A 57671-nucleotide genomic window follows, 5' to 3' on the forward strand; every position below is an offset into this window, starting at 1 on the left:
CTCGACGGAGGGCATATCGTATACTGCGTCTTCCCTGCAGAGTGGCATAAAACTATATCGGTTGCCACGGTTCTTTTTCTTGTAATAATGGGAGTGGGAACGGCGCCTCTGGTGGAGTTTGCGGATTATCTGGGCTTATGGATGCTGGGCAGTCTTCCTGAATGGCTTATGTTTGAGGGCTGGGTCGGCTGGCTTTTCTGGGCGATACTGCTTCTGCTGCTCGGAACGTCCCATCCGCCGACACTCTCAAGTGATACCGAGATCGGTTCGGGAAGAAAGAAGCTTGCTTTTCTCTCGTTGCTTATTTTCATTTCCTGTTTTACCCCTGTTCCAATCAGTATTGTAGAGTTTGGTTAAGCCGTTTTGCGTTTAGTTAAAAAATCTGTTACAATCACCTTGATCGGTTGGATTGAGGGTGAGGATTTGGGTGAAAACCAGGGTGGTTCACATGCGGGAATACGATTCAGCCGGTAACTTGATTTAAACAACTTCACTATTGCGAGGAGATTAGCAAATGGCGAAAAATACTTTGTCCGTGACGGACAACAGAACAGGTAAAACGTACGAACTGCCTATAGAAAACGACACCATAAAAGCCACTGACCTTCGCCAGATAAGGGTTAAGGACGAAGACTTTGGCATGATGAGTTACGACCCCGCTTTCGGGAATACCGCTTCGTGCAAAAGCAGGGTTACCTTCATTGACGGAGAAAAGGGAATCCTGAGATACAGGGGATACCCGATAGAAGAGCTGGCGAAAAAAAGCAACTTTCTCGAAGTCGCCTATCTCCTTATTCACGGTGAGTTGCCTAACAAATCGGAATACGATAGCTGGGTTCACGACATAACGCATCACACCTACGTGCATGAAAACATAAGGAAGCTCATGGATGGATTCCGCTACGACGCGCATCCGATGGGCATGCTTCTTGCGACCGTCGGGGCCCTTTCAACCTTCTATCCGGATGCAAAGGACATATTCGATACCGACGTGCAGAAAATTGAGATGAGAAGACTTATAGCGAAGACGCCGACCATAGCAGGATTCTCCTACAGGCATATCATGGGTCTTCCATACGTATACCCCGACAACGAACTCAGCTACGCCGGGAATTTCCTCTCAATGATGTTCAAGATGACCGAGGCCAAGTATGAGCCGAATCCGGCGATAGAAAAGGCTATAGATGTTCTCTTCATCCTCCATGCCGACCACGAGCAGAACTGCAGCGCAAGCGCGATGAGAAACGTCGCAAGCTCACATCCGGATCCTTACTCTGCGGCGGCCGCGGCGATTGCCGCCCTGTACGGTCCTCTTCACGGCGGAGCGAACGAGGCAGTGCTTGAAATGCTTGCCGACATAGGTTCAATTGACAAAATTCCGCAGTACATAGAAAGGGCCAAGAAAGGAGAATTCAGGCTCATGGGCTTCGGACACAGGGTGTACAAGGCTTACGACCCGAGAGCGGCGATAATAAAGGATATAGCCCACGACGTGTTTGAAGTCACCGGGAAGAATCCTCTGCTTGACATAGCTCTAGAGCTTGAAAGAATAGCCCTTGAAGACGACTATTTCGTAAGAAGAAGGCTTTATCCGAACGTTGACTTCTACTCTGGACTCATATACCAGAGCATAGGTCTTCCTACGAGCATGTTTACCGTCCTTTTTGCAATAGCGAGAATGGCCGGATGGCTTGCCCAGTGGCTTGAGCTGCTGAACGATCCAGAAACCAGGATTGCGAGGCCCAGGCAGGTTTATCTGGGGGAAGATAATAGAAAATACGTGGCGATGAGCAGAAGGCGCAAGAAGAAGTAGTTGACCAATCTTTGGAAATGCCTTCTGGGCGTTTCCTAGAACTTTTTCGAGTCGTCCCACACGAAGTTTGATTTCGCTGCAAGTGCGTTCTACTTTCTTTATCTCTTCTTTAGAGAGTGTGTTTCTGTAAAGGAAATTAGCGGAAAGTGGATAGGAGAGATGGGCAGAATTCCACCAATAAATTAACACACCCGCCGCATATCCGTCTAAAGCAAGGCATCCTTCGCGCTTAATCCAACCTTGGATTGCGGGGAGGGCTCATAAGGGATGGGACTGCACTTTCAACCGATGCCATGTTTGTCCGGTCGATTTCGTAATTCCAATTTCTTTCATGTCACAGATCTTGCCGGATCGAGTTGTTATCAAAAAGAGAAATTGGTAAAATAGCGCCTACTGGTTGTTCTCCATTGATGAAATACAGACAAATTAATCCCATTAAGCAAGAACCTGTGAAGGCAGTACTCGTAGCAATCCAGGTCTTGATTCTTTTTGCGCTTTCTGGATGTTCTTCCGTTAATCCGCAACGTTGCGACGTTTCTATCCGTCAATCTGATGAGACAATTATCATAGGGAATCTGATTAGAGATGCCAGCGGATCAGAATACGGTGCAATCCTCGTGCGCGACGGACACATTCTTGATATTGGCAAGATAAACGCCATAAAATCAAAAGCTCCCAATGCCTCGGTATTTGATTGCAGCAGTTCGTACATTTCGCCTGGCTTGATAAATCCGCACGAACACCCGGATTGGAGCGGAGGATTTCCGGACCCGATGACGCGTCCCGTGTATTCACACCGTGATCAATGGCGGGGCGTAGCCGGCCCGGAGTACTATAAGGTCGAGTTTGAGAGGGTTGAGGAAGATGTCCAGAAATTCTGGATAGAGCTCCGTCACCTTCTGTCCGGTACCACCACGATAGCCGGTTCAGGCGGCATTGAGGGACTCGTCAAAAATGCAGGTGGTCGCCCCGGAGACGAAGAAAGGTACTTCTATCTTGCTGAGATGGAGACGTTTCCCTACGGTTTTGACGCTACCGAGGAACTCAGCGGGTTTTCTTGCCCATTAGCACCAAACGAGTCCCGCGATCCCCGCAGCCATTTTCTTGAGTTTGAGGACAAACCGCCTTATGTACCACACATTGCGGAGGGAACAAACTGCACGGCGCAAATTGAAGGGAAGTTTTATCTGGATTACGTCTCAAAGAACCCGGAGCGGCGTTACTCCCTTATCCACGGAGTGGGATTGAGCCGGTCAGACATCGAGCGGCTAAAGGACCTCGACGTGACTCTTATCTGGTCGCCGAGGTCGAACGTGGTTCTTTACGGGACCACCGTGGATATTCCGAACGCGCTGCGGGCCGGCGCCCGAGTCGCGATCAGTACAGATTGGTCATACTCGGGTTCCTACAATCTTCTTGAGGAATTTCGCTGTGCTGACCATATTGACAACACACAATGGGATGATCATCTGTCGGAAAGCGACTACTGGCGTATGGCTACGGAGCACGCAGCGTACTCGCTGGACGTAGAGAAACTGACCGGCAAGCTGGAGCAAGGTCTCGCGGCGGATATTATGATATTCCGGAAGCGAACCAATGACCCGTTCGGCGACATGGTTTCATCAAAGGTATCGGATGTCATCGCGACGTTCGTTGACGGCGAACTTCTCAGTGGATATAGCGGTTCTTTCGACCTTTCCAAGCTTCCGACCCAATGCTCGCATCGTATCGGGCAGCATTTCATTTGCGTTGACTATGCCAAGGACTACTCCTTCAGTCATGAAGAACTGCTGATTTCCAACACGAATGCGGTTCCCCTGTTTTCGCTGGACAGGCAAGCGAGTTGTGAATGACCAATAGGAGCTATTGGCTCTTTAATCAGCTTTTTCAAAAAGGACTCACAACCCTGGGAATCCGGAATTCTTAAAAGTTACTTCAGGAAAAGGCGAAGCGAAGAAACACTCACGCCTAACTTGCTGAGAAGTGTTTTCCTATTATCGTGTTGTAATAGTAGTCAATCGTGTGCTCGACGTTGGTCATGAGGATTGAGATTGTCTCACTTTGGCCTTCGTCCGAGAGAAAAAAAGCTTTCCCGCCGTCTTCACGCGCCGCTTTCTCTTCAAGCATCTCCAGGAAGGAATCTTTGAAGGTTTTTCTGTCGTCCCGAAGGGCCGTCTCGAGCAGGGTTTCGTCCTGGAGATCGTATTTTTTCCTTTTTATTTCCTCGCGAAGCGCTGGGAGGAATTTTTCAAGATCAAGTTCGGGAAAATTTTCCCTGGTGATTTCTTCAAATACGCGGAGCAGTTCTTCCATTATTGCTGCTGAGCACCTTGGTGCTCATTTGATAGACTGAACTTCCCTATGTCCCTGAGCAGGCATGACACCAGATCTATTGTGTGGGAGATATCGTTTTTATAGGCAAGGGAACTCGGGCTGTGAAGATACCTTGTCGGGACCGACAGGACGGCCGCTCTGGTTCCCTTTCCGGTGACCTGCATGGCGGTCGCGTTTGTGCTGCCCGCTTTTTTTACCGTTACCTGGCAGGGGATTTCGTTTTTCTCGGCGAGTTCCTTTATAAAAAAGCTAAATGGCCTGTGTGCCACCAGATACCTGTCGGAAAGCCTGATCTCGGGTCCCTTGCCGATATTAGCAAAGGATTTGCTCTCCGAGACTCCCGGTATGTCCATTGCTACCGTGCCTTCAAGCGCGACGGCGAAGTCCGGCTCGTAAACCGGCGTTATAACCCGCGCCCCGCGAAGCCCGACTTCTTCCTGCACCGTAAAGGTGACTATGAGATCGCAGCCCGGATTCGGGGTCTTTCGAAGAGCCTCGATTATTACAAAAAGACCCATCCTGTCATCAAGGGCCTTGGAGATTACGGAGTCCTCCGTTTCTTCAAGCGTGGTGTCAAATGACACCACATCTCCTATTTTTACGAGATCAGTGACTTTGTCTACGCTGAGTCCAAGATCAATTGCGCAATCTTCGATCTCGGGAACCTCTTTGGCGCCTCCGCTGGCCCTAGTCACGTGGGGAGGAATCGCCGCCACCACACCTTTTAAGGGCTTTTTGCCCCATACCACGAGGCGCTGTCCGTAAAAAACCCTGGCGTCCATTCCCCCGAGCGGGGTCACTCTCAAGAACCCCCTGCTGTCTATATGGTGGACCATGAATCCCACCTCATCCATGTGGGCGTCAAGAACAAGAGTGGTACCGTCTCCCGGGATACGGGCAATTACGTTTCCCAAAACGTCTTCGGTGACATCTTTTGAGTATTTTCCTATCTCCTCAAGCAGAATCGCCTTCACCTTGCCCTCATCCCCGGGTATTCCGGGAGTGTCGCACAGCTTCTTTAGAAGTTCTATATCCATGATGGGCTGATTATAACCAAACGGCCTTCTTTTCCAAAACCGGTGATAGGAGGCGGAAGTTCTTCTGATTGATTTCTAAGCCTTTAAGCTCTAATCTTTATAGAAAGTGAGAATTTGAAGACAGGAGACGGACTTGAACCCTGATGACCCCGGTCTTTTCAGACCTCAAAAAAAATCTCTTCCTCTTCCCGAGAGAATGAGGCCCGAGAGCATAGAACAGATGGTAGGCCAGGAGCATCTGATAGGGCCAGATGGGCTTGTGACAAAAACGCTTGAGGCCGGGGGAGCGCATTCCATGATATTCTGGGGTCCCCCGGGAACGGGCAAAACGACTCTTTCAAGACTTATCGCGGGCAGAGCAGGCACCAGATTCGTGCAGATAAACGCAATTTCCTCCGGAGTAAAGGAACTTAGGGATATTGTCGCAGCCGCGAAAGACGCTCTTTACTCCGGGCGCAAGACCGTACTTTTCATCGATGAGATACACAGATTCAACAAGGCACAGCAGGCGGCGCTTCTAAAAAGCGTCGAGGAAGGGGTTCTGATACTTATAGGGGCTACCACCGAGAACCCTTCGTTTGAGGTCATAAGTCCTCTTCTTTCCCGCTGCCAGGTTTATGTTCTTAACCCGCTTTCCGCGCAGGAGCTTGATCACATACTCGAAAAAGTTTTCTCCGGGGACGAACTTCTTGCAGGCACCAGCATTTCGGTCGAGGCTCGAGCCGAACTCATAGCGCTTTGCGGCGGAGACGCCAGGGTTATGCTAAACGCCCTCGAGATTGGTTCTTCTCTTCTTCGTTCAAAGGAACTTTCTGAGATTGATACCGATCTGGTAAAGGAAATTTTCCAGAGAACTGGCCTTCTGTACGACAGGGCGGGAGAGGAGCACTACAATACGATTTCCGCTTTCATAAAAAGCGTGAGGGGAAGTGACCCCGACGCGGCGGTCTACTATCTGGCGAGAATGCTCGAGGCGGGAGAGGATCCGAAGTTCATCGCTAGGCGTCTTGTGATACTTGCTTCAGAGGACATTGGAAACGCCGAGCCCTACGCGCTTACCTTGGCGACCGACTGTTTCACGGCGGTCAATTACGTGGGGATGCCTGAGAGCAGCATAATTCTCTCCCAGGTCACCACTTATCTTGCCAGCTGTCCCAAGAGTAACGCCGCGTACAAGGCTATAAGGCGGGCGGAAAAAGACGTAAGAAAGAATCCCGGCCTGCAGGTTCCTCTTCACCTGAGAAACGCTCCCACTGAACTCATGAAGGATCTCGGCTACAAAAAGGGCTACAAGTACGCCCACGACTACGAAGATCATTTCGTCGAGGACGATTTTCTTCCCGAGGAGATAAAAGACAGCGTTTACTACGAGCCCACGGACAAGGGAAGGGAGGCGAATCTCAAGAAGTATCTGGATGCCAGGTGGAAAAAGAGAAAAAATGATTGAGGAAATCAGTTCTTTCTCTGTATAAGCTCGATTTTATACGAATCGGGATCCTCGACGAAAGCTATCACGGTGGTTCCGTGTTTCATGGGCCCCGGGGCTCTGGTTACCCGCCCACCGGCCTGTTCTATCTTCTCGCACGTCGCGTATATGTCCTCTACCCCGAACGCCATGTGGCCGTAACCCTCTCCAAGATCGTATTGGGATGTGTCCCAGTTATGCGTGAGTTCAAGGAAAGGTTCCGTGTCGCCGCCGTAACCCAGAAAAGCAAGCGTGAAACGGCCTTCCGGGTAATCGGTTTTCCTGTGAAACTTAAGACCAATGACATCGGTGTAGAAAGCGATTGACTTCTCAAGGTCGCCGACCCTTATCATTGTGTGAAGATATTTCATTTATCTGACCCAGTCATTTGTTCGATTTTGCTCATTAATTATTATACTGTGTGGCTCCGTAAGCGGTAAAGAGGCTGGAGAGGTGTGAGATGACCGAAAAGAAAGTAAAAAAACCGAAGACCAGAAAACCTGTTTCCAAGAAACCCGGCAAGGTTATTCCTTCGAAAAAAGACGTCGAGGCGAAAAAAAGGTTCAGGAAAACGGACTGGGAAAAAGAAATCAAGAAATAGTCTTATGGGAACTTCCGGAAACTTAAAAGCGGGGATAACCGGGGCAACGGGTTTTATTGGCACCAAGCTCGCCGAAAAACTCACAAGCGAGGGTTTTTCAATAAAATGCCTCGTAAGGGAAACAAGCGACACTTCGAAATTGTCCTCTCTGGGAGTGGAGCTTGCTCAGGGGGACCTTTGCGATTCCGAGTCGCTTAGGTTTTTTCCCGAAGGGTGCGATTACGTTTTCCATCTTGCCTCAAAGGTTTCTGACTGGGGACCGAGGGATGATTTCTTCAGGCAGAACGTTGAGGCTACGGAGACGCTTCTTAATTCCTCGCGCGAGGCCGGGGTAAAAAGGTTTATCTACATGAGTTCCTCCACCGTGATCTGGAACGCTTCTTTTCTGGGAACGGTCAACCTCGAGGAGATAGATGAGACCTATCCCTATCCGAAAAGCCATCATAATTTCTATAATGAAACCAAGGCTTTATCCGAAAAACTTGTGAAAGAATATAATGGACGAGGTGGTTTGGAAACCGTCATATTAAGACCGTCAAACGTCTGGGGAGCTGGCGACACGGTCATACTTCCGAGAATAGCCGATGCCTGCCTTAAGGGACTTCTGGTTAACATGGGTTTTAACAGGAAAATCGTTTCTCCGTGCCATGTGCTTAACCTTGTTCACGCCACGGTGCTCTCCGCGATGTCTTCTGCCGGGGCGGGGAACATATACTTTGTAAACGACGGGGCGCGGATTGATAACCGCCGTTTTGTCTCCGACCAGCTCGCATCAATAGGAATTGAATGGAAGCAGGGGATCACCATACCTTATACCCTCGGGTACGCGGTCGCGTTTTTTCTTGAGAAAATCTTCGAACTCAAGAGATCGGAGACCCCGCCCGTGCTTACCCGTTTTGGTGTTTCCGCTCTTTCGAAAAGCAGGACCTACAGCATAGAAAAAGCCAGAAGGGATCTGGGGTATGAGCCGGTATGCGGCTATGAGGAGGGAATGGCGGGACTTTCGGAGTGGATTTCAGAGATAGGCGGTCATGAAAAACTGCTTGGAAGAGGAAAGTGACATGCGGCGCGATGCCTGCGAGATAGAAACCAAGGGGCTGGAGAAACAGTTCGGGTTCTTCCCGGTTCTGAGGGGGATTGATCTTGCCGTCGGCGAAGGCGAATTCCTCACGATTTTCGGTCCCAACGGCGCCGGCAAGTCCACATTGCTCTCCATTCTCGCAACATTCATAACGCCCGGTGGCGGAGAGGCCCTTGTAGCGGGTTTTGACGTTTCCAGGGAAAAGCAGCGAATAAGAAAACTGATAGGATTCATTTCTCATAACACGATGCTTTATGAAAACCTTACCGCCCGGGAGAACCTGGAGTTCATAGGGGCTTTCTATGACGTTGCGGACCTTGGGGAGAGATGTTCCGATATTCTTCAGAGGGTAGGTCTCTACGCCAAGAAGGACGCGCTTGTAAGCACGCTTTCTTTCGGAACCCGCCAGCGTCTCGCTATCGCCAGGACGCTTCTTCACGACCCTCGGATACTTTTTCTTGACGAACCGTACAGCGGGCTTGATTACGGCGGAGCCGCCATTCTTACCTCAATCCTGGGTTCTGCGAAGACGGACAAAACTGTAGTTATGACGACCCATAATATATACGAGGGACTTTCGCTGTGCGATAAAGTCGCGATTCTTGACCACGGGGAGCTGGTTTACGCCTCCGCGCAGAAGCCCGGTCGCGATGAATTCCAGGATATCTATATGTCTTGCGTCGAAAGCGGGAGCGGACAGTGAGCAAGATACTTCTTATATTCAGAAAGGATCTTCTGGTGGAGTGGCGTTCAAAGCAGATATTCCCCACCATGTTTGTATTCTCGCTTCTGCTTCTTCTGGTTTTTAATGTCGCTTTTGAATTCCGCTCGGATGTTAATTTCCGGACGGTCTCGGCCGTGGTATGGATAACCTTTATTTTTTCTGGGCTCCTGGCTCTTGGAAGATCTTTTTCGCTTGAAAAGGAAAATAACGCCTTTGCGTTTCTGCTTCTTACCCCTGTAAGCAGAAGCTACATATATCTTGGAAAGCTGCTTTCAAACGTGGTTATGGTTTTGCTCTCGGAACTTTTCATACTCCCGCTTTTCTTTCTGTTTTTCCTCTTCGACGCAAAGGGGATCTCGCTCTCCCTGACAGGTGCGATACTTCCTTTTTTGGGGGTTACGGTTCTTGGAACTATAGGCTTTGTGTCGCTTGGCACTTTTTTTTCCTCGATGGCTCTTAATACCAAGCTTCGCGACATGATGCTTCCCCTGCTGGTCTTTCCGCTCATAATACCCGTTGTGATAACTTCGGTCGGAATATGCTCTTCAATACTGGAGGGAAGACCCTTCGGTTATTACGCTTTTTCTTTGCAGGTACTGGTTTCCTTCGATATAATCTTCGTCCTTTTATGCTCTCTTTTGTTCGAGTATCTTATTGAGGATAGCGGGGACTGACCCGTTTTCTTTTAAAAAAATGCGAAAAATATTGTTCTTTCTGACATTTGCTCTCATGGTTCTTGCTACCTGGATGACGCTTTTTTACGCGCCTACGGAGGTTGTTATGGGCCATGTGCAGAGAATTTTCTATTTCCACATGGGTACGGTCTGGGCCGCTACGGTGGCGTTTACGGTAGTTTTCGTGGCTAGCATCTGCTATCTGGTGAAGGAGACGGCGAAATGGGATACTCTCGCTTACTGCTCGGCCGAGATAGGCATGCTGCTTCTTACCCTCACGATTATCACCGGGAGCATATGGGCAAAGCCGGTCTGGGGAACTTGGTGGACGTGGGACCCGCAGCTAACGACCACATTTATCCTCTGGGTTCTCTACGCTGTCTATCTGGTTTTGCGCTCCGGCGCCGGCGGGCGCGGAAAAAAGGCCAGGTACTCGGCCATATTCGCCATAATTGCCTACGTGGACCTTCCAGTGGTTTATGTCTCGGCCCGTATAAAAAGAGGCATATCGCCCGTGGTCTTCGGACCGGGGGGAGGTGGCATAGATCCCGCCATGATGCACACTCTTTTGGTCACCCTGTTGGGATTTACGCTTCTTTTCATTTTACTCCTCGGTGAGAGAACAAGGATAATGAACATGGAAAATCAGCTTTACGCCCGGGGCGGGCGAGGGGGGTAGTCTGCGATGGAATATTTCCTCTGGTCAAGCGTAGTGGTCTGGGGCTCTCTTATCGCCTATGTGCTCTACCTGCATGCGAAGTCGGCTTCGGTAAGGAAAAAGCTGCTCTCGGGCGGTGACGGCCTTGGAGGTGAAGGTTGAAGAGTAAGCTCAAATTCATTTTGCCTCTTTTGGTGATAGTTTCTTTGATTTCCTGGCTTGTCTTCGCGGGGGTGAAGGATTCCATGGTCTACTACATAACGGTTGACGAACTGCTGGAGGACGTCCCGGACATCTACGGGCAAAAGGTAAGGGTTTCTGGAACCGTGGTTCACGGTTCAATAAAAAACGAGCTTGACGACTCGCTTCGGTTTACCATAGCGGACGGCAGGGGTAAAATCGACGTTGAGTATGACGGTATAATTCCCGATATATTCACAGACGGGGTTGAGGCGGTCGTTGAGGGCAAGTTCTCCACAGATAATGTCTTTATGGCGGACCTGTTGCTTGCAAAGTGCCCCACCAAGTATGAATCCGAAGAAGCCCCTTACCAGAGAAAAGAAGGTTAACAATGGCTGATCTCGGAAGTATAGCCATACTTCTCTCTTTTTTTATCACCATCTACAGCCTTGTTGCCTGCGCCGTTGCCGCGAAAACGGGGAGCCGCGCATTCGCTCAAAGTGGCGGAAACGGTCTTGTCTCGGTTGCCTTCCTTCTCTTAGTAGCGGTATGCTGCCTTGTCTATGAACTTGTGACGCTTGATTTTTCACTGAGGTACGTAGCGCTAAACACGAGCACCGACCTCCCGGTGATATACAGGGTGACGGCTCTTTGGGCAGGCCAAGCGGGCTCCTTGCTTCTCTGGAGTTTTATCCTTTCCCTGTATGCGGCTTTCGTGGTGCTCAGAAGCAGAAAAAAGGGAGGGAACCCTTACGTAAACGCCGTTTTATGCGTTGTTTCGCTTTTCTTTCTTTTTCTCATAGCCTACGTGGAGGATCCCTTCGAAAAACTGGGCGTAGCGGTTGCGGAAGGGAGGGGGCTTAACCCGATTCTTCAGAACGGATACATGGCGATTCATCCGATTACTCTCTATGTGGGATACGTGGGTATTACGGTGCCTTTTGCCTTCGGCATAGCCGCTTTGCTCAGCGGACGCCTGGGGGACGAGTGGATAAGGAACTGCAGAAAATACGCCCTTTTTTCCTGGATGTTTCTCTCAGCGGGACTTCTTCTTGGAGCGAGATGGGCCTATCTTGAACTCGGCTGGGGAGGGTACTGGGCATGGGACCCGGTTGAGAACGCCGCGTTTATGCCTTGGCTTGCGGGAACTGCGTTTCTTCACTCCGTCATGATTCAGGAAAGAAAGGCGATGCTTAAGAAATGGAACATGATCCTGCTTATAATCACTTTTTTTCTCTCCATATTCGGTACTTTCATAACCAGAAGCGGCATAGTGTCCTCGGTTCATTCGTTTGCCCGTTCAGACATAGGCCCGCTCTTTTTAGGCTTCATGGTTTTCATACTGCTTTTTTCCTTTGCTCTTCTCGCCTACAGGTCAAAAGAGCTCGGGAGCGAGGAGGAATTCGATTCCCCACTCTCAAGAGAGAGCGCCTTTCTGTTTAATAACCTTCTTTTTCTCGCGGCGGCGTTCTCCGTGTTCCTGGGAACCATTTTCCCCGTACTCTCAGAGGCTTTCACCGGGAAGAAAATCCTGGTTGGCCCTCCTTATTTTAACGCGGTAGGGGTGCCCATAGGGCTTGTTCTTATCCTGTTGATGGGAATAGGCCCGCTTATATCGTGGAAAAAGGCCTCGACGGCAAACCTGAAGAGAAATTTTGTTTTTCCCGCAGTGGTTTTTCTGGTAGTTCTCCTGGCACTTGTTGTCTTCGGGATGAGGGAACCGGTGGCGCTTTTGAGTTTCGCGCTCTGCGGGTTTGTCGCCTCGACAGTGTTTTTGGAATATTTCAGGGGTATAAAGGTACGCAGCAGCAGGGGAGAAAACCCGGTTTCTGCTTTTTTTAACCTTATCTCGAGAAATCGAAGACGTTATGGCGGATATATCGTTCATCTGGGGGTGGTGCTTCTGGTAGCGGGAATCACGGCTTCCTCGCTGTTTGTTACTCAGAAGGAGGTTGTTCTTGGAAAAGGGGATTCTTTTTCTCTCGGGAGATACGATCTGGTTTTCCGCGGAGTGCACTATTTCTCAAACGACGCCAAGGACGGATTTTCAGCGGAACTCTCGATCGAGAACGACGGTAAAAGCGTCGCGACCATGTATCCCGAAAAAAACATCTACAAATACGAGGGAAACAGAGAGATAAACCAGGAGACCGAGGTCGCGCTCCGCTCAACTTTCAGAGATGATCTTTATCTCATACTCTCGGAGGTCGATGGAAGCGGAAAGGTAAACGTAAGGGCTCTTCTTAGCCCGATGGTGAACTGGATATGGGCTGGAGGCTTTGTTATCGTCCTGGGAGCGATTGTAACCATGTGGCCTGAGGGGCGGAGAAAAAGGGAGTTTAGCGCGTGAGTGAATACATAATTTCTCTTCTGCTTGTGGTGCTGGTCTCGGTTTTTACCATTTACCCTCTTTTTCTCGGTCGCAGGAGAGAGAATCGGGATGTGGATAGTCCAGAGGTTAATCGGCTCGAGCAGCTTTACGAGAAAAGGGATCTTTATTACTCCTCCATAAGGGATATAGAACTTGACCGGGATATGGGGAAGCTCAGTGAACAGGACTACACCGAACTTGTCTCAAGGTACAAGGAGAAAGCGGCGGCTGTTACAAAGCGGATCTCGGAACTCCAATCGATATCGTAAGTCCATCCGGGAAATTGGTCTCAAATTAAGGAAGCTCTGATTAAGTATCAATTGTTGCAAGGGGTATAATATTAGAAAAAGCACTGGAGGGTAAGAGCAATGAATCAGACGAGTCTCTCCGAACTGGAATACATCAACAGAAAGAAAAGATGGGATGCTAGAAACTCTAATTGAAAGGTATTTTGAGAATATCGAAAATTACATACCTCGAGAGCGGGTTAGAGACTGGCGTCAGTTGGAAACAAGTGTAAGAAATGCCTGATTCGATAAGCAAAAGTCTGAGAGGAAACGCTAGTCAATTTTTTGTTGCTGGGGAACTGTGTCGAAGGGGTTTGGTCGCAGTTGTAACATTGGGCAACACCCCCAACACAGACATCCTATGTAGTAATGTTGACGGAACAAAATTTGCTCATATCCAAGTAAAAACCTTTCTTCCTGGCAATCGAACTTGCTCTGTAGGCAAAAAAGCAGAAATCAATTACGGAAAAAATTTCGTGTGGGTTCTTTGCGGAATGCCCAATGCTAATGACGATAAGGGTTTCGAATTTTTCATTATTCCCTCGAAGATAATGGCAGAACAAGTTTCGGAAGCACACCGACTTTGGTTAGAGGGTAAGACTTCAAAAGGAAAAAGACGAAGAGATAGTAATGTGAGAACTGTCCATATCCCTCCCCGTAAAAATTATGCTGGTTGGTCGATTGAGGAGTTTCGAAACCGATGGGATATAATTGAAGAATTACTTTAAAAATCCATCGACGCAACTACAAAAACACATATGACGGAGGTTAGATCAATGGAGACGGAGGAAACGAGGGTCGAACGTGGCAGCGACAATATATTCGTAGACTTGGGTCACCCAGAACCTGAGGTCCATTTGCTAAAAGCGGAACTTGTAACCCGCATTGACAGAATTATTCGCCGTCGCAAATTAAAGCAGGTCGAGGCAGCGAAGTTGCTTGGGTTATCTCAACCTGATGTCTCGCGTCTTCTGCGAGGAGATTTTCGGGATTACTCCGTGGAGAGGCTCCTACACCTCTTGACGGCACTGGGGCGGGATGTAGAAATCATCATTCGAGAATCCCGTTCGCAGCGACAAGGAAGGCTCAGTATTGGAGCATTATAGATGCAACTGGTGCCAACGGAGTTATGACCACCTATTTCATATTAAGACAACTTAAAACGGCGAGCAGATAAAACGACCATGAAAAAAGCGTTTATATGCGGCCTTTACATTTTTTTTCTTCTTTTTTTCTTTTCTTTTCAGTTGTTCCCAACTTATTCACGAGCGCAATCCCTTGGAGAGGAAATTTTCATACAAGGGAAATGCGCAAGATGCCATACGCTTGGAAGGGGTAGGTTCGTGGGCCCCGACCTTCTGGGTGTAGGGGATAAGTACTCAAGGGATGATCTGATCAGATGGGCCAAGGACCCGGAAAGCATCTACGCGGAGAGAAAGAAAAAACCGATAAACGAAGGTTATCCTCCGATGCCGCCTATGAATCTTTCAGAAAGCGATGCCCAGAAGGTTGCCGATTACCTCCTGGGTTACGCGCATCCCCCCGACCTTTCGGAAAGCGGGATGATAACGGGGCAGGTAAGGAACGTCACAACGCAGAAACCGCAAGAGGGTCAGGATGTCGTTTTGATTTCATACATGGGGGACAGGCCCGAAGATCGGCACTTCGCCAAATCGGATTCGCTGGGCGGATTCTCTTTTCCCTCGCTGCGGTGGGACAGAAGCTATGAGATCATGCTTTTTCACCAGGGAGTCCAGTACGTTTCGGGAAAGATGGTTTTTCTTCCGGGAGAGGACGAAATCACCCTCGATCTCCCTGTCTACGACACCACAAGCTCGGATGAGAACATCTTTCTGCTGTCGTTAAACGTGATTATCTACCCGGATGACGAGGGCGCCAAGGTGAATGTAACCTCCCTTCATGCCTTTGAGAACTCGGGCAATACCGTTTTTACCGGAGAGCAGACAGAATTGGATACTACGACGCTTGTCTTTCCGATTCCCGAGGAGGCGGTGGACGTTACTTTTTCAGACAGTGTTAATCCGGAGGCCGTCGTAAGGAAAGAAAAAAAGCTTTACAGCAGACTTCCTTTTCTTCCGGGGATGAAAAGGGTTGCTCTTGGTTATTCTCTCCCTCTTTCGCAAATCGGGGGGAAGTTCTCGATAGGTTTTGACTATGAAGTCGGTGAACTTGCGGTATTTGTAAGAAAAACGGAACTCGGAATCCGGATAAAACGGCCCGGGGCGGTTGCAGAAGAGATCATGATTCACGACGAGGCGTTTTTGAAATACGTCCTGTCTGACGTAAAAACCGGCAGCATAGTTGTAGCCGTTTCCAATACTTCCTTTCTTAAAGGCAACCTCGGCAGATATCTGCCCGTGGCACTCTTCTTTGTCTTTGCCGCCGTGGGAGCCATGTATTTTTTCTGCCGGGAAAACAGATCTTCAAGTATATAATTACGAAACAATTACCTCAGGACTGTTTAATTAGAAGTGGAGAACTATTCAGCTATGTAGGGGTATTTGATTTTGAGTTAAGTCTTGGTTATCTTCGCTACCTTAATTGATACTGTAATAATTTAATGAGTACTGCGGCATACGGTACACACTAGGGTTAGTGCCACTATGAATGACGATTTCAAAGAGTATATAGATGCATTACGCCACCGGCTTGAAGAGCTTTCGACTCCGGCGAAAATCTTAGAAGAGAATTCCGGGATCCGTCAGATAGTTGAACAAGCCAATCGTAACCAAGAGCTTATTCGGACGGTTTTTAGCCCTATTCAAGAGCTGCGCCAAAGCGGCTTCTTTAATGCGACGGTACTGCCTGATTTTGAAACTCAGCGCATACTGAACACTGTAGCGACTATCGAGAGGCGATTTTGTCTACCAGAAATTGCCGAAGTACCGAAACTATTTCTCGAGTTTGAAAATAGCGGTTTAACGAATGTGATAAAGCGTTACCAAAGACAGACATCTGAACTCCAGCGAGCTATGGAATGCATGCGTACTCCTTGGTTTGATGTTGAGAACAGGTTGGATTCAATTGCTGGTTTTGTAAAGTTGCAGAATATAGGCCAAGTTTTAAGGACAATGCCGACTTTTGATCAGGTTCCGACTGATGTGCTACGGGAAAGATTAGGCGATTGGAGAGACAAGATTAGCTGGCCTGATGATATCTTTACCGATCCATTTGCTCGCTCTTCATTCTATGTGGAGCGTGGGCTAGATTCAACTCTGACCGCATTTTTGCCCGAAGCGTTCGAAGAAAGCATCTCAATCGCCGGACTTAATGAACCGCTACAATTAGTCCAAGACTACGATTTCCAGTTAGAAGTGGAAACATACGAGGAAGAACTCGCTTTTAAGCGTACCAACGCGGCCCACAACCGATTCCAACGCTTCGAGACCCAGCTACGTAAATTCATTGATGAAAAGATGAAAGCAGAATTCGGTGACAACTGGAGCAGGCATCAGATGCATGGTGAGGTGCGCAAGCAGTGGGTCGAAAAGCAGGAAAAGGCAAGAGACACTGGGGAAGCTGAAAAACCTTTGATCTCCTATGCCGACTTCACCGATTATGAGCCGATTATAACAAGGAAGGATAATTGGAACCGAGTCTTCAAATCGGTATTCAAACGAAAGACCTCCGTGCAAGAATCCTTCCAGCGACTTTACCCAATTCGTATTTGCACGATGCATAGTCGGCCCATCACTCAGGATGATGAACTTTATCTCTGCGCCGAGACAACACGGATTTTAAATGCCATTGAAGTGTTATCTGAATCTCGATAAGCAATCGTATTATCGTAATTATATGTCTGAAATGTGTTAATGTTGGCTCGGCTTGCGGTGTTCAGAAACCTTCTAACAAGGGAGCACTGAAGCTATAGAACCCTGCTTTTGGTTCTTCGCAGCATCTAATTCTCGAATGATAATGCAATGAATCGCCCATTTTCTCAAAGGAGAGTATCTTGTAAGAGGGATATTTAGCCCCACCTCAAGCATAGCTGGTAGCGGCTACTTTCTTTTCTAATTTGAATCCAAGCAGCTTTGTATTGGATTCACTATTGATATTGTTTTAGCAGCTTTTATGTCCCCTTTTGGAAGGAATAGATATGGCAATTACCCATGTAGCTAGCCAAAATGAAAATTAGAGAAATTACACACGTAAATAAAAATAAGGATTAACGAGAATGAACATAGAAGATAAGTTTATTCAGCAGTACATTCCAAATAACCGAATATGGCAAGAGTTGATACTAACAGGACTTTCGCCAAATTCACATGGTCAGTGCGAAGCAATTAAACGAATGATCGCACTAATCCTTTCACAGTCACAGCACCTTAACTCTAACGCCTTAAAAAAAGCTGAAGAGATTATGTCGATGGAAACTTGGCTCTGGTCAGGAGAAAAAATTGAAGAAGCTCTTTCAATTCCACTTAAGAGTCCTTGTGGCAAGCATGTTTCTCTGCATGAAAATGTAGGAATAGGTTTCCATTTGTTCAGAAGAACAAACAACCAAGGAAAGCAGATTGCTGATCTATATGCAGACACAAAGGATGGTAGTGGTCCTGTATTGCCATGGGCAATAATAATAGAGAAACAATCCGTAAAGTGTTTTCACCAGAATGAAGACGGTACAGTAGGCACTTTTATAATTCCGCAAGATGACGAATTATTTTTAACTGCCGCCAAAATGTCGTGTTTCCTGAATCAGAAACTGGTTAATGTAGAGAGAGTTAAGGCTGCACCTAGGCATGAGAGAAAGAGGTGGGGCATGGACACCCCCGAGAGCAAAAGTGAGATCAATGTGGTGACGTGGCGAAATGTTAAGCATGAATCTAATAGATCAGAGACTAAAAAAGAGTGGGATAAACATTGGTTTGTTAAAGGACATATTCGTTGGCAACCATACCCAAGTGAAGGGGTTTCCATGCCTATTTGGATTGATACTCACGTACGTGGGAACATAAACGCCCCACTACATAATAAAGACAGAATAAACGTAGTGATCAAATAGCCATATACTATTTGGCTAGTTATAGAGGTGATTACCATAGATATAATTCCAAAAAGTAAAAAAAATTTTCCGACTAGAAAAGCCTGTTTTTTCTCTGAAAAATGAGCGACACGCAGAAAAATCCGCCACCCTTACTTAACAGAAGCTTTGTCCTCGTGACCTTTCTCGGGTGTCTTTACTTCTTTAACTTTCATTCGTTTCTCCTTCTGCCCATTAGAATTTCTGATCTGGGGGGGACTGAGAAGATCGTGGGGTTCGTTATGGGCATCGCGGGGCTCAGCACCCTTTTTCTTACTCCTTACGCGGGTCACATAACCGACAGGTACGGGAAGAAGCTGTTTGTGCTGCTGGGGTTCGCATTGCTCGCCGCCTCGACGTTTCCGCTGGCTTTCTTAGACAGGGTCGATTACCTCTACTACGTTATCAGGATAGTTCACGGCTGCTCTTTCTCCCTTTTCTTTGTCGCGGCGGGGGCACTTACGGTTGATGTCTCAAGCGAGCAGAGAAGGGCTCAGGCGCTCGGCATATACGGTGTCTTCACTATAATAAACTACGCTATTGCCCCTTATGTAGGTTCCATTCTGATAAAGAATTTCGGTTTTGATTTTTTTATTTTTTTCCTCACCGCTACGGCACTTTTGGGTTTTTTAGCCTCCTTTATGATCCGGGAGGGAAAGAAAGTGCCAGTGCCAAAAGACGGGGGACGAAGCTATGTGGACTGTCTTCGGGACAAAGCTACATTTGTGTCCTCCGCAACGCTCTTTATATGCGGGGCGGCGTTTATAACAACGTTTAACTTCGTCTCCATCTTCTCTCTTTCAATAAACATAGAGAACTTTCACGTTTATTTTCTTTCTTACACCCTTTCTGTGCTTGCGATCAGGTTGTTTCTCGGCTGGGTTCCGGACAGGTACGGGAAGTGGAAAATTGCTTCTCCCTTTGTTTTCTTCCTGGGATTGAGTGTTTTCATGCTGAGTTTTGTGCACGAGGTAAAACTGCTTGTTCTCTGCGGAATCATATTCGGCTGCGCGCACGGATTTGTGTATCCTTCAATATATTCAATCATAATAGAATCGAATCCGAAGGAGGCTAGGGCAAAGGCTTTTGCCATAAGCAGCGTCTCGTTCACGGGCGGCGGAATGTTAGGGTCTTTTGTTTTCGGAGTCGTCGCGGAGTTCTTCGGATTCAGGACGATGTTTGTTTCAATAGCGCTTATGGTATTTCTAAGTTTCTTATTTTTCACCCGAAGTTCAGTCTTAAAGGAGCGCGAAATATGAGCACGAAGCCCATAAGACTTCCCTCAGGTCACCCGGAGATCTTCGACACGATGAAAATAGAGATCCTGCGCATGGAAAACGGAGAGTCAGAGCTCTCCATGCCGTTTCTTGAGGAATATACGCAGCACTACGGAATGCTCCACGGCGGTGCCATTTTCACGCTGGCGGATGCGGCCTGCGGAGTTGCGGTTGCCAGTGTCGCAAAAGAGGGGAAAAAGTTTCTTACGTCTGGAATGAATATAAATTATCTGGAACCAATCAGGGAAGGCATTACGATTTGTCGTGCCAAAGTGCTCAGACAGGGAAGAATAATGCCTGTTGAGAGCGAGGTCTGGAATTCGGGTGTTTGCGCGGCGAAAGCCAGCGCCATTTATACTCTGGTTGATTGATTCTTCTTCCTTAACTTCGATGAAATACAAAAGAAATAAAGTTGTCAAAAAAACAGGACGAAAAATTCAAAAACCGTTCGATTTAACTTGCTTGCTGCACATTCATTGCTATCTTGTTGCTTGATTTGCCAATGATAGGGATAATAATTACACCCATATAGTTAGAGATTAGTGAAATGAAAGTTAGTGTAACCAGATCTGATGCGCACTACGAAGTGGCCTTTCATCGTCCGGCCTTCAGCCGTATTGCATCGTTTTCACAGATTGTAGAACCAATTTACGACGCATTCAGTGCGGAAGTACAGATTCCTCCAGACGCGATAAAGCTAGAAAACGGAAACACTATCGCCACTGCCGGCGTCACTCTCACCTTGTTTTCTGGGTTCAGCTTGTTTGAAGCGAGGCTAGATGGATACAAAGCACGCTTTCTTGACCTTCAATCATCGGAAGCTATTGATCAGGCCAAACGATACGCTAAGCTCTTTGAATCCGCTGTATGCGGATTCTTGGCTGATGGGATACCTGCATATTGGAGACTCATCATTCCCTCTTGGCTGACGGTTGACGGAGGTATGGACGCGGCCGAAGGGCTCATTAGAGGTCTTACTTGGCTTCCTGAGTCTCACGACCCGTTTGAAATAGGTTCGACCAAGGTAAGTTCACAAGTCAGGTTCGACTGTTTCAATACAGAAGACCTGTGGACCGTCAGGGTTACTGTGGACAAGTCGGCAATGCCGGATACGCATTTATTCTTAGAGATTTCCAGTGAGTACGTGCATGGTTCTCCTTTTAACACCCTTGATAAGCAAGCCGAACATCTTTCCATTGTATGGAACTCTGTTGTCAGTAAACTGGGTTTAGAGGGGGATTAAAGTTAGATGTTGAATGCTTCTCCAAATTTTCCGTTGGCGTCTCCTGCATTACAACATGCAGTGACCGACGATCGCCAACAGTTGTGGGTCGATCCACAATTTGATCCCCTTAAGAATTTCAACTCGGCCCGATATTTCGAAAGCAATTGCCCTTCTGCACCTTTGCAGATAGTAACAATCACTGGTTCATACAACTTTGATTATGACAAAAGTGATTTTGTACAAACATCTGGCAATCGATACGGTCGCAAACCAGCTGAGAGACAGTTTAGCCTGCGTATTCTATCTTCTCGCACGCTGCCCAGCCGTTTCGCTGAGGCGACCATGCCTCTTGTCGGCTTTGGACCAGCTGCTCCGGTGGCTACCACTGCGGCGTGGTTGGAAGCATCGTTAGATGAGTTGGAGGAGTGTTCCGCCTCCGCACTTGATGAAGGTTTAGAGGAGCCTTCGGAACTTGGATTGACGAAGGCTAAGAAGTTGTTAGAGACAGTCTCTAATCGCGTAACGGACCAGCCGGACATATACCTGATGGACGAGGGTAGCATAGCAATTGATTTTCGGAATCCTGGAAGCAAGAGTGGTGTTCTGTTCTTGATCGAACAAGATGGTTCTGGAGCGCTTTTCCACCGTACTAAAAACTCTAAAGGTCGGCTTCGGGTTCATGATGCGGCAGATTTGCTCCAGGAAGGTGGTTTTCTGGAACTCGAGAGGGTGGGCATTCGGTAGTGAACAAACAGTTGGGTGAGGAAATACCGGATTCCATAGCGAAAGAGGACAGACTCGGAAGGGAAGAGAGGTCGCAAAAAAACGCCAAGCGCTCTTTCGGCAGACTGAAAAGAGAAGGTGAGGCAAGGGCACCTGTCTCAAGATTTAATCCGCCCAAAGACAGCAATGAAATTTCAGTTAACCGAATGGATTTTGTCCCCGAAGCCACAATGGCAGAGTTGGGTATGCGGAATGCGAGTTCATCCGGGAAGTTGTTTTGGGGTTGGTATATTCTAACCGCCGGCGACGTACAGGGAGTTGGCTGTAGTGTAAAGCCGTCCCCCTCAGATGACAATCCTTATCATGCGGATATCCTAATCCCGGTAGCATTAGATGCCGAAGAAAGGCGAGATGAAGTTATCGAGTATGCAAGAGACTTAGCATATCACGCTACGTTTCTCCCTTGGGGTGAGTGGACCAAGACTGCTTAACCGGCCATATTTGCCCAATGTTTGTTACGTGATAACAAGCTTAGATATCCCCGTAGCGGGACTGCAAAAGCGCTAGGCTTACCACTGAAGCCGTTTCCGCCCTCAGTATTCTTTCTCCAAGCCCGAGTACCGTATAGCCTTTTTCTTTTGCCAGGGTAATTTCCTGTTCCGAAAAACCTCCCTCGGGGCCTATGAAGAGATTTATCGTTCTTACGGATTTCTCGTGGGAACCCATGTAATCTCTGAGCAGTTCGCTTTGGTTTTCGTAAAGTACTATCTTCATCTCGCTTTCGTTTCTTATTTCAAGGGACCTTTGAAAATCAACCGGTTTTGAAACCGCAGGCGGCACGGTTCTTCCGCACTGCTTTGTCGATTCCCGAGCTATTTTGTTCCATCTGTCCACCTTTGCGGTTGACCTTACCTGGGTCCTTTCGGAAACTAACGGGAAAATTCCCGATACGCCGAGTTGCGTTGCCTGACTTATTATCCCGTCCATCTTGTTTCCCTTGAGAATCGCTTGGAAGAGATTCAGTTCCAGTCCAGGTTCTGTCTGCAACAGGCGGGTGCTGTAAACCTGGAGGGCGATGGTTCCAGGGGAGAGGTCCGTTATTGTGCCTTCATACTCGGTGGATTCAGCATCAAAGACGGTTATGCGGTCCCCAGCTCCTAGTCTAAGCACTTTCGTTATATGCGTGTAGTCGCTCTCGGATATTTTTCCGCGAAGGGTTCTGTCATCTTCTGTGGATGGCTCTTTTCTGATCGGAAATCTCGGCATTTCAAGGTACCTGCCTTCTTATGAGAGATAAAAGTCCAGGATTTTTTCTTTAAGGCTACGGGTCGTATGGATGTCAGCGGTTACCACCGGGGTAAAACCGTGGCCGAGTAGCGTCGCGGCCGTTACGGGTCCTATGCAGGCAAACCCGGTCTTGTCGAAAAGCTCTGGATCTTCTCCAAAAAGCGAAAAGAAATTTGTTACGGTTGAGGAACTTGTGAACGTTACAAGGTCTATCTCTGCACTGGAGAATTTCATTTTTATCAGGTCAAGCTCCTGCTTTGCGTGGTCGGGAACAAGCGTTTCATAAACGCAGAGCACTTCTACTTCGGCTCCCATTCCCTGTAGCGTGTCCGGGAGAAGCTCTCTTGCCACAAGCGCTCTCGGGATAAGTATTTTTTTGCCGTCGAGATTAAGCTTTTCGGCAAGCGAGATTATTCCTTCGGCGGTATAGACTCTGGGCATGTAATCCACTGAGAGGTTGTACTTTAGAAGTTCCTCAGAAGTTTTTTCCCCTATGGCTATTATCTTTTTGCCTTTAAGTTCCCGCGAGTCCTTTCCATGGGAAGCGAGCACATCGAAATAGTTGCTTACTCCGTTCACACTCGTGAACACGAGGAAATCATAGTCTGCGAGATTCTGTACCGAAAGTTTCTGCTCTCTGGTATTTCTTACGGGCTTTATTTCGATTGTGGGAAATTCGATGGTTTTTGCCCCGCAGGAGCCTAGAAGTTCCGCGAACTCGGATGATGCTTCCTTCTCCCTAGTTACCATTATGGTCTTTCCGAAAAGCGGCTTTTTTTCATACCATCCTATCGCTTCTGCGAGCGAGGCCACCTCTCCGACCACTATGGTTGCCGGAGTCTGGACGTCAAGAACTCTGGTTTTTTCCGCTATGTCGGAAATGGTCCCCACGACAGATTTCTGTTCGGGTAGCGTGCCACAGGATATAACGGCAACGGGGGTAGACGCTTCCTTTCCCAGCCCAAGCAGTTTTTTCATTATGCTCTCGAGTTTGCTCAGTCCCATGAGGAACACCATCGTTTCGATCTCAGCCGGATCGTAGTCAGAATCCTCTCCTTGGTGGTGCCCGGTAAAGACTGCGAAAGACGAATTGTAACGCCTGTGAGTAATGGGAATTCCCCCGTAAGCCGGCACCGCGGTAACGGAGCTTACTCCCGGCACAATCTCGATATCGATACCGTTTTTGACGACCTCCTCAACCTCCTCTCCTCCCCTTCCGAAAACGAACGGATCTCCTCCCTTCAGCCTTGCCACAGTTTTTCCCTCTTTTGCCCTGTTTACGAGGAGTTTGTTTATCTCTTCCTGGGATATATGAGCCTGTCCGATTGTCTTGCCGGCAAAGACAAGTTCCGCATCAGGACGGCAGAACTTAAGAATCTGCGGGTTTACAAGTGAATCGTAGATTACCACCTGTGCTTTCCCGAGCAGTTCCTTTCCCCTGAGGGTAAGAAGGCCCGCGTCGCCAGGCCCCGCGCCGATCAGATAAACCCTGCCTTTTTTTTCGCTCATGGAACTGTGGATTGCTGGGGAGAGATCTTGGAGAAATTCACCTGTCCGTTTCTTTATATATTAAACCGCGAAGCGGAAAACGGTGCCGCGACGCTGTTTTCCGGCTATCTTTCAACCCAAATATATTATTTCTCATGGGTTGGCTCCTGTAAAATCAAGGGAAATTTATTTTGAGAGATGCCGATTAATTTTTGCTTTTGCCGGATAAAGCAGTTTCTTTCAGTCTTTCTTCAACTAGTAAAAATTTACTGAAGCCATGATAGGAGAAATGGACCCCAAAAGCAGATTGTCTTATGCCTTCCTTCCGTGCTATAATTTTAATCGCTAGCAGTTGGAACAGTCCGCTTGTCGGGCTTTCCGTTAAATAAAACACCCCTCTGGGGGAAATAGGCGGAGCGTCTGAAACTGTTCTGACTGCTAGCAGAGCCCGACGCCTACGTGTGTCGGAGATCAGAAAATTCAGGAGGACGTTATGAGGGTTGTTCCGTCTTTTTTCGTAGTTTTGTTTTTTGTCGTTGGTTGCGGAGGTGGTGGTGGAAATGAAACTCCAAGTGACCGACACCCCACAGCCCGAACTGCGGTGGGTCAATTTAAAGATGCCAACGTTGCAGGACTGAGCTATGTCTCAGGAGGGCAGAGTGGAGTTACCGATTCAGAGGGAAGCTTTACCTACGAAGTTGGAGAAAGTGTTGTGTTCTCGGTCGGAGGTGTAACATTAGGAGAAACCGAAGGAAAGTCGGTTGTTACCCCAGTAGATTTAGTTGAGCGAGGCAGTTCAAGTTCTGAGCCTGTGCTGAACACTGTGCGTTTTCTCATATCTCTGGATGAAGACAATGACCTTTCTAACGGTATAAACATCCCTGAAGAGGTTCGTGAGCTCGCGCTACAATGGACTTTTATACAGATTCTTTCCGATAGTTTGGATTTCGAGCAACAACTGGAGAGAATGAGATCCGATTTACAAGAAAGATTTAGTAGATATGAATCGTACGAAATCCCGGGAAATGCGACCGCAAGGAACCATTTGGAAAGTACTCTTCGGTGTTCCTATTCGGGTGCATACACCGGAACATACGGGGGTACTGATCAAGGTAATTTCGGAGTTTTGATTGACGCACGTAGTGGAAGTGCGTCCGGTATTGCTTACAGCACTCAATATGATAATTACATCACACTTACAGGCACAAGATCCATCAGCTATGATCAGAATGTCGTATTCGCAAGTGGAGATACAGATGAAGGAACAGAATTCAATGGCCAGTTTACTTCTGTGAACACGGTTCAAGGTCGGTGGGGGCATCCACTTGACTCAAGTATCGGTGGCAGTTTCTCCGGCAGGAGAATCGGTGGTGATCAATATGCGGTATACCGTGGTACCGGAACTTGGCGAACTGATAGTTTTGACGAGTACGGAGTCTTCACTTTTGACATTAATGATTCGGGCAGGATAACAGGACTCGCATATAACATTGCTTATGATATATCTGGAAATCTTAATGGATCACTTTCGGGAACCAACATATCAGCTACTACAAGCGATGGGACAAGGGTTACCGGAACGCTAGACCGAGAAACTGGTGTCCTAAGAGGTAGGTTCGATGACTCGGCAGGGTTCTCGGGCACATTTGAAGGAAGCGGATGCCAGCTCAACTAGAAACAATCGATGAGGCAATCTAAGACCTTTAGTGCTCTGAAAGGTGAGCTTCTACAGGCTCTTTCAGAAGTTCCCGGATGAACAGTCTGCGAGGCTGTATTTTGAGGAAGAGCGTTGGGGGAAGGGGGCGTTATTGCCCGCATTGCGGAAGCGTGAGAACTTCCGAAATCAAGAATCACAAACCTATGCCCTATCGGTGCAAGGATTGTCGCAAGTATTTCAGCGTCCGGACAAACAGCGTGCTTGCCGAGAGCAGGGTTCCTCTTCACGAATGGATTCTGGCTGTTTTCCTGATGACTACGAATCTTAAAGGTGTATCAAGTTACAAGCTGACGAGAGCTATTTTGGCGGTCGCTTTAGAACATGCACGCTTCAAGAAGAATGTTCATAGGAGGAGCTGGGCTAACGGACAAAACTCCCGTAGTCGGCGGAAAATCCCGCAAGACGAAGAAGGTCAAGGTCACCCTCCGTAACACCTTTCACTTCTTCTGCGAATCTGAAGCATTCATTAAAAACCAAGTAAGCCCTGTCGCCACATTTTGCCTTTGTCTCGGCGTAAACCACCCCCGTGACCGCAAACAAGGTCACAAAAATCAACAATATTCTCATAGCAATCTCCTAAGTATTTGGGGTTAACAGAGGTGGCACAGGGTGCCTCGAACGTGGGTGTCGGGTCCTGCTGACATTCAAGAGACTTGAAAGTTCCGCTTATTTCCCGGATGGGTGTTGTATTGTGGCGGAGACCCGACATGGGGCGGGTTCTCCTGAATGTCAGCATTCTGACTGTAGCACACCAAGGCAGGATAATCCATGAGAATTTCGCAATCTTGATAAACACCTTTGGTTGCGTATAATGGAACCCGATATAAGAGAGGGAAAAGATGAAACTTAGAAAATTTACAGTAAAAGAATTTAGAAGCATTTGGGACTCGAATGCTATCGAAGTTGATGACAAGGTAACCTGTCTGGTCGGCAAAAATGAATCTGGCAAAACAGCGTTACTCCACGCACTATATAGAACTAACCCGATTATTGCCAAGGATGCTCTCTTTGACGAAACCTACGATTATCCAAAGCGTGAAGTTGAAGATTACCGGCTCAGCATTCAAAACGGAGAACGCAAAGAAGCTGTAGTTGTTGAAAGCGTATATGATCTCGAAGAGGATGACATAGAGATTGTTTCCGAAAAGTTCGGGCCAGATGCTTTAAAAGAATCTTTTTTTACTCTTAGTACATATTATGGCGAACGAAACAGACAATTTCGCCTAGAAGCTAACGACAAAGCAGCAATTATGTATCTGTCTAAAAACCCTGATCTTCCAATTCCTTTATCAGAAAAGTTAGTAGCGACAAACAATTGGGATGAGTTTATACAAATACTGCGAGATGCAGAGACAGAACAAACGGAAACTGTTTCTAACTTATTAGAATTAGCCGAAAAGATTGAAGAAGGAGAAAATCTGGCACATTACATCTATAATTCCTTGCTTCGTCCTCGCATACCTAAGTTCCTGTATTTTGACGAATACTATCAGATGCAGGGTTGTGCAAACATTAATGCGTTGATTCAACGAGAAGAAGAAGGACAACTAGAGGGTTCTGATCGCCCTCTTCTTGGACTTATAAGCCTTGCACGGCTCAATGTAAATGAACTTGTTAACATCACCAACACTACAGAACTCAAAAACAAACTGGAAGGTGCAAGCAATCATCTTACCAGACGCATAATGAAATACTGGTCGCAAAATAAACATATCAGAATAAGGTTTGATGTTCGCGACGCAAAGTCGAGAGACCCACAAGGCATGCAAGAAGGGGTTAATATATGGGGTGAGATTTATGACACGATGCATTTAGCACACACACCATTAGGTTCTAGGTCCCGAGGTTTTGTCTGGTTTTTCTCGTTTTTAGCTTGGTATGAGAGCGTCAAAAAGAAACAACAGAATGTAATTTTATTGCTTGATGAACCAGGGCTTTCGTTGCATGGACGTGCACAAGCTGACTTGCTTGAATACTTTGAAGCGGAACTTTCCGACCACCAACTTATATATTCAACGCATTCTCCCTTTATGGTTGACCCACAACATTTTGATCGTGTTCGGATTGTCCAAGATTTAAGCATTGACGCTGATCAAGAATTGCCAAGAGAAGAAGACGGCACAAAAGTCTTAACTAACGTTTTTGACGCAACAGAGGATAGCCTTTTTCCTCTACAAGGTGCTCTTGGATATGAAATACAACAAACGCTTTTTATTGGACCTAATTGTCTGATAGTCGAAGGACCCTCCGATATGTTCTACATTCGAGCGATTTCCTGTGAGCTTGAACGTGAGGGCCGGGAAGGTTTGTCGGAGAAATGGGTTATCACGCCGGTTGGAGGTAGCGGAAAAGTCCCTGCTTTTGTTTCTCTTCTTGCTCCCCAAAAGGGCTTGAATGTCACCACCTTGTTAGACATCAAGAAAAAAGATAAGCAGATTATCGAGGATTTATATAAAAAGAAGTTGCTTAAGAAGAAACAGGTTCTGACTTATGCCGAGTTCATAGGCAAAAAAGAGGCTGATATAGAGGACTTGTTTGATCGTGAATTTTATGTTGGACTTCTGAATGCCGAGTTTAAGAGGGAGTTGAAAAAACCTATAGATCCATCGAAACTAAACGAAAGGGTGCCGAGAATACTTAAAGCCATAGAAGATCATCTTTCTGAAAACCCCTCTGCCTTCAAATCAGGCTCTTTTAGCCATTATCGTCCAGCACAATACTTTACCGAAAATATAACTTACCTGTGGGAAACAATCTCTAGTGAAACGAAAGACACATTTGAAGGTGTTTTTCAAAAACTCAATAATTTACTATAACATTACCGAACCAAGTTTGGGACTCTAACTCGCTTCATATTCAATCTCTCTCTGAGGTCATCTTCCTCAGCACCGAACTCGTCTAGTATTTCTTTGGTTGAGCTTATGTCGTAATCTTGAGAAGCATCCTTTGCCGGGTACAATCCCCGCCAACAAGCTTAGGAGGTTTTTAATATGAGAGGAAAAGAGACGAAATATTACAAGCTCCGTATCCGTCTGAATGAAGTGGAAGGAGACTTCACCACCGCTTATTACTATATAAGGGATATAGGGATAATCACTGACAGCGAGGAACTGGCAACACCAATTCCAGAAGAAGATATCCCCCAAGCTATGGAGGCAATCAAAAAATTTTACCCCAAAGCTACGCCAACTAGTAATCCTGTAGGGACTTGCGTGGGAAGTGTATGGGATCTTCCGTGATTGCTTAGGGAACCATGTAACCAAACTTAGGAGAGTGCTATGACAGAACCACTGCGACTAAAATGGCAACGTTGTCGTTTTAGTGATTCAGGTTTTCGCCACTTAGAAAGAATCAGTGGCGTATGTGTAATATGGGAGAAAGAACCAGGAAGAGTCATTTATGTTGGTAGAGGGAATCTAGAGGAACGTGTCAGTAAACAGCTTAACGATAAGAACGAACTTACTTCCCTCGTTTCTAGGGGAAACACTTGGGTTTTTTATGCTGAAGTGGCAGAAGAGAAACAAGCGGGAGTCGAGAACTTCCTGATTCAACACTATGAACCGACCTACGGACAGATTGAAGTAAACCTACCCGATTTCCATTTGCTTCCGTAAGTCTTTAAGCTTATTGCAAAGCCTGTAATAGACAAAATACAGAACAGGTTCTTCACCCAAGTCAGTTGCCTTGTATCTTGTCTCGACCAGCCTATGAAATTCAGGGAGTTTTTCCTTAATCTCTTTGTCTATATTAACCAGAACTGCTTCTTGCAACTTGCTGTCTTGAATCTCTGATAATACTTTCATTTTCTACCTTGGTCTCGATCCGGGATCATACCCTTCAGGCCAAGTTTCTCAAGAGGCTTGGATAGTTAAGTATGTTATCCCCTTTCCTAAGTTTATCTTTTTCCTATAAATCTTTTATGAAGAATTCGGGATAGGTAGGTGTGTGAGTTAGAATAGTCCAAGAGATGGATCCTAGGAAATCTTTGTTTAATCTCAAAAGCCCCTTTGAACCCAAGGGAGATCAGCCCCAGGCCATCTCCGCTCTGGGCGAAGGACTGAGACGCGGACACAAGGATCAGGTCCTCCTCGGAGTTACGGGAAGCGGCAAGACCTTCACCATAGCCCACGTTATCCGCGACGCGGGACGTCCCACCCTGATACTTGTTCACAACAAGACCCTGGCCGCCCAGATATACGCGGAACTGCGCGATTTTTTCCCCGACAACGAAGTTCACTACTTCGTGAGCTACTACGACTACTACCAGCCCGAAGCCTATATACCGGAGACCGACACGTACATAGAAAAGGACGCCTCGATAAACGAATACATAGACCGCATGCGCCACGCCGCCACCAAGGCTCTTTTCAGACGAAGGGACGTGATAATCGTTTCAAGCGTTTCGGCTATCTACGGGATCGGGGCGCCCAAGGTTTATTACGGCATGCTTACCGAAATCGAAGTGGGAATGGAGATCTCAAGAAACGATTTTGCCCTGAGGCTTGAGGAGGTACGTTACGAAAGAAAGATTGATGAGCTTGACAGAGGCACTTACAGGGTGAGGGGTGACGTGGTGGATGTATTCCCTTCGCATGAGGAATCGGTTGCGCTCAGGGTCGAGTTTTTCGGGGACTCAATCGAGACGATACGCGCTATAGACCCGCTGAGCGGCCGGTCGGTCGGGGACGTGCGGGAAGTTTCCATTTTTCCTGGCTCGCATTACGTGGCTCCCAAAAGCATTCTTGAAGAGGCCGTGGAGAGCATAGGCAGGGAGCTTGAGCAGAGGCTCGCTGAGCTCAGGGGACGTGGCATGGAACTTGAGGCCGACCGTCTTGAGGAAAGAACCAGGTTTGATCTTGAACTGCTCGATACCATGGGCTTCTGTCCCGGCATCGAGAATTACTCGAGGTATATCTCGGGGCGGCGTCCCGGAGACCCTCCTTACACGCTTCTTGATTATTTCCCGGAAGACTTTCTCTGCGTGATCGACGAGAGTCACCAGATGGTTCCGCAGCTGCGGGGTATGTACCTTGGTGACAGGAGCAGAAAGCTTTCTCTGGTTGAAAACGGTTTCAGGCTTCCTTCCGCGTTTGATAACCGTCCCCTTAATTTTGAGGAGTTCGAGAGGAAGGTCGGGCAGGTTGTATACGTCTCGGCCACCCCGGGTCCCTATGAACTCGGACAGGCGGGCGGCAACATTGTCGAGCAGATAATACGCCCGACGGGGCTTGCGGACCCGCTGATTGAAATCCGCCCCGCCCAGAACCAGGTGGACGATCTGTTCGATGAACTGAGAAAAGTGGCTGACGGGGGGCAGAGAGCGCTCGTTACGACGCTTACCAAGAAAATGGCCGAGGACCTTACGGACTATTACAGGGAGCTTGGCCTGCGGGTTGAGTACCTGCATTCGGAGATTGACACCCTAGAGAGGATAAGGATCGTGAGGGATCTGCGAGCCGCCAGGTTCGACATTCTGATCGGAATAAACCTGCTGCGGGAGGGGCTCGATATCCCCGAGGTTTCTCTCGTCGCCGTGCTTGACGCCGACAAGGAAGGGTACCTTCGTTCAGAGACGTCGCTTGTTCAGATTTTCGGCCGGGCCGCGAGAAACGTTTCAGGCAGGGCGATTCTCTACGCGGACGCGATAACCGGATCGATGCGTGCCGCCATGGCGGAAACCCGCAGAAGAAGAAGTATCCAGATGGAATACAACGCGGAAAACAATATAGTTCCCAGAAGCATCGAAAAGAACATAACCGACGTACTGGGCTCCATATACGAGTCTGACTACCTCAAGATTTCCGGTACGGATGAAGAGGACCTCCTCGATATGCCTCCGAACAAGATTCCAGAGGCCGTAGCCAAGCTTTCAAGGGAGATGAAGTCTGCCGCGAAGAAACTTGAATTCGAAAAGGCCGCCGAATTCAGAAACAGGATAAAGAAACTTCAGGAGCTGGAACTCAAATACGCTGAAGGGGTCGCGTGACAATCGGGTATTTCAGCGCCATTAACCATACATTTCCTTGACAATGCTAGGGGGGTAGAATGGGGCAATTAGGTATAAACAGGCCGTTCTATCTGGTAGCATATAAAGAAGAGAGGTCTAGGATGCTGTTATCTGGGGTTATTGTCAGGAAATCCATTCCTGTTTTCTTTGAAATGAGGTCAGCCGCCGTATCATTTCTTATTGCCGGCGTGCTTGTCCTCGCCCTGATTCTGGTCGGGTGTGGCGGCGACACCGTGCCTTCTGAATCTCCCGATTCCTACAATCCCGCGCACGGAGGTGTTGACCCCGATGACCCCGCGCCCGCAGACCCCTGTATTTCCCCGAGGGCTCTTGACAATCCTTCGTGTCCAGATCTACCTTCCGTGGTACACACGACGCGACTGGATCAATCCATCACCTTCGACATACGGAGTGACCCTCTGAATGACCGGATTCTGAGGCAGCCCCAGCAGGGGACGGTGATTTTGAATGCCGACGGCTCCGTTACCTACTCCCCCGCACCCGGGGCTTTGGGAGAAGACAGCTTCGAAATCGAAATTAACGGAAGCCCACGGGAGATTACCATTGACAACAACCTCGCTTATGAAGGCCAGATTGAGGGCGAGGTGGGCTATTTCGGCAACGTTGAAGTTCTGTTGACGGGGGAGGGAGTTTTGGAAACCGCATCGCCGGACTCTTCTGGCAGGTTCAAGTTCTATGCGTTGCCGGACGGCGACTATGTAGTCAAGGTGCGGAAAGCGGGCTACACATCGTCGCTTGCCCGGGCGTTCAGCCTGGATATCAAGCGGCATAGACCTTCGCGTGGTGGGATCGACCGATTTGTTCTGGAACCGATCGATTCGGATACTTTTGTGTACCATTGGGAGGAAGATCAAAGTGCGGCCGGCTATGATTATGCGGCCCATGTGAACCAGCCCGTGGTTGTGGAGTTTTTGGATGAGCAGGTTGAGGTGGTTGATGAAGCGTCAGCCAGCAAGCTCCATCACGACTACAACATCTTGCTGGTCGATTCGGAAAGCGGTTCATGGACACAAGAGCATGCATATCGCCTTCTCGAAACTATGAAGTCCATCCCGCAGAAGCGGCGGGACCCCTATAGGGAACAAAGTCTTCCCGCCAGCAGGTGGCTTCTCACTTCCGACCACTTGGGGGATGACATCCGGATTACACATCATGAAGACGAAGACTACAGGACCGTTCTCATTTCCGAAGAAGCCTTCGTCAATGCCAGTCCCCGGATTGCCAGGGTTGAAGGCAAGCGAGGCGTCTACTACTCGCAACGCCTGCACCACGCGCTGGTGCGTTTCGTCACGGATAACGGCAGGGATGAAGAGGCGTACGAAGGGATTTTCCGCTCGCGTTACGGAGTCACTACCCGCATACCGGATTATGCCCGGCTTACCCGATCCACCACTGGCGAGTCCGCGTCGCGCTTTCAGAAGTTTCATCCCGAAGAGATCATCCAATTGATCAATATGTTTGAGGAAATGCCCAGGGGGATGCACAAACTGCCTGAACTGCAGTATCTGGTGCGACGCTTGGACGGCACGCTGCACCCTATATATTCTGAGGCGCCTGCGGTGGCTTGGCCCGATGACGGCTATATCGAGTTCATGGAAAGCGGGTTCAGCAACTTTTCCGCTAACTATATCCATCGCCTCATCATTCACGAAAAAGCGCATTTCCTGTGGGCCCACCGGTTCGACGAGCAACTCAAGCAGGACTGGATCGAACTAGGTGGCTGGTACCAAGACCCGGAAAGCTCAAGCGGCTGGTCGACTAGCAAACAAACGGAGTTTGTCTCCGCTTACGCCCACTTAGTAAATCCGGATGAGGACATGGCCGAGTCCATTTCCTACTTCATCGTAAATCCCGACAGGCTGAAATCCCGGGCCATCGGCAAGTACGAGTTCGTCCGCGACCGCATCATGCAAGGCAACATCTACATCTCCGCCATCCGGGAAGACCTGACTTTTGAGGTATACAACCTGTATCCCGACTACGTCTATCCGGGCAAGATCCGGAGAGTTGATATTGTGGTCGAGGGGAATCCGGATGACGACAAGACAATCCATGTGGAAATTGAGTTGCATGCTCTCGATGAGGAATTGGAAGGAGCGAAACACGCCTATATGCGCATTTTCAGCGAGACCGGCACCTGGGTGGACCTGTACCTCTACCCCGCGAATGCGAAAGGCACGGTGCTCAACGGCAGCTTTGCTCTCAGCAAGCACACCAAAGCTGGTTACTGGCGGCCGGATCAGATCGTCATCACAGATGCGGCTGGCAACGAGCGGTTCGAAGGGGTGAATGACTTTGGGTGGAAACTCTACGTCGGCAACCTGCTGGAGGATGTCACCGCTCCCGAGTATGTGCGCAATACGGCGTCACTGAGCAAGAGCGTAACGAGCTTGGAAGGCCGGGAGGTTCAGTTGATTCACGCAACCTGGAAGGTTGATGAGGACACGGCAATGCGGGGACGGGGACCTTGCTATGCCAGCCTGAATGATGATTTTCTGCAGACCTACAGCTACCAAGCATGGGGTTTGTATGACTCAGCCAGCAGGCTGTGTATGGTGGACTTTGTTATGCCTCACTACATGCCGAGTTCCATCTACAGGATGAATTACATCTACATGATCGATGAAGCACTGAATGCAAAGGGAGTTTACTTCACCCATCCCGGACACGTTCTGCGTCCAGAGGAAAGCATTGTGGATGAAACGCCCCGGCAAATTAGACTGGTAACCGACAATCCGGACCTCCAACCCCCTGAGTTGGATGTTAACGGCATTCAGATCAGTGCCGAGCCCACCTATCCGGACGCGCCCAATGGCGAAACTCTGGTGACTATCACTTTTCGCGTCAGGGACAACATATCTGGTTACGAGGTCGCAAGCATGCAGCTACGCGACCCACAGGGCATCGAGCATTATGGCTATCACTATTCTAGAGATCGCTCCCGATTATTCCCAGAAGATAACCCCACCCATTGGACCACTCACACCCGGACGGTGCTTCTGCCGCCGGGTTCCGCGCCCGGTACTTGGGGGCTGGCCGAGATGACGATTGAGGATCGGGCGGGCAACTTCCGGCGCTACGATTTCACCGAGATTATCCACTTCGAAGTATTAGACGAGAGTTGAATCGCTTATCATCGCGCACCAGCGGCCGCTGCCCTTGACCGTCGCAGATTCGCTACGCCTCGTCTCAACGCCTATTGAATAAATACAGTTCCTGAAGAGGTAGAATCGACAGGTCAAGTCATAATTACCCAATTTAATTTGCCAGCTACGCCAATCGGGTATTTTCTTGCCGATTTTTTTGTTTTATGTAGAATTAAAGCGTCTTTTGGAAAGAGTGGGTCTTTACCCGCTCTTTTTTTGTTGAAGGGTTTAAAAGAGACGGAGAGACTGCTGTGCAAGAGGCATACGGCGAGCTTGAAAAAGCGATTTTGGAAGTTCTTCACCCGATTGTGGAGGAGAATTCCTGCGAGTTTGTGGATATAAAGTACCTGAGGGAAAGAGGGGGCAGGGTTTTGAGGATATTCCTTGATAAAGAGGGCGGAGTTACAGTCGATGACTGCGCGAACGTAAGCAGGGAACTTGGCGTCGTTCTAGATGCCTACGACATAATGCCTAAGCATTCTTACACCCTTGAGGTTTCTTCTCCAGGTCTCAGAAGGCCGCTTAACAGGCAGAGCGACTACGAGAGGTTCAAGGGAAGAAAGGTGAAGATAAAAACCACGGATCCGGTCGAAGACAGAAGGGTCTTTTCTGGAACGCTTCTCGGAATGAGAGGAGAAATGATCTTGGTGGAAGTCGAGGGTCGTTCGTACAGCGTGCCTTTCGGCTCCGTCAGCAGGGCGAACTTGGAAATTGATTTTGGGAAAGGAGCGAGAAAATGATTACGGAACTAACAAGGGTTATAGATTCCGTAGGGAAAGACAAGGGCATTGATAGAGAGCGCATAATAAGCGCGGTTGAGGAAGCGGTTCTGTCCGCGGCTGAGAAGCTTCTCAAGTCAAAGAACCAGGACAAGGAACTTGACGTCTACTATAACCCCGAGGAGGGAGAGGTGGAGCTTTTTGAGTACAAGGAGGTCGTGGAGACCGTAACCGAACCCGAGCTTGAGATCTCTCTTGCGGAAGCGTCCGAACTTGATCCCGAAACCGAACTTGGCGACATGATAGGCGTCAAGATAAGTCCCGAATACACGAGAATAGCGATTCACAATGCGAAGCAGAAGGTTCTACAGAAACTCAAGGAGGCCGAGGGCAAGGTTATATACGAGGAGTTTATCGGCAGGAAAGGAACCATAATCGGCGGCATAGTAAGAAGGATCGACAGAAGGCACATAATAGTCGATCTGGGAAGAGTTGAAGCCGTCCTGCCCCCGGAACAGCAGGTCCCAAGAGAATATTACAAGATGAAGGAAAGAATACGGGCCGTGCTTCTTGACATAAGGGAGTCGCCCCGCGGGGAGCCGAGGCTTATACTGTCGAGGGCTCACGTGAGTTTCGTGACGAGGCTCTTTGAATCTGAAGTTCCCGAGATCGCGGAGAATATAGTGGAGATAAAGGCGATCTCCAGGGATCCCGGCGGAAGAACGAAGATAGCCGTGGCGTCAAACGATTCGGATGTGGATGCTGTCGGCGCCTGCGTGGGCATGAGGGGCTCCAGGGTGCAGAGCATCATCCAGGAGCTCAGGGGAGAGAAGGTTGATATAGTTCCCTGGTCAGAAGATCCCGCACGCTACGTCTGCAACGCCCTTTCTCCGGCTGTCGTCAACAAGGTTGTCATTGATGAGAACAGCCGCTCAATGGAGGTTATAGTCGACGATGACCAGCTTTCTCTTGCCATCGGAAGGAAGGGGCAAAACGTAAGGCTCGCGTCGCAGCTTACCGAGTGGAAAATTGATATAAAAACCGAATCCAGGGTCAAACAGGAACAGCAGGAGGTGCTTTCCCTTCTTACGAGTCTGCCGTCTGTGAGCGAGGTTACAGCGAGCCTGCTTTATAATGACGGGTTCTATTCCCTCGAACACATAGCTTTTTGCGAGCCGGATGTGCTCATGAAGGTGGGGAGCCTCAGTGAAGAAGAGGTTTCCACGCTCCAGAAAGCGGCCCGCGTGGCGCTTATGGAAAAGCTTGAGGAAATGCCTGTCGAAAGCGAGGCCGAAGCGGCTTCGGACGGAGAAGAGGTTCAACCATCATCGCCTAGTGACGAAGAGGTAGGAGATTTGGGAAAGGGCGACTAGGAAAAACCACAGCCCCGCAGGGGGAACAGACTTTTTTGAAATATGCCTAAAGTCAGAATACATCAGATAGCCAAAGAACTGGGAGTAAGCAGTAAAGAGGTAATAGCCCAGAGTGCGAAACTTGGAATGAAAGTTACGAGTCATCAAAACGTAGTCTCGAAAATAGATGCCGATAAAATAAGAAAGGCATTTGTTCCCGTAATTCCCGAAGACGATTCCCAAAAAACAGTGGAGAAGCAGAAGGAAACCGTAAAGGTTTTCAAATCCGAAACGGGCGACTTCGTTGAAAGAAGAACGGGTTCCAGGGTTATCAGAAGAAGAAAGAAGGTTGTAAAACCGGAGCCCGAGGAGGTAAAAGAGGCCGCCCCGGTCGCCGCAGAAGCTGCGGAGGCTCCCCCGGATCTCGAAATTCCCGCCCCGCCCGAGTCCGTGGAGGCAGAGGTGGTCGAAGTTCCGAGCGCCGAGAGCGAAGCGGCACCCGAAGAGGCGCTGGAAGTCGCACCGCCGCCCGAAGCCGGGGTCGAGGTTCCGCAGGAAGACGATATTGAGCTTAAGCCCGAACCGTCCCCCGAACCCGAAAAAATCGTCGAGGAAACAGATGAGCGGGAAGCGCCAAAGCAGCCGAAGAAGAAAGCAAGAAAAACCAAGGTCCTAAAAGAGGAGATACACGATGAAGAGACCCTCGAGCAGCTTAAAAGGGCGTTTCGGACCAAGGTTCCGAGCAGAAAAGAATACGTAATACAGAACAAGAAACCCAAGCTTAGGCAGAATTTTGACGGAGCCGGAAAAAACAGGGGGGCTTACCCGGCCGACGGCCAGGACGCGCGAGTTCTTCCCGTTTCCCCTGTCCATACTTCGAAGAGGAACATAAAGGTCGGCGAAACGATAGTGGTTTCCGATCTTGCGAAGCTGATGAGCGTGAAGGCGTCGGAAGTCGTTAAGAAGCTCATGACCATGGGTACGGGTGCCACGATCAACCAGTCGATTGACAGCGATACAGCTGAACTTGTCGCCGATGAATTTGGCTTTAACGTGACCGTTGAGAGATTTGTCGAGGAGGACCTGCTTTTTGATCAAGACGAATCGCAGGACACAGAGAAAATGCCGCGTCCGCCGGTGGTTACGGTCATGGGGCATGTTGACCACGGCAAGACTACCCTTCTTGACTCTATAAGGGAAACCGATGTTGTCGCGGGAGAGGCCGGCGGAATAACGCAGCACATAGGCGCCTACGCGGTGAAGATAAAAGATTCAACCATAGCCTTCGTGGATACGCCGGGCCACGAGGCGTTTACTTCAATGCGAGCTCGCGGCGCAAGCATAACGGATATAGTCATTCTGGTCGTGGCGGCGGATGACGGAGTAATGCCCCAGACGGTTGAAGCTGTAAACCATGCTAAGGCGGCCGGAGTTCCGATCATAGTGGCCATAAACAAAGTAGACAAGGAAGGCGCGGATATTGAAAAAATCAGGAGGGAACTTTCCGAAATAGGTCTCATATCGGAACAGTGGGGAGGAGACACGCTTTTTGCTGAGGTCTCCGCGAAAAAGAAAAAGGGTATAAGCGAACTCCTTGAACTGGTGCTGCTCCAAGCCGACATACTTGAACTCAAGGCGTCGCCCGATAAAAAGGCAAACGGCGTGGTGGTAGAGGCTGAACTTGACAAGGGCAGGGGAGCCGTCTCCACGGTTATCGTGAAGGAAGGGACTCTTCGGGTCGGAGATTGCGTCGTATCGGGAGTTCACAGCGGAAAAATAAGAGCTCTCACCGACGACAAGGGCAAAACGGTAAAAAGCGTCGGCCCTTCGCTGCCGGTCAAGATAATGGGTCTTTCGGGAGTTGCCGAAGCCGGGGAAAAATTCCACGTAGTAAAGGATGAAAAGACCGCCAGGGAGATAACCTCTCACCGCCAGAGCAAGATCAGGTCCCGCAAGGTGATTGCCACTCCGAAACTTTCGCTTGAGGATCTTTTCAATTCCATTGAGAACGAAGAAGCCAAGGAACTTTCACTCATAATAAAGGCGGATACCCAGGGATCGGTCGAGGCGCTCAGGGACTCCGTTGAGAAACTCTCGACCGAGAAGTGCAGGGTTAAGATCGTTCACTCCGGAGCGGGAGGGATAAACGAAACAGACGTGGTTCTGGCAAGCGCGTCAAACGCGGTGGTGATAGGGTTTAACGTCCGCCCGGATGCGAATGCGCTTAGGATTTCTGAGAAAGAAGGAGTTTCCCTTGAGCTTCATTCCATAATTTACGATGTTGTGAACCGGATAAAAAGCGCGATGGAGGGACTTCTCGAGCCCTTGCAGAAGGAAGTCGTGGTTGCCCATATGGATGTCAAGGAGCTTTTCCACGTGTCGAGGGTGGGAACTATCGCCGGATGCATGGTTTCTGACGGAAAGGTAAGCAGGGACAACAGCATCAGGGTGGTTCGGGATGGTACGATCGTTTTTGACGGCAAGGTAAGTTCTCTTAGACGTTTCAAGGAAGACGTGAAAGAGGTTCTCTCTGGATACGAATGCGGTATAACGATAGAGAATTTCAACGACGTGAAGCAAGGTGATGTCTTTGAACTCTATAAGCTCGAGGAGATAAAACAGGAGCTTTGATATCTAGGTCTTAAATGGTTGTGGGCATAGCGAGATTTGAACTCTACATGTCGGGCAACAGGTCTTTGAAAGATAAAAGGCGCCTGATCAAAAGCCTTGTGGAAAGAGCAAGGTCAAAATTCCCGAGCCTATCCATGACTGAAGTTGATTCCCTGGACCTAAAAGACAAGGCTACTATAGGGCTTGGATACGTTTCCAACGATGCCTCTCTGGTAAATTCTGTTCTGGACAAAGTGATTTCCTATATTGAAAGCACGGGAAATTTCCGCATGGGGGAGAAAGAGATAGAGATCCTCCATTTCTAGGTGACCGAAAATGGCTCACAGCTACAAAAGATCTGCGCGGATATCCGATCTTCTCATAAAAGAAATATCCGAGATGCTGGTGCGCGGAAAGATCAAGGATCCGAGGGTGTCGTCAGTGAGTATAACGGCTGTGAGAGTTACAGACGACATGGGTTACGCGAAGGTTTTTTTCACGTCTTTTGACGAACACTCAGATACCCAAGAGATGCTCGAAGGGCTAAAAAACGCCACCGGCTACATAAGAAGTGCCCTCTTAAAAAAACTGAGGATAAAAAAAATCCCGAACATAGAATTCGAGTATGACGCTCTTGTGGAAAAACGGGCGAGGATTGACGAACTGATAAGGGGTGTGTCGGATGAGTAACCTGGACAATATCCTTAATCTTATAGGGGCAAACCAGAGATTTCTCGTCGTTTCCCACGAGAATCCGGATTGCGACGCTCTGGGTTCAACCATAGCTATGGCGCTTGTTCTTCGCGAGCTGGGGAAGGATGTGATTATGTACAACAAAGACGGGGTTCCTGATCACCTGCGGTTTCTTCCCGGGTGCTCAGGCCTCACCGATTCTCTTGATCACGTTACGGATGACGTGGAAGTGGTAATGCTTCTTGACTGCGCTGATATCTCTCGACCTGGAAGAGAATTTGAGAATTTAATCTCGAACAACGATTTTACGCTCGCATTTGTTGACCACCATGCGAGCAACGGCGCGAACTCTGAGTACTGCCTTATAGATGAAAAAGCATCTTCTACGGGAGTTATTCTCTACAGAATGATAAAGCGGATCGGGATTTTCATAAGCCCGGAGGTTGCGGAGTGTCTTTTCTCCACGATAGTCGGCGATACGGGTTCTTTCCGGTATTCGAACACCTGTTCTGAGACATTCACAATCGCCGCTGAACTGGTCGACCACGGAGCCGACCCGGAGAAGATCTCAAGACTCATCTATGATAATGAACCTCTCAGAAAGGTTATGCTGAGAACCTTGGCAATGAACACCCTCGAGGTAGCCGGGAAAATCGCTTTTCTGCACGTGTCAAGCGAAATGTTCGAACAGACCGGCACCGAAAAAGAGCATACCGAAGGTATTGTGAGCATGGCGAGGTCGATTGAAGGGATTGAAGTCGCGGTTTTCCTGAGACAGGAATCCGCTCTAGATTGGAAAGTGAGCCTACGCTCCAAGGAGTACGTGGACGTGGCGCGGATTGCCGGGCGCTACGGCGGGGGAGGACACCGCAGGGCCGCAGGCTGCGTGATTTCCGCTCCGCTTGATACCGTAAAGCGAAGGCTTCTCAGTTCGATCGAGAAAGCGATGTGATGGACGGAGTCATGATTCTCGATAAACCCAGGGGCTGTACATCCGCCCAGGCGCTTAACAGGGTAAAAAAAGCCGTGGGAGCGAAAAAGGCGGGTCATACGGGAACCCTGGACCCGTTTGCGACTGGAGTTCTGCCCGTGTGCTTTGACCAGGCGACAAAAGCTATTCCTTACCTCAGAGACGATATAAAGGAATACGAGGCCGAGATGACTTTAGGCGTATCAACCGATACCATGGACGACACCGGCACGGTCACCGGGCGGGTGAGCGCGGAACATATCGGCAGGGATGAGGTGCGGGAGGTTATAGAAGGGTTTTCGGGAGAGATAATGCAGGTTCCCCCTATGTATTCAGCCGCGAAGGTTTCGGGTACGAAGCTCTACGCCCTCGCGAGAGCTGGAAAGGAGATTGAAAGGGAACCGAAGAGGGTTAGGATAGAGGAAATAAGGCTTCTTCACTTCTCTTACCCGAAAGCGACTTTTTACGTTAGGTGTTCCCGGGGAACCTACGTAAGGGTGATTGCCTCGGATGCCGGGGGGAAACTGGGCTGCGGGGCCCATCTTTCCGAACTCAGGAGGCTTAGAAGCGGTCCCTTTGCGCTAAGCGATGCAAACAGTATTGAGGATGTGGAGTCCGGAAACTACAATATTCTTCCGTTGGATGAGGTCCTGGCGGGCTATCCGAGGGTTTATCTGGAAGGGGGTCTGTGCGAGAGTGTGCGTAACGGAATCCCTCTTTCCCGAGAAGCCCTTTCGGGCGTGGAATTGCCCGAATTTAAAAATAGGGATATAATCACCGTGTTTTGCCGGAAGACGATTCTTTCCATCTGTGAGGCGAAAACTGATTCCGATGAATTTGAGTATATGGGAGATAAGGATATAGTGTTTCGGCATTTAAGAGTGTTTAACTGATCAGGCAAGGGTCTAGGAGGAAGTAATTTATGTCTTTGCAAAAGGAAGATAAGGTGCGAATCATAAGCGAGTTTCAGAAGCATGAGAACGACGTGGGTTCGGCCGAGGTTCAGATAGGGATTCTGAACGGAAAGATACAGGAACTGTCGGAGCATGTGAAAAGGGCGCCCAAGGACAACCATTCAAGAAAAGGACTGGTTTCAATGGTCGCCAAGAGAAGAAAGCTGCTCAATTACGTAAAGAGGGTAAGACCGGAAGAGTACGGTAAGCTGATTGAGACCCTTGGGCTAAGAAGATAAGGAAGTAATGTTTTGGAGGAAATGAATTGACTGAACAAACAAGAGAAATGGAAGCGGAGCTGTTCGGAGCTAAGCTGCGCCTTGAAACAGGAAGGCTTGCCAAACAGGCAAACGGAGCGGTGCTCGCTTCCTGCGGAGGAACTACCGTGCTTGCCACGGTCGTTGCCTCGGAAGAAAAAATAGAAGATGATTTCCTGCCGCTTACGGTTAACTATCAGGAAAAATCATTCGCGGCCGGGAAAATTCCCGGAGGTTATTTTAAGAGGGAAGGACGTCCCAGCGAAAAGGAAATCCTTACGTCAAGGCTTATTGACAGGCCGGTAAGGCCGCTTATACCCAAGGGCTTTTCTTATTCCACCCAGGTTATAGTTACGGTTATTTCCGCTGACGGCAGAAACGCTACGGACGTTCTGTCGGTGATAGCGTCTTCAGCTGCGCTTATGGTATCGGATGTTCCGTTTGCCGGGCCCATAGCGGCTCTTACCGTCGGAAAAGTAGACGGCGAGCTTGTTATAAACCCCTCTCCCGAGCAGCTTGAAACCAGCACTATGGAAATAACCGTCGCGGGCACAGAAGAGGCCATCGTGATGGTCGAGGGCGGCGCGAAGGAAGTAAGCGAGGCCGAGGTGGTGGAAGCTCTCATGGTTGCCCACGGGGGGATTAAGGAAATCGTTTCTTTCGAGAACCGTTTCGTTGAAGGAATCGGGAAGGAAAAAAGAGAAGTCCCCGCCGTCGAAACGGACGAAGCGCTTGAAAGCGAGGTTCGTTCATCCGCGCTCCCTTCTCTTGAGCAGGGGATAGTGGCTGATTCAAAGGACGGCAGAAAGAAACTTATAAACCAAGCTTATGAAGAAACGGTAAAAAAACTGGTTGAGGAACGCCCGGAAGACAAATCCAAGATTGACAAGTCGTTTGAGGAGTTGATCAAAGATTCCGTGAGAAGCAAGATAGTGGAGGGTACAAGACCCGACGGAAGGGACTACACGACGGTAAGGCCCATATGGGGTGAAGTGGGTCTTCTTGAGAGAACCCACGGTTCAGCGCTCTTTACCCGCGGGGAAACCCAGGCCATAGTCGTCACGACCCTGGGAAGTTCATACGACGAGCAGAGAATAGACGCGCTTGAAGGCGACCAGACAAGAAGTTTCATGCTGCATTACAACTTTCCTCCCTACTCCGTCGGAGAGACGAGCTTCCGGCTGGGTCCCGGCAGAAGAGAAATAGGGCACGGCGCGCTTGCCGCCCGGGCGATAGAACCCGTGTTGCCGGATAAAGAAGACTTTCCCTACACTATCAGGATCGTTTCCGAAATACTTGAATCAAACGGTTCCTCCTCAATGGCGACTGTGTGCGGTTCCTCGATGTCTCTTATGGACGCGGGCGTGCCTATAAGTGCCCCCGTGGCCGGCATAGCTATGGGACTTATAAAGGAAGGGGACAATTTCGTCGTTCTCTCTGATATTCTTGGTGATGAGGACCACCTTGGGGACATGGATTTCAAGGTGGCTGGCACCCAGGGCGGTATTACCGCCTTGCAGATGGATATTAAAATAACCGGCATAAACGAAGATGTTCTCACAACCGCACTTGCTCAGGCAAAAGATGGCAGAATGCATATCCTCGGGAAGATGGAAGAGGTAATTAGCGGACCCAAAGAAGAGCTTTCCGAATACGCTCCGAGAATCCTTACGATCCAGGTAAAGCCGGATAAGGTCAAGGTTGTTATAGGCTCCGGCGGCAAGACTATAAAGCAGATAGTCGAGGACACGGGAGCGCAGATAGATATACAGGATGACGGTCTGGTCAAGATTTTCTCCCCCGATTATGAAGCCTGCAAGAAAGCTGAGAATTATATAAAAAGAATCGTTGAGGATGTCGTTGCCGGCAAGCTCTATGTCGGCGTGGTTAAGCGTATCCTGGATTTCGGAGCGATAGTTGAGCTGGGTCCTGGAAAAGACGGGCTTCTGCACATTTCCGAACTTGAAAACCGCAGGGTCGAAAAGGTAACCGATATCCTGAACGAAAAGGATGAGGTTCTAGTAAAGTGCCTCGCGGTTGAGCGTGACGGAAGGGTGAGGCTCAGCAGAAAGGCCGTGCTTGACCAGAACATAGAAGATTACAGAGTTTCCGACTAATCCGCGCAGTTGAGTCTTTCTCGGGAAAAACCGAAGCTGATAGTTGTCTTAGGACCTACAGCTTCGGGCAAAACCGAAATTGCACTGGAAATAGCCGGCAGAACCGGCGCTTGCATAATAAGCGCCGATTCCGTTCAGGTCTACAGGCATTTCGATATAGGCAGTGCCAAACCCACCGAAGAGCAAAGACGGGAAATTCCCCATTTCCTTATAGATATTGTAGACCCCGACGAGGGTTTTAACGCCGGCACTTACATGAGGCTTGCCCTTGATCGCATCAGTAGGCTTGTCGCGGACGGCAAGAAAATAGTTGTGGTCGGGGGAACTTTTCTTTACGTAAAGGCCCTTCTTTACGGGCTTCTTGAAGGCGTTGAGATTGATCGGGAATTCAGAGATAGCCTCGCGCGGGAGAGGGATGCGAAGGGAGTCGTGTCCCTTTACAAAAGACTTGAATCCATAGACCCGGTGTCCGCCGGGCGGATAAATCCGAATGATTACGTAAGAATTGAGAGGGCGCTGGAGGTCTATCATGCAACTGGGGAGAGAATGTCGGATCACCAGCGGCGCCACGGTTTTGCGGAACAAAGGTTTAATGCGCTTAAGATAGGTCTCCTCGGGGAGCGGGAGCAACTGCGCCGCACTATAGACGAAAGAGTCGATGCGATGATTGGCCGTGGCTGGGTTGAAGAGGTCGAGGCCATAAGAGTTAGGGGATACGGACCTGACTTAAAACCTATGAAGTCTATAGGTTACAAGCGGATCAATGAATTCCTCGATGGTCAGCTTGATCTGAAGACGGCGGTTGAAAAAATAAAGACGGACACGAAAAGATTTTCCAAAAGACAGTCCACCTGGCTCCGCGCGGATGACAGCATAAAATGGTTTGATCCCGCAGATGGAAAGAGGCCCATACTTGAGGCATGCAGCGAGTTTCTCGGCTAACCGCTTCTTTGGTTATTTCTTTTCCTCAACTTTGTATGCGTAAATAGTTCTCAGGATTATCGCTCCGCCGATGAGAACAGAGAGTATGGGCAAAAGCCATAAAATCGCGCTGAATCCCCTCGGTGGAGGGGATGCGAGAATAGTTTCTCCATAGCTGGCAACAAAATAATCTATTATTTCTTCCCTCGAGTTTCCTTCAAGAAGCTTTGTTTTAATGACAGCCCTCATGTCCCGGGCAAGCTGTGCGTTTGACTCCGCGACGCTCTGTCCCTCGCACACGGGGCACATGAGTTCTCCTGCGATGTCGGCTATTTGGTCTTCAAGCGTGTCTGCACCCACATGGAAGGCGATGAAAAAGGCTAGGGACAAGAAAAGTCCCATGCTTAGAGTTTTACGAAGAGAAGAGTTCATAGATTTTTAATTTCCCCGTTCTGAGCGTTGTAAGTAGTTGCGTTTTCAATATAGCGCATGATCATTTTCTCCGTGAGCGGTCCCCTGTGTTTGCCGGTTATGATTCCCTCGGGATTTACGAAGAAGGTTTCTGGAACTCCTCCTACTCCATAATCAAGATGTATCCTGTTCTCCGGGTCATAAATGTTGACGAACGTTCCCCCGAAGGATTTTATGTATTCCTCCGCGCTTTTTCTGTCGTCCATTACGTTTATTCCTATGAACTCGACCTGTTTGCCTGAAAGAGACATGTAGGCTTTTTCAAGCACCGGGGCTTCTTCTCTGCAGGGATGGCACCAGGATGCCCAGAAATTCACAAGCAATGTTTTTCCCCTGAAATCCGAGAGTCTCACTCTTTCGCCGCTAAATGATTCCAGCACGAACTCGGGCGCGGGTTGTCCTACAAGCTGTGAGGGGATCTCAACCTTTCCCTTTCCCGAAAGCCCGTTCCAAAGAGTGTAGGCAAGCAGGGCTATGATGAGGACAGTGAGGATTTTCGAGACCGCGTTTGATATTTTCATACAAGGATCCCTTTTTTCTAGCCTTAAGTTTTCTTTTGGTTATCATTCCTGAAACTGCCTTTTTATTATAATAGGTTTTCATGAAAAAACTTATCATTGTGTCCAACAGGTTGCCGACAACCGTACGGGAGGAGAACGGAAAACTTTCTTTTGAACCGAGTGTGGGAGGTGTGGCTACGGGGCTGAGTTCTTTGGATACCGATTATGAGAAATGCTGGATAGGGTGGCCGGGGATAGATTACGAGAATCTCTCGAAGAAACAGGTTGCGGAAGTGCAGCGCCGGCTCGGAGAAGAGAATTTTTATCCCGTGAACCTTACCGCTGAAGAGGTAAAAGACTATTACCAGGGTTTCTGCAACGAGGTGATATGGCCTATTTTTCATTACTTCGTCCAGTACGGAACTTATAAAAAAGAGTTCTGGGAATCATATATCAGGGTCAACAGCAAGTTCGCCAGCGCCATACTGGATGTGGCCGGTGAAGGGGATTACATTTGGGTTCACGATTATCATCTGATGCTTGTCCCCGAGCTTGTAAAAAAGCAGTTGCCCAGATCAAGTATCGGCTTTTTTCTCCATATACCCTTTCCGTCTTCAGAAATTTTCAGGCTTATTCCGTGGTGCCGGGAAATAATACAAGGACTTACCGGAGCTGACCTCATAGGTTTTCACACTTTCGATTACGTAAGGCATTTTGCCGAAAGCGTGAGAAGAATACTCGGACACGAGCATTCTCTCGGCCGGTTTATAATCGGGGAAAGAGAGATAAGAACCGATACTTTTCCCATGGGAATCGATTACAAGAAATTTTCCTCCGCGACAAAGAATCGAAGCATTCAGAGAAGAAAAGACGAGTTCAAAGATCTTCTGGGGACCGACCAGAAGATCATCCTTTCCATAGACCGTCTTGATTACTCAAAAGGAATTCCGGAGAGACTCAGGGCATTTGATCTTTTCCTAGAGAAAAACCCGAAAATCAGGGGCAAGGTGGTTCTTTTGCTCGTAGCGGTACCTTCGAGAACAGAAGTAGTCCACTACAAGATACTGAAGAATGAAGTTGACAATATGGTTGGGGCTATAAACGGTCGCTACGGAACGATCGGCTGGAACCCAATTTACTACATGTACAGATCTTTCGGTTTCGAAGATCTGATTTCTCTTTACCTGGCCGCGGACATTCTTTTCATTACCCCCCTTCGCGACGGCATGAACCTAATTGCCAAGGAGTACGTGGCCGCTAGACAGAATAGAGCCGGCGTGCTCATACTTGGTGAGATGGCAGGAACCGCGCAGGAACTGAGCGAAGCCATAATCATAAACCCCAATGACCTCGAAGCTACTTCTCGGGCTCTGGAAACCGCCCTCGGAATGACCAAAACGGAGCAGAAAAGACGTATGAAAACGATGCAGAGGCGCCTTGGCAGATACGATATCAGGAGATGGACTGCAGACTTTATGGAGAGGCTTGACGAAACCAAGGAAAGACAGCTTAAAATGTTCGCCCGAAGACTTAGCCCAGAAATGACGAGCGAACTGATTGAAAAATACAGGGAGAGCAAGAAGTGTCTTTTTCTGCTTGATTACGACGGTTCTCTTGTATCTTTCAAGAATAATCCCCAGGATGCTAAACCTGACCCGGAACTCTATTCCGCGCTCGAGGTTCTTTCCTCGAGAAGAAAGAATGAACTCGTTATCATAAGCGGCAGAGACAGAAAGACTCTTACCAACTGGCTTGGAGAGGTCACAAACGGTCTTGCGGCGGAACACGGTCTCTGGATAAGACGCGGGAAGTGGAAGATGGTAGATATTATCTCGGAAGGATGGAAGGAAGAAATACGACCCATACTGGAAGTGTTTGTCGACAGGACTCCCGGGTCGCTTATCGAGGAGAAAAATTTCTCCCTGGCGTGGCACTACAGAAAAGTTGATCCGGCACTCTCAATCGTGAGGGTGGGGGAGCTTAAGGATATGCTCTCGCACATAACGGCAAATCTTGAGATCGGTGTGCTTGAGGGAAACAAGGTTGTGGAGATCAAAGGCTCTTTCATAAATAAAGGCAAGGCGGCCTCTCAGTGGCTAAAAGGGAAAAAATGGGACCTCATCATATCGATAGGAGATGACTGGACGGATGAGGATATTTTTGAGGAACTCCCCGAAGATGCTTATTCCATAAAGGTGGGTTTCGGACCGTCAAAAGCCAAATACAGAGTCCGCTCAACCGCTGAAGCCAGAGACCTTCTTTTTTCGCTGGCGGAAGCAACCCGCGAGGTGTGAGATCCATTTCCTGAGATCATAGAGAACCGGAGGCAGAGATAATGGAATTTGTAGAAATTGCCGGTACGGAAATCAGTTCGTCGAGGATAGGCCTTGGGACCTGGGCAATGGGAGGATGGCTCTGGGGAGGGAGCGACAGGAAGGAATGCGTCAGGACGATATACGAGGCATTTGATAACGGGGTGAATCTCATTGATACCGCTCCGATTTACGGCTTTGGTGTCTCCGAAGAAATCGTGGGAGAAGCGGTTTCTCAGAGCGGGATGAGGGATGAACTGATAATCGCGACCAAAGTGGGGCTTGAGTGGGAGAGGGGAGGAATATTCAGAAACTCCCTGCCGCAGAGAATACGCAAGGAGGTTGACGATTCCCTCAGAAGGCTTCGCACCGATCGGATAGATCTTTATCAGATTCACTGGCCCGACCCGCTTGCGCCCATTGAGGAAACCGCGGGGGCAATGGCGGAACTTCTTGAAAGCGGAAAGATAAGGGCTGTCGGAGTAAGCAACTACTCGGTTGAGCAGATGGAGGTTTTTCGTTCTGTGTGCTCGCTTAACTCAAGCCAGCCTCCCTACAATCTTTTTGAGAGAGGAATTGAGGACGACGTGCTTCCCTGGTGTGAGGAGCAGGGGGTTACAATGCTTCTCTACGGAGCTTTGTGCAGGGGACTTCTGGGAGGGAAACTAAAAACTGACTCGGAGTTCCCAGGGGATGACCTGAGAAATTTTGATCCCAAGTTTCGAAGACCTGTCTATGATAATTATCTTGGCGCGGTCGAAAAACTGGGGGAACTTGCCTCCGAGCGTTTTGGAAAAAACGTGCTTGAACTCTCCGTCAGGTGGGTTCTCGACAAATGCGGAAACGATATTACGCTTTGGGGAGCTAGGCGCCCCGGCCAGCTAGATGATATTGCGGGCACTGTCGGATGGATGATAGACGACGATTCAATGAATGAAATAGACGCGATACTTGATGCTTTCGTCCCCAATCCCATAGGTCCCGAATTCATGGCTCCTGGTCCTAGGCCCTTTTAGTTTTACGAGAAGCTCTTTATGTCTTCGAGACGGATTTCCGAAATGCTTTTTCTGAAAATATCGGCCTGAGGGTAATCCTCTGGGGCTATTCTCGGGTCGGGTACCGCGATACAGTGCATGCCGGCTTCCTTGGCCGACACTATACCGTTTATGGAATCTTCAATCGCGACGCATTCTCCCGGGCTGACCCCAAGACGTCCTGCGGTTTCAAGGTATATGTCGGGGTGAGGTTTTCCCCTTTCCACGCAGTCTCCGGAAACTTTTATCCCGAAAGTGTCCGAAAGAGAGAATTTCTTAAGAACGAACTCTATCACTTTCATGGGTGAGCCTGAGGCCAGAGCCGTTTTTATATATTTTTCACCGCTTAGGGTTTTAAGGAGTTCGGGAACCCCGTCAACAAGCCTAAGGTCTTTTTCATAGAGTTCGAGAAGGATTTCAAGGCGGGCATTGAGAATTTCCTCGGGGGATTCATCGAGGCCGAAAGTTTCTTTGAGAAGCTTTACAGAATCTCTCTGGCTAAGCCCCATTATTTTCTTTCTGTATTCCTTTCTGTAGCTTTCGTCGCCTGCAAACCCCTTTTGCTTGAGCATAATAGACTCGCTTTTCTCCCACAGGGGTTCACTGTCTATTATGACTCCATCCATGTCAAATATGACTGCTTTTATCAATGGATCAGATAGAGGTCGGAACTCCTCCGTACGCAAGCTGGAAATTAAGTTGCCGGCAAGTTGAGGCGGTCTCGCAAAACGTCAGTTTTTCTTCCTAGAGCAGGTCTTTTATCTTATCTTCCAGGCTCTTCTTATAGGAATCGAGATCGATGTTGATTCTGGAAACGCCGGTTTCCATCGCGGCTTGAGCGACAGCGGCCGATTCCCATACCAGAACCCTGGGATCAAACGGCTTGGGGACTATATAGTCCGGACCGAACTCAAATTTCTGGTTTCCGTAGGCTTTAGCCACCTTTTCAGGCACTGGTTCCTTGGCAAGCGCCGCAAGGGAATACGCAGCCGCGACTTTCATTTCGTCGTTTATTTTCGTCGCCCTTACGTCAAGCGCTCCCCTGAAAATAAAGGGGAACCCCAGAACGTTGTTCACCTGGTTTGCGAAGTCAGACCGACCCGTGGCAGTTATCACGTCGCTTCTGGCCTCCTTTGCGTCAGCTGGAAGTATCTCGGGGTCGGGATTCGCCATGGCGAATATTATAGGATTTTTCGCCATGTTCTTAACGTCTTGCTGATTAATGGCTCCGCCGTTTGAGAGTCCGACAAACACATCGGCCCCAACCAGTGCATCCCCTATGGTTCTTTTGTCCGTATCGACAAGAAATCTCTCCTTCTGAGGGTTAAGCCCGGCGTTTCTTCCCTCGTAAATTACGCCCCTGCTGTCGCACATTATTATGTTTTCCCTTTTTGCTCCGAGCGCTATGAAGAACTCGGCACACGCGATTGCTGACGCTCCGGCGCCGTTAAACGCCATTTTGAGTTCGCTCATCTTTTTCCCGGTAATCTCACAGGCGTTAAGAAGTCCAGCACCCGATATTATAGCGGTCCCGTGCTGATCGTCGTGAAAGACGGGTATGTCCATTTCCTCTTTCAGCTTATCTTCTATGTAGAAGCATTCAGGGGCTTTTATATCTTCGAGGTTAATACCGCCAAAAGTGGGCTCAAGGTATTTTACGGTCTTTATGAATTCGTCTGGATCATCGGTATCTATTTCAATGTCGTAGGCGTCAACGTCTGCGAACTTCTTGAAAAGCACCCCTTTCCCTTCCATTACGGGTTTTCCCGCCAGGGCTCCTAGGTTTCCGAGTCCTAGTATTGCGGTGCCGTTCGAAGCCACCGCGACCAGATTTCCTCTGTTGGTGTATTCATAAGAGAGATCTTCGTCCTTGTCTATTTCCCTGCAGGGCTCAGCGACTCCAGGGGAGTATGCGAGGGAAAGTTCCCAGGCCGTGTCGCAGGGCTTTGTTGGTACGACTTCAAGTTTTCCTTTTCTTCCGCTTCTATGATATTCAAGAGCGGCTTCCTTCATATTTTTATCGCCTTCGCACATTTCTTGACCGATCCTCCGTCGGGTGTTTTAAAATGAAGAGTTAATTATATACAGAGATAAGTTTTGTGCAATTGCACCGGGAAATCAGCAGCAGCAAGAGCAGGATGGTTGTGAGCAACTTCCTGAGTCCTCGCTCTCGGAAATTCCCGAGTTCTCACTGCCACCACCTAATCCGAAGGTCGAGAACTGCTTTCCGACGTTCTGCGAATCGCAGCTCACGCACTTTATGATTTCACCGGAGTCAAGTACCAGAACTTCAAATTCCTCTCCGCAATCACAGCACTCATATTCGTATAAAGGCACTTTTACCTCCACCCCTATATTTAAACGTAACAAATATAAAAAATATTTATTCAGAGTCAACAAATTTTGAGGGTTAACTATCTAATTGACTGCAGGATTTCGATATCGCCTGGTTTCACTCCCTGCTTGCTTCGGGTATTTTGCTGCGAAGTCCGAAAAGGTTTTTACTTGTCAACGCCGTAATAGAACATATCTTGATAACGGGGAGGGGGCCGCATCCCGCAGGCTGTTTCTGCTGAGTGCGCAGCCCGCGTAATTTTCTTATATGGACCTGCCATGTCAGACATAAACGAAGTTGGAGCAACCGCGTTTGCCGTAGCCTGCTACAGGGAAATGGAAAGAAACCGTGAACACCGCGTGTTCAACGATCCGTACGCCCACTGGTTTGTTACGGACGAGATAAGGGAGAAGGTCGACAGGGTAACAAAAATTCTTCCGGAATCGGTTGAAATTCTCCGTTACCGCTTCTGCATACTGGATGAAATCACAAGACGCGAGATTCAAACCGGCATGAAGCAGATTGTCATACTTGGCTGCGGGTTTGACATGCGTTCCCTGGTCTTCCAGGCCGAGGGAGTGCGTTTCTGCGATATTGATCAGCCAGCCGTTTTGGAGTTCAAACGCAAGGTTCTTGAAAACCACGGCGTTACGCCATGCGCAAGCATACCATGCAACTATCTTGAAGTTGACCTGCCGGAAGAACTCATCAAGGTGGGCTTTGACATCAACTCTCCGATACTTTTTCTTTGGGAGGGAAACAGCATGTATCTTCCCCTTGAGCTGATTCACAGCTTCTTTGGCAGCCTGTGTGCCAGAATTCCTTCGTTCAAAATCGCTTTTGACTACTATCCATTGAGCGTCATTAACAGGACCTACGAAAACCCTGAGGTTGTTAGGGCGACTGATATGTTCCAGAAAACTTTCAACGTGACTTGGGTGACCGGGTTTGATGACTTAAGCGTTTTTGAAAAGAGCCACGGCATGAAGGTAGAGGAGTCGAAGGAACTGCTTGAAGTCGGAAAACGGGTCGCTCCGGAAGCCGTAGATTCCGTCGCCGCTCTTGCCGGCGTGTACAGCTACGGAATCCTGAGCTATGGAGATGCGTGATCCGAGATGTATGCGATCTAGGTTTTGGTTTTTAGGCTAAAACCTTTTCCAGAAATCTATTCCCACTGCGTCAAATATTTTCTGACCGTAGATATTCAAGTAGTGAATCTCGTTTGAAAACATCATTATTCCTATGATTATAAGTCCCGAACCTATCGCGTACTTATAATACGGATAATATCTTCTGACACTTCCAAAAGATCTCATGGCGCTGTTAAACGCAAGACCGACCAGCATGAACGGTATGCCGATCCCGAGTGAGTAAACCGCGAGCAGCCCAACCGCGTTTAGCGTTCCTTCCACTGTGCTTGCGTAGAGTAGTATGGATCCGAGAATAGGTCCTACGCATGGCGTCCAGCCAAAGCCGAACGCCAGACCGAGAATATAAGTTCCGAGAAGATTTCCCCTTTCCCGCGGGAGGGAGATTTTATGTTCTTTCTCAAGAAACGGGATCTTTACGATCTCCATTACGAATATTCCGAAAAGGATTATGAATATTCCGGCTATTCTGAGCAAAAAAGTTTTGTTGCCCGAGATCATTCCCCCAAGCTGGGAGGAGAATGCGCCTAGGGAGATAAATACGGTTGAGAATCCCAGTATGAATACAAGACTCGGTACGACAACCCTTGAGAATTTGGGCAGGTTCCGAGCGTCTGAAAGATCTTCATGTGAAAGATGCGTTACTACTGAAAGGTAACCCGGCATAAGCGGAAGGATGCAAGGAGAAAGAAACGCAATCACTCCAGCGAAAAAAGAAGCAACTATTCCCACATCCAGAATTTCGGAATTCATGCCGGTTTTTTCTCCCCGCTGTTCTCGGTACGGATTTTTTGGTCTTTCAAAAGGACTTGTTCCAGTCTGCGCGCGAGTTTCATGTCCCTTGTCATTATATCCTTTATGCTTATATCTTTTTCCTCGTCAATATCCGTAAGCTCTCTCATGACGGCGTGGCGCAGACCGCTTGCCTTCATGCGTCTTTCGGTCTCTTTAAATACTAGGGAAGTGCTCCATTGCATGTCCAGAAAAACCGCGTCCGTTTTCCTGGATAGCCCGAGGAGATAGTATCCCCCGTCGGTTGCCGGCCCCAGGACCGCTTCGAATTTCCCTCCCGAGAGCAGCGAAAACGCAGTTTCCAAATCTTCTTCGGTTATCATCACGCAGTCTGTGCCTATGATGACGACGTTTCTGAATCCTAGTGAAAAACACTTTGCAAACGCGCGGGACATTCTCTGCCCGAGGGATTCTCCATCCTGTGCCAAGAAAAATGCATCTCTGTTGCCTAGCCACTCAAAAATTTCCTTTTTCCTTTCTTCTGGTGTGTAGAAGAAAAAAGTTTTCCAGTTCTTCTGACCCGAGAAGGAGTCGGCGATAAAACTTGCCGTTTCACGGTAGAGTTCCGAGGCCCTCTGGTCCCCTATGTCTTTTCCCAAACGCGTTTTTACTTTTTTTGTTTCCGGATACTTAAGAAAAACGATCAGGGCATTATCGTTTTTTTGGGACATTCCGCAAAGCCTCGGAATCAGGATACCGTCTGGCCGCCGCAACTGCTTCCGGCCCCTGCGGTGCATCCGAAACAGTGAACACCGAATCTTATCTTTCTCTTGATCACCTGGCTAAGGTCGAAATTGAATATGGTCAGCCCCCCGTTTCCGTTTCGGGCCTGCATCTCAAGCATCTGGTTAAAGTCGCAGTCGTAGATCTTTCCGTCGTGACTTACGCTGATCAGGTTCCGGCACATTATGCCGTCTGCGGCTTCGGGATTAAACGCGTTTACAAGCTTTTCGATATATTCTTCGTAGGCGTTCTGTTTTCTCAGTTCCTTCTCAAACCTGTTAATCGGCATATTGGTCAGTGTGTATAGGTTATCGAACCGTATTCCGTAGTTCTTTTTGAGTTTCGCCTTAAAGTCCGCTTCAAGGCTCCTCTGGTCCGGGGGAAGAAAAGTCCCAACGGGGTTATATACCAGGTTAAGTTTTAGTTCCCCGCCCCCGTAGCCTTCGCTGTTAAGCATTCTTAGGGATTCTATGCTTTTTTCGAAGACCCCTTTCCCCCTCTGCTTGTCCGTGAAATAGCTGCTGTAATATGGAAGCGAGGATATAACCTCGACGCGGTTTTCGGCAAAAAACTTCGGTATGTACGTTTTTTCCTCTCCTGTCCTGGGGTTTCCGTCGAGAGTAACGGTCAGGTTGTGCCTTACCATTACGTGTTTACCAAGACTTCTGGCTTCCCTTACGAAGTAGTCAAAATGGGGGTTTAACTCCGGAGCTCCTCCGGTCAGGTCAAGATTTTTAATGCAGTCGTTTTCGCTCAGTATTTCAAGACATCTCTCTACGCCCTCAATGCTCATCTGCTCACTTCTCCAGGGCGAGGCATCCACGTGACAGTGAGTGCAGGCCTGGTTGCAAAGCTTTGTTATGTTTACCTGCAGGGTTTCGACCGTAATAGGGTCGGTATCGAGACCTTGGTCGATTAGTTTGCGGGAAAAATTATGATTGTTTGTCTTCGTTTTTTCTTGGATCATAACGTATCCTTCGAGAGCTTCCGTTAACTTGTTCCATGGCAGTTTTTCTTCTCGTTTTGTTTCTAGAGGGCGCGGTTCTTTTTCAGCGTGTTGTGCATCTGGATTGCATGGATGAGCTTTATGCCGGCCGACATTGAGGCGGCGACATGTACGGCTTCAGTCATCTGCTCCGGGTCCGCTCCCGTCTCTAGGCACTGCGTAGTGTATGCGTCTATGCAGTAAGGACATTTTTCGGTATGAGCCACGGCCAGGGCTATGAGCGCTTTTTCCCTTTTTGTAAGCGCCCCTTCCTCGCTCGTTGCAGAGTTGTAGTACTCGAAAAACTTGTCCATGAGATCTTCTCTGAACTCCCCGATCTCGGAAAATCTCTTGAGATCTTCGGGGTTATAGTAATCCATCTTTCTTTTTCTCCCGTCTGTGTGTTATTCGCAGACTCTTTGTATAGGCTTCTTCCGGCAGTAAAATACCATATCTCACAAATCGGGGAAACGGAATGATAAAAGCGGTCATATTCGATTTTGACGGGGTTATAGTTGACAGCGAGCCCCTGCACCTAAGAGCTTTTCAGAGAACTGTGGAAACACTCGGATTAAAGCTCTCGACCGCCGACTATTACTTGCGGTACCTTGCCTGCGATGACAAAAGCTTTTTCAGGAGGTTTCTTGAGGATAACGGACAGCGTTGCACAGAACAGGAGATTGCCCGGCTTGTCAGAGAAAAAGGCATCTGTTTTGAAGAAATGATGGGGGAGGGGATAAGAATTTTTCCGGGGGTCGTCGAGTTCTTGGAGGCCATCCGGGGCAAATTTCATGTGGCGATAGGTTCCGGCGCGTTAACCGAAGAAATCAACCTTATACTGGGGAGTAAAAATCTTTCCGAGTTTTTCGGTTTTATAATAGGAGCCGATGATACGGAGAACCCGAAACCGTCCCCCGAGGTATACCTTAAATGCCTTGAGAGGCTCAGAAAAGATTACGACGGCACCATAACGGCCGCCCAGTGTGTTGTATTTGAAGATTCTCCCCACGGTGTTTTGGCGGCCAAAAGGGCCGGGATGAGATGCGTCGGTATATCTAACTCGTGTTCCGGCGATGAACTTGGGTTTGCCGACCGGGTTGCGGAAAGCTTTTCTGAGATCATCGACGATTTCCCCGAGATGTTCAAGATGCTCTAAACAGGAGCCTGTTTTAGTATCAATACACCAACTTGAGCCTGTATAGCGGTAGTGGTATATTTTCTGCTCGAGTGCGTGGAGCACGTCCGATATTGAGTTCACTATGTCTCCATGCGTTCATATACATCCCGACGTGTTAATTTTTGGAGAGAAAATATGGATAAAACCCAAGACACCCTAAAGTGCCCGGTAACCCATGGCACAAGCAGTTCAAAGTTGACCGGCAGCATAGCTAACCAGAACTGGTGGCCGAATCAGCTCAATCTGAAAATCCTTCACCAGAACTCTTCTCTTGTGGACCCTATGGGCGAGAAGTTTGATTACGCGGCGGAGTTCCAGACCCTTGATCTTGAAGCGGTAAAACAGGATCTCTACGCGCTTATGACGGACAGCCAGGATTGGTGGCCCGCTGACTACGGTCATTACGGGCCGCTTTTTATCCGTATGGCGTGGCACAGTGCGGGAA

General features: G+C 48.7%; 56 protein-coding genes (1 of these 56 running past the window's edge). 41 read left to right on the forward strand and 15 right to left on the reverse strand.

Annotation, left to right across the window (positions count from 1 at the left end; genetic code table 11):
* Nucleotides 1–514: 514 nt before the first annotated feature.
* Nucleotides 515–1813, forward strand: a complete 1299-nt coding sequence (locus F4X55_02515; GenBank protein MYC39873.1) for a citrate synthase — start codon at nt 515–517, stop codon at nt 1811–1813.
* A 410-nt stretch (nt 1814–2223) separates the two neighbouring features.
* Complete coding sequence (locus F4X55_02520; GenBank protein ID MYC39874.1) at nt 2224–3666, forward strand: amidohydrolase family protein; 1443 nt, start codon at nt 2224–2226, stop codon at nt 3664–3666.
* A 115-nt stretch (nt 3667–3781) separates the two neighbouring features.
* Here F4X55_02520 and F4X55_02525 read toward each other — a convergent pair whose 3' ends face one another.
* Nucleotides 3782–4126: a hypothetical protein gene (locus tag F4X55_02525; GenBank protein ID MYC39875.1), complete on the reverse strand. Its 345-nt coding sequence runs from the start codon at nt 4124–4126 to the stop codon at nt 3782–3784.
* Entirely contained in the window at nt 4126–5184 is a 1059-nt protein-coding gene (locus F4X55_02530) for a M42 family metallopeptidase (protein MYC39876.1), read from the reverse strand. The genes F4X55_02525 and F4X55_02530 overlap by 1 nt, the downstream gene beginning before the upstream one ends.
* A 196-nt stretch (nt 5185–5380) precedes the next feature.
* Between F4X55_02530 and F4X55_02535 the strand changes: the two genes are divergently transcribed.
* A complete protein-coding gene (locus F4X55_02535; GenBank protein MYC39877.1) occupies nt 5381–6631 on the forward strand; it encodes a replication-associated recombination protein A in 1251 nt (416 codons plus the stop codon).
* Between the two features lie 5 nt (nt 6632–6636).
* On the opposite strand, the gene gloA is transcribed toward F4X55_02535, so the two are convergent.
* The gene (gene gloA, locus F4X55_02540; GenBank protein MYC39878.1) at nt 6637–7020 is read right to left on the reverse strand and encodes a lactoylglutathione lyase; all 384 of its coding nucleotides are present in this window, start codon (nt 7018–7020) and stop codon (nt 6637–6639) included.
* A 234-nt stretch (nt 7021–7254) separates the two neighbouring features.
* On the opposite strand from gloA, the gene F4X55_02545 reads away from it, so the two are divergent.
* From F4X55_02545 to F4X55_02625, 17 genes are all read left to right on the forward strand, one after another.
* Entirely contained in the window at nt 7255–8310 is a 1056-nt protein-coding gene (locus F4X55_02545) for an NAD-dependent epimerase/dehydratase family protein (GenBank protein ID MYC39879.1), read from the forward strand.
* Nucleotides 8282–9034: an ABC transporter ATP-binding protein gene (locus tag F4X55_02550; GenBank protein MYC39880.1), complete on the forward strand. Its 753-nt coding sequence runs from the start codon at nt 8282–8284 to the stop codon at nt 9032–9034. Before F4X55_02545 ends, F4X55_02550 begins: the two co-directional genes overlap by 29 nt.
* Nucleotides 8986–9729, forward strand: a complete 744-nt coding sequence (locus F4X55_02555) for a heme ABC transporter permease (GenBank protein ID MYC39881.1) — start codon at nt 8986–8988, stop codon at nt 9727–9729. Before F4X55_02550 ends, F4X55_02555 begins: the two co-directional genes overlap by 49 nt.
* Nucleotides 9704–10408 (forward strand): cytochrome C assembly protein, encoded by a 705-nt coding sequence (locus F4X55_02560; GenBank protein MYC39882.1) that lies wholly within the window; start codon nt 9704–9706, stop codon nt 10406–10408. Before F4X55_02555 ends, F4X55_02560 begins: the two co-directional genes overlap by 26 nt.
* 137 nt (nt 10409–10545) lie before the next feature.
* Nucleotides 10546–10956 carry a cytochrome c maturation protein CcmE gene (locus F4X55_02565; GenBank protein ID MYC39883.1) on the forward strand — a complete coding sequence of 137 codons (411 nt, stop codon included), beginning with the start codon at nt 10546–10548 and terminating at the stop codon, nt 10954–10956.
* A 2-nt stretch (nt 10957–10958) separates the two neighbouring features.
* The gene (locus tag F4X55_02570) at nt 10959–12917 is read left to right on the forward strand and encodes a heme lyase CcmF/NrfE family subunit (GenBank protein MYC39884.1); all 1959 of its coding nucleotides are present in this window, start codon (nt 10959–10961) and stop codon (nt 12915–12917) included.
* Nucleotides 12914–13207, forward strand: coding sequence for a hypothetical protein (locus F4X55_02575; GenBank protein MYC39885.1), 294 nt, complete (start codon nt 12914–12916; stop codon nt 13205–13207). The genes F4X55_02570 and F4X55_02575 overlap by 4 nt, the downstream gene beginning before the upstream one ends.
* Before the next feature lie 254 nt (nt 13208–13461).
* On the forward strand, nt 13462–13953 hold the full coding sequence (locus tag F4X55_02580) for a hypothetical protein (GenBank protein ID MYC39886.1): 492 nt from the start codon (nt 13462–13464) through the stop codon (nt 13951–13953).
* Between the two features lie 48 nt (nt 13954–14001).
* Nucleotides 14002–14331 carry an XRE family transcriptional regulator gene (locus tag F4X55_02585; GenBank protein ID MYC39887.1) on the forward strand — a complete coding sequence of 110 codons (330 nt, stop codon included), beginning with the start codon at nt 14002–14004 and terminating at the stop codon, nt 14329–14331.
* A 78-nt stretch (nt 14332–14409) separates the two neighbouring features.
* Complete coding sequence (locus F4X55_02590; protein ID MYC39888.1) at nt 14410–15681, forward strand: cytochrome c; 1272 nt, start codon at nt 14410–14412, stop codon at nt 15679–15681.
* 168 nt (nt 15682–15849) lie between these two features.
* Complete coding sequence (locus F4X55_02595; GenBank protein ID MYC39889.1) at nt 15850–17019, forward strand: hypothetical protein; 1170 nt, start codon at nt 15850–15852, stop codon at nt 17017–17019.
* A gap of 401 nt (nt 17020–17420) precedes the next feature.
* A complete protein-coding gene (locus F4X55_02600) occupies nt 17421–18248 on the forward strand; it encodes a hypothetical protein (GenBank protein MYC39890.1) in 828 nt (275 codons plus the stop codon).
* Nucleotides 18249–18349: 101 nt separating this feature from the next.
* Nucleotides 18350–19525 (forward strand): MFS transporter, encoded by a 1176-nt coding sequence (locus F4X55_02605; GenBank protein ID MYC39891.1) that lies wholly within the window; start codon nt 18350–18352, stop codon nt 19523–19525.
* Nucleotides 19522–19914 carry a PaaI family thioesterase gene (locus F4X55_02610; GenBank protein MYC39892.1) on the forward strand — a complete coding sequence of 131 codons (393 nt, stop codon included), beginning with the start codon at nt 19522–19524 and terminating at the stop codon, nt 19912–19914. The genes F4X55_02605 and F4X55_02610 overlap by 4 nt, the downstream gene beginning before the upstream one ends.
* A 176-nt stretch (nt 19915–20090) precedes the next feature.
* On the forward strand, nt 20091–20786 hold the full coding sequence (locus F4X55_02615; protein MYC39893.1) for a hypothetical protein: 696 nt from the start codon (nt 20091–20093) through the stop codon (nt 20784–20786).
* 6 nt (nt 20787–20792) lie between these two features.
* On the forward strand, nt 20793–21512 hold the full coding sequence (locus F4X55_02620; protein MYC39894.1) for a hypothetical protein: 720 nt from the start codon (nt 20793–20795) through the stop codon (nt 21510–21512).
* Nucleotides 21513–21523: 11 nt separating this feature from the next.
* Nucleotides 21524–21982 carry a hypothetical protein gene (locus F4X55_02625; protein MYC39895.1) on the forward strand — a complete coding sequence of 153 codons (459 nt, stop codon included), beginning with the start codon at nt 21524–21526 and terminating at the stop codon, nt 21980–21982.
* Nucleotides 21983–22022: 40 nt separating this feature from the next.
* Here F4X55_02625 and F4X55_02630 read toward each other — a convergent pair whose 3' ends face one another.
* Complete coding sequence (locus tag F4X55_02630; protein MYC39896.1) at nt 22023–22757, reverse strand: 16S rRNA (uracil(1498)-N(3))-methyltransferase; 735 nt, start codon at nt 22755–22757, stop codon at nt 22023–22025.
* An 18-nt stretch (nt 22758–22775) separates the two neighbouring features.
* Nucleotides 22776–24287 (reverse strand): uroporphyrinogen-III C-methyltransferase, encoded by a 1512-nt coding sequence (gene cobA / locus F4X55_02635; protein MYC39897.1) that lies wholly within the window; start codon nt 24285–24287, stop codon nt 22776–22778.
* 472 nt (nt 24288–24759) lie between these two features.
* Here cobA and F4X55_02640 point away from each other — a divergent pair, with 472 nt between their 5' ends.
* Nucleotides 24760–25941 (forward strand): hypothetical protein, encoded by a 1182-nt coding sequence (locus tag F4X55_02640; protein ID MYC39898.1) that lies wholly within the window; start codon nt 24760–24762, stop codon nt 25939–25941.
* Nucleotides 25942–26343: 402 nt separating this feature from the next.
* On the opposite strand, the gene F4X55_02645 is transcribed toward F4X55_02640, so the two are convergent.
* Nucleotides 26344–26550: a hypothetical protein gene (locus tag F4X55_02645; GenBank protein MYC39899.1), complete on the reverse strand. Its 207-nt coding sequence runs from the start codon at nt 26548–26550 to the stop codon at nt 26344–26346.
* 272 nt (nt 26551–26822) lie between these two features.
* On the opposite strand from F4X55_02645, the gene F4X55_02650 reads away from it, so the two are divergent.
* From F4X55_02650 to miaA, 15 genes are all read left to right on the forward strand, one after another.
* Nucleotides 26823–28799: an AAA family ATPase gene (locus F4X55_02650; protein ID MYC39900.1), complete on the forward strand. Its 1977-nt coding sequence runs from the start codon at nt 26823–26825 to the stop codon at nt 28797–28799.
* 174 nt (nt 28800–28973) lie between these two features.
* Nucleotides 28974–29222 carry a hypothetical protein gene (locus F4X55_02655; protein MYC39901.1) on the forward strand — a complete coding sequence of 83 codons (249 nt, stop codon included), beginning with the start codon at nt 28974–28976 and terminating at the stop codon, nt 29220–29222.
* 39 nt (nt 29223–29261) lie between these two features.
* Nucleotides 29262–29597 carry a hypothetical protein gene (locus F4X55_02660; protein ID MYC39902.1) on the forward strand — a complete coding sequence of 112 codons (336 nt, stop codon included), beginning with the start codon at nt 29262–29264 and terminating at the stop codon, nt 29595–29597.
* Nucleotides 29598–29950: 353 nt separating this feature from the next.
* Nucleotides 29951–31969, forward strand: a complete 2019-nt coding sequence (gene uvrB / locus F4X55_02665; GenBank protein ID MYC39903.1) for an excinuclease ABC subunit UvrB — start codon at nt 29951–29953, stop codon at nt 31967–31969.
* 122 nt (nt 31970–32091) lie between these two features.
* A complete protein-coding gene (locus tag F4X55_02670; GenBank protein MYC39904.1) occupies nt 32092–35136 on the forward strand; it encodes a hypothetical protein in 3045 nt (1014 codons plus the stop codon).
* 272 nt (nt 35137–35408) lie between these two features.
* Nucleotides 35409–35897 carry a ribosome maturation factor RimP gene (locus tag F4X55_02675; GenBank protein MYC39905.1) on the forward strand — a complete coding sequence of 163 codons (489 nt, stop codon included), beginning with the start codon at nt 35409–35411 and terminating at the stop codon, nt 35895–35897.
* The gene (nusA, locus tag F4X55_02680) at nt 35894–37249 is read left to right on the forward strand and encodes a transcription termination/antitermination protein NusA (GenBank protein MYC39906.1); all 1356 of its coding nucleotides are present in this window, start codon (nt 35894–35896) and stop codon (nt 37247–37249) included. Before F4X55_02675 ends, nusA begins: the two co-directional genes overlap by 4 nt.
* Nucleotides 37250–37291: 42 nt before the next feature.
* A complete protein-coding gene (gene infB, locus F4X55_02685) occupies nt 37292–39859 on the forward strand; it encodes a translation initiation factor IF-2 (protein MYC39907.1) in 2568 nt (855 codons plus the stop codon).
* Between the two features lie 14 nt (nt 39860–39873).
* Entirely contained in the window at nt 39874–40164 is a 291-nt protein-coding gene (locus tag F4X55_02690; protein MYC39908.1) for a DUF503 domain-containing protein, read from the forward strand.
* 10 nt (nt 40165–40174) lie between these two features.
* Entirely contained in the window at nt 40175–40528 is a 354-nt protein-coding gene (rbfA, locus tag F4X55_02695) for a 30S ribosome-binding factor RbfA (protein ID MYC39909.1), read from the forward strand.
* Nucleotides 40521–41483: a bifunctional oligoribonuclease/PAP phosphatase NrnA gene (locus F4X55_02700; protein ID MYC39910.1), complete on the forward strand. Its 963-nt coding sequence runs from the start codon at nt 40521–40523 to the stop codon at nt 41481–41483. Before rbfA ends, F4X55_02700 begins: the two co-directional genes overlap by 8 nt.
* Nucleotides 41483–42394 carry a tRNA pseudouridine(55) synthase TruB gene (truB, locus tag F4X55_02705; GenBank protein ID MYC39911.1) on the forward strand — a complete coding sequence of 304 codons (912 nt, stop codon included), beginning with the start codon at nt 41483–41485 and terminating at the stop codon, nt 42392–42394. The genes F4X55_02700 and truB overlap by 1 nt, the downstream gene beginning before the upstream one ends.
* A gap of 29 nt (nt 42395–42423) precedes the next feature.
* The gene (gene rpsO, locus F4X55_02710) at nt 42424–42693 is read left to right on the forward strand and encodes a 30S ribosomal protein S15 (GenBank protein ID MYC39912.1); all 270 of its coding nucleotides are present in this window, start codon (nt 42424–42426) and stop codon (nt 42691–42693) included.
* A 47-nt stretch (nt 42694–42740) separates the two neighbouring features.
* Entirely contained in the window at nt 42741–44828 is a 2088-nt protein-coding gene (pnp, locus tag F4X55_02715) for a polyribonucleotide nucleotidyltransferase (protein MYC39913.1), read from the forward strand.
* A 9-nt stretch (nt 44829–44837) separates the two neighbouring features.
* Nucleotides 44838–45770: a tRNA (adenosine(37)-N6)-dimethylallyltransferase MiaA gene (gene miaA / locus F4X55_02720; GenBank protein MYC39914.1), complete on the forward strand. Its 933-nt coding sequence runs from the start codon at nt 44838–44840 to the stop codon at nt 45768–45770.
* A gap of 12 nt (nt 45771–45782) precedes the next feature.
* On the opposite strand, the gene F4X55_02725 is transcribed toward miaA, so the two are convergent.
* The gene (locus F4X55_02725; GenBank protein ID MYC39915.1) at nt 45783–46181 is read right to left on the reverse strand and encodes a cytochrome c-type biogenesis protein CcmH; all 399 of its coding nucleotides are present in this window, start codon (nt 46179–46181) and stop codon (nt 45783–45785) included.
* Nucleotides 46178–46741 (reverse strand): TlpA family protein disulfide reductase, encoded by a 564-nt coding sequence (locus F4X55_02730; protein MYC39916.1) that lies wholly within the window; start codon nt 46739–46741, stop codon nt 46178–46180. The genes F4X55_02725 and F4X55_02730 overlap by 4 nt, the downstream gene beginning before the upstream one ends.
* An 80-nt stretch (nt 46742–46821) precedes the next feature.
* Here F4X55_02730 and F4X55_02735 point away from each other — a divergent pair, with 80 nt between their 5' ends.
* Together F4X55_02735 and F4X55_02740 are read left to right on the forward strand one after the other, a co-directional pair.
* Nucleotides 46822–49014, forward strand: coding sequence for a bifunctional alpha,alpha-trehalose-phosphate synthase (UDP-forming)/trehalose-phosphatase (locus F4X55_02735; GenBank protein MYC39917.1), 2193 nt, complete (start codon nt 46822–46824; stop codon nt 49012–49014).
* A 41-nt stretch (nt 49015–49055) separates the two neighbouring features.
* Nucleotides 49056–50048: an aldo/keto reductase gene (locus F4X55_02740; GenBank protein ID MYC39918.1), complete on the forward strand. Its 993-nt coding sequence runs from the start codon at nt 49056–49058 to the stop codon at nt 50046–50048.
* A gap of 2 nt (nt 50049–50050) precedes the next feature.
* On the opposite strand, the gene F4X55_02745 is transcribed toward F4X55_02740, so the two are convergent.
* The 3 genes from F4X55_02745 to F4X55_02755 all read right to left on the reverse strand — a co-directional run bounded on the left by F4X55_02745 (nt 50051) and on the right by F4X55_02755 (nt 52403).
* Nucleotides 50051–50692 carry an HAD family phosphatase gene (locus F4X55_02745; GenBank protein ID MYC39919.1) on the reverse strand — a complete coding sequence of 214 codons (642 nt, stop codon included), beginning with the start codon at nt 50690–50692 and terminating at the stop codon, nt 50051–50053.
* 118 nt (nt 50693–50810) lie between these two features.
* Nucleotides 50811–52079 (reverse strand): malate dehydrogenase, encoded by a 1269-nt coding sequence (locus F4X55_02750; GenBank protein MYC39920.1) that lies wholly within the window; start codon nt 52077–52079, stop codon nt 50811–50813.
* 105 nt (nt 52080–52184) lie between these two features.
* The gene (locus F4X55_02755) at nt 52185–52403 is read right to left on the reverse strand and encodes a zinc ribbon domain-containing protein (protein ID MYC39921.1); all 219 of its coding nucleotides are present in this window, start codon (nt 52401–52403) and stop codon (nt 52185–52187) included.
* 276 nt (nt 52404–52679) lie between these two features.
* On the opposite strand from F4X55_02755, the gene F4X55_02760 reads away from it, so the two are divergent.
* The gene (locus F4X55_02760; protein MYC39922.1) at nt 52680–53510 is read left to right on the forward strand and encodes a class I SAM-dependent methyltransferase; all 831 of its coding nucleotides are present in this window, start codon (nt 52680–52682) and stop codon (nt 53508–53510) included.
* Nucleotides 53511–53546: 36 nt separating this feature from the next.
* Here the strand turns inward: F4X55_02760 and F4X55_02765 are convergent, their stop codons facing one another.
* From F4X55_02765 to F4X55_02780, 4 genes are all read right to left on the reverse strand, one after another.
* Complete coding sequence (locus F4X55_02765; protein ID MYC39923.1) at nt 53547–54302, reverse strand: cytochrome c biogenesis protein CcdA; 756 nt, start codon at nt 54300–54302, stop codon at nt 53547–53549.
* Nucleotides 54299–55078 (reverse strand): glycosyltransferase, encoded by a 780-nt coding sequence (locus F4X55_02770; protein ID MYC39924.1) that lies wholly within the window; start codon nt 55076–55078, stop codon nt 54299–54301. Before F4X55_02770 ends, F4X55_02765 begins: the two co-directional genes overlap by 4 nt.
* Nucleotides 55030–56031 (reverse strand): radical SAM/Cys-rich domain protein, encoded by a 1002-nt coding sequence (locus tag F4X55_02775; GenBank protein ID MYC39925.1) that lies wholly within the window; start codon nt 56029–56031, stop codon nt 55030–55032. The genes F4X55_02770 and F4X55_02775 overlap by 49 nt, the downstream gene beginning before the upstream one ends.
* A 62-nt stretch (nt 56032–56093) precedes the next feature.
* Nucleotides 56094–56429: a 4-carboxymuconolactone decarboxylase gene (locus F4X55_02780; protein ID MYC39926.1), complete on the reverse strand. Its 336-nt coding sequence runs from the start codon at nt 56427–56429 to the stop codon at nt 56094–56096.
* A gap of 95 nt (nt 56430–56524) precedes the next feature.
* On the opposite strand from F4X55_02780, the gene F4X55_02785 reads away from it, so the two are divergent.
* Together F4X55_02785 and katG are read left to right on the forward strand one after the other, a co-directional pair.
* The gene (locus F4X55_02785; GenBank protein MYC39927.1) at nt 56525–57205 is read left to right on the forward strand and encodes an HAD family phosphatase; all 681 of its coding nucleotides are present in this window, start codon (nt 56525–56527) and stop codon (nt 57203–57205) included.
* A gap of 156 nt (nt 57206–57361) precedes the next feature.
* On the forward strand, nt 57362–57671 hold the 5' end (the start) of the coding sequence (gene katG, locus F4X55_02790) for a catalase/peroxidase HPI (protein MYC39928.1). 1895 nt of this gene lie beyond the right edge of the window; 310 of the gene's 2205 nt are visible here — the first part of the coding sequence; its start codon is at nt 57362–57364; the stop codon falls past the right edge of the window.

It is taken from the genome of Candidatus Dadabacteria bacterium (genome assembly GCA_009840385.1).
Taxonomy (GTDB): Bacteria; Desulfobacterota_D; UBA1144; order Nemesobacterales; family Nemesobacteraceae; genus Nemesobacter; species Nemesobacter australis.

Bases quoted from the DNA above. Each gene is read 5' to 3' on its own strand.
- F4X55_02750 (MYC39920.1), bottom strand. From the start codon at position 52,079: ATGAAGGAAGCCGCTCTTGAATATCATAGAAGCGGAAGAAAAGGAAAA.
- F4X55_02700 (MYC39910.1), top strand. From the start codon at position 40,521: ATGAGTAACCTGGACAATATCCTTAATCTTATAGGGGCAAACCAGAGA.
- F4X55_02595 (MYC39889.1), top strand. From the start codon at position 15,850: ATGAATGACGATTTCAAAGAGTATATAGATGCATTACGCCACCGGCTT.
- F4X55_02725 (MYC39915.1), bottom strand. From the start codon at position 46,181: ATGAACTCTTCTCTTCGTAAAACTCTAAGCATGGGACTTTTCTTGTCC.
- F4X55_02550 (MYC39880.1), top strand. From the start codon at position 8,282: ATGAAAAACTGCTTGGAAGAGGAAAGTGACATGCGGCGCGATGCCTGC.
- F4X55_02570 (MYC39884.1), top strand. From the start codon at position 10,959: ATGGCTGATCTCGGAAGTATAGCCATACTTCTCTCTTTTTTTATCACC.
- F4X55_02535 (MYC39877.1), top strand. From the start codon at position 5,381: ATGAGGCCCGAGAGCATAGAACAGATGGTAGGCCAGGAGCATCTGATA.
- F4X55_02690 (MYC39908.1), top strand. From the start codon at position 39,874: ATGGTTGTGGGCATAGCGAGATTTGAACTCTACATGTCGGGCAACAGG.
- F4X55_02780 (MYC39926.1), bottom strand. From the start codon at position 56,429: ATGGATTACTATAACCCCGAAGATCTCAAGAGATTTTCCGAGATCGGG.
- rbfA (MYC39909.1), top strand. From the start codon at position 40,175: ATGGCTCACAGCTACAAAAGATCTGCGCGGATATCCGATCTTCTCATA.
- F4X55_02580 (MYC39886.1), top strand. From the start codon at position 13,462: ATGCCTGATTCGATAAGCAAAAGTCTGAGAGGAAACGCTAGTCAATTT.
- rpsO (MYC39912.1), top strand. From the start codon at position 42,424: ATGTCTTTGCAAAAGGAAGATAAGGTGCGAATCATAAGCGAGTTTCAG.
- F4X55_02630 (MYC39896.1), bottom strand. From the start codon at position 22,757: ATGCCGAGATTTCCGATCAGAAAAGAGCCATCCACAGAAGATGACAGA.
- F4X55_02735 (MYC39917.1), top strand. From the start codon at position 46,822: ATGAAAAAACTTATCATTGTGTCCAACAGGTTGCCGACAACCGTACGG.
- F4X55_02775 (MYC39925.1), bottom strand. From the start codon at position 56,031: ATGATCCAAGAAAAAACGAAGACAAACAATCATAATTTTTCCCGCAAA.
- uvrB (MYC39903.1), top strand. From the start codon at position 29,951: ATGGATCCTAGGAAATCTTTGTTTAATCTCAAAAGCCCCTTTGAACCC.
- pnp (MYC39913.1), top strand. From the start codon at position 42,741: ATGGAAGCGGAGCTGTTCGGAGCTAAGCTGCGCCTTGAAACAGGAAGG.
- F4X55_02515 (MYC39873.1), top strand. From the start codon at position 515: ATGGCGAAAAATACTTTGTCCGTGACGGACAACAGAACAGGTAAAACG.
- F4X55_02530 (MYC39876.1), bottom strand. From the start codon at position 5,184: ATGGATATAGAACTTCTAAAGAAGCTGTGCGACACTCCCGGAATACCC.
- F4X55_02730 (MYC39916.1), bottom strand. From the start codon at position 46,741: ATGAAAATATCAAACGCGGTCTCGAAAATCCTCACTGTCCTCATCATA.
- F4X55_02745 (MYC39919.1), bottom strand. From the start codon at position 50,692: ATGGATGGAGTCATAATAGACAGTGAACCCCTGTGGGAGAAAAGCGAG.
- F4X55_02740 (MYC39918.1), top strand. From the start codon at position 49,056: ATGGAATTTGTAGAAATTGCCGGTACGGAAATCAGTTCGTCGAGGATA.
- F4X55_02590 (MYC39888.1), top strand. From the start codon at position 14,410: ATGAAAAAAGCGTTTATATGCGGCCTTTACATTTTTTTTCTTCTTTTT.
- F4X55_02615 (MYC39893.1), top strand. From the start codon at position 20,091: ATGAAAGTTAGTGTAACCAGATCTGATGCGCACTACGAAGTGGCCTTT.
- F4X55_02525 (MYC39875.1), bottom strand. From the start codon at position 4,126: ATGGAAGAACTGCTCCGCGTATTTGAAGAAATCACCAGGGAAAATTTT.
- F4X55_02645 (MYC39899.1), bottom strand. From the start codon at position 26,550: ATGAGAATATTGTTGATTTTTGTGACCTTGTTTGCGGTCACGGGGGTG.
- F4X55_02770 (MYC39924.1), bottom strand. From the start codon at position 55,078: ATGCACCGCAGGGGCCGGAAGCAGTTGCGGCGGCCAGACGGTATCCTG.
- infB (MYC39907.1), top strand. From the start codon at position 37,292: ATGCCTAAAGTCAGAATACATCAGATAGCCAAAGAACTGGGAGTAAGC.
- F4X55_02520 (MYC39874.1), top strand. From the start codon at position 2,224: ATGAAATACAGACAAATTAATCCCATTAAGCAAGAACCTGTGAAGGCA.
- F4X55_02640 (MYC39898.1), top strand. From the start codon at position 24,760: ATGAGGGTTGTTCCGTCTTTTTTCGTAGTTTTGTTTTTTGTCGTTGGT.
- F4X55_02585 (MYC39887.1), top strand. From the start codon at position 14,002: ATGGAGACGGAGGAAACGAGGGTCGAACGTGGCAGCGACAATATATTC.
- F4X55_02650 (MYC39900.1), top strand. From the start codon at position 26,823: ATGAAACTTAGAAAATTTACAGTAAAAGAATTTAGAAGCATTTGGGAC.
- F4X55_02545 (MYC39879.1), top strand. From the start codon at position 7,255: ATGGGAACTTCCGGAAACTTAAAAGCGGGGATAACCGGGGCAACGGGT.
- cobA (MYC39897.1), bottom strand. From the start codon at position 24,287: ATGAGCGAAAAAAAAGGCAGGGTTTATCTGATCGGCGCGGGGCCTGGC.
- F4X55_02600 (MYC39890.1), top strand. From the start codon at position 17,421: ATGAACATAGAAGATAAGTTTATTCAGCAGTACATTCCAAATAACCGA.
- F4X55_02655 (MYC39901.1), top strand. From the start codon at position 28,974: ATGAGAGGAAAAGAGACGAAATATTACAAGCTCCGTATCCGTCTGAAT.
- F4X55_02660 (MYC39902.1), top strand. From the start codon at position 29,262: ATGACAGAACCACTGCGACTAAAATGGCAACGTTGTCGTTTTAGTGAT.
- nusA (MYC39906.1), top strand. From the start codon at position 35,894: ATGATTACGGAACTAACAAGGGTTATAGATTCCGTAGGGAAAGACAAG.
- F4X55_02605 (MYC39891.1), top strand. From the start codon at position 18,350: ATGAGCGACACGCAGAAAAATCCGCCACCCTTACTTAACAGAAGCTTT.
- gloA (MYC39878.1), bottom strand. From the start codon at position 7,020: ATGAAATATCTTCACACAATGATAAGGGTCGGCGACCTTGAGAAGTCA.
- truB (MYC39911.1), top strand. From the start codon at position 41,483: ATGGACGGAGTCATGATTCTCGATAAACCCAGGGGCTGTACATCCGCC.
- F4X55_02760 (MYC39922.1), top strand. From the start codon at position 52,680: ATGTCAGACATAAACGAAGTTGGAGCAACCGCGTTTGCCGTAGCCTGC.
- F4X55_02765 (MYC39923.1), bottom strand. From the start codon at position 54,302: ATGAATTCCGAAATTCTGGATGTGGGAATAGTTGCTTCTTTTTTCGCT.
- F4X55_02785 (MYC39927.1), top strand. From the start codon at position 56,525: ATGATAAAAGCGGTCATATTCGATTTTGACGGGGTTATAGTTGACAGC.
- F4X55_02610 (MYC39892.1), top strand. From the start codon at position 19,522: ATGAGCACGAAGCCCATAAGACTTCCCTCAGGTCACCCGGAGATCTTC.
- F4X55_02620 (MYC39894.1), top strand. From the start codon at position 20,793: ATGTTGAATGCTTCTCCAAATTTTCCGTTGGCGTCTCCTGCATTACAA.
- F4X55_02670 (MYC39904.1), top strand. From the start codon at position 32,092: ATGCTGTTATCTGGGGTTATTGTCAGGAAATCCATTCCTGTTTTCTTT.